The organism is Alkalihalobacterium elongatum, from assembly GCF_019024285.1.
Taxonomy (GTDB): Bacteria; Bacillota; Bacilli; order Bacillales; family Bacillaceae_F; genus Alkalihalobacterium; species Alkalihalobacterium elongatum.
Genome location: NZ_WMKZ01000012.1, coordinates 57672 through 111836, shown reverse-complemented (window position 1 = coordinate 111836; position 54165 = coordinate 57672). Strand labels below are relative to the sequence as shown.

The following is a 54165-nucleotide window of genomic DNA, read 5'->3' as shown; positions in this document are numbered from 1 at the left end:
TAGAGGTAACTAAAGAGCCTGAATGGTGCCCGCGCAGGGAAAAAAGTAGAAAAGGCGGTCACTAAAGCGAAGGAATAGTGCCCGTGAGTCTGAAAAAATCGAGATAGAGGTAACTAAAGAGCCTGAATGGTGCCCGCGCAGGGAAAAAAGTAGAAAAGGCGGTCACTAAAGCGAAGGAATAGTGCCCGTGAGTCTGAAAAAATCGAGATAGAGGTAACTAAAGAGCCTGAATGGTGCCCGCGCAGTGAAAAAAGTAGAAGAGGCGGTCACTAAGGTGAAGGAATAGTTCCCGTGAGGTTAAGAAAATCTAGATAGAGGTAACTAAAGAGCCTGAATGGTGCCCGCGCAATGAAAAAAGTAGAAGAGGCGGTCACTAAAGCGAAGGAATAGTTCCCGTTAGTTAGGAAAAAGCCAACGCAACTTCAGAGCGGCTCGCAAAGAAAGCGCCTTTGAAGTGCTGGCAATAAGCTTAAAATCAATAAACAAAAAACGTCCCTCTATTTGGAATAAATAGAGGGTTTGTTTTTTGGGGACTTTAATAAAAGATATAGTAAAGGTGTGAACGAACATGCAAGAAGTATTATTAGCCGTATTAGCAGGTTTAATTGTTGGTTTTGTATTTGCATTGATTAAATTACCAATTCCAGCACCGCCAGCTCTGCCTGGGATCGCTGGAATTGTCGGAATATATTTAGGTTATAAGTTGTTTCAATGGATATTACCGTATTTTAGTGGATAACAACAACTGACAATGTGGTTAAAGGGGGATATTGAATGCCATACGTACAAGGTCGCTTCCAGTCACCGATCTACTACGAGACCATTGGAAAAGGAACACCCATCCTATTTATTCACCCACCAGGTATGGGTTTAGTAACATTTGATAAACAGCGTGAATTAGCAAAGCATTTTCAATTGATCTTTTTTGACATAAGAGGTAATGGAAAAAGTGGAGCAGGGAGCGAACGAATTACAATGTCCCTGCTCGCAGAAGATATCGTTCGTATTTTAGATGACCTTACAGTGGAAAAGGCGGTTATATTGGGCTACTCTAACGGAGGTTCGCTTGCGCAGGAGTTTGCGATTTCTTATCCTGAACGAACACTTGCTGTTATGATGAGTGGATCTTTTCCAGAGGTAAACAGCTTTTTGTTGAGAAATGAATTTCGCTTAGGTTTACTCGTGACTCGATTAAAAAGAATACAATTTTTAGCGAATGTACTGGCCATGGCTCACGCGAAAAAAAATGAAACAGCATTTAGAGAGAAGATGGCTGCATATTTTGCTCATGCCAATCCACATATTACGTATCAAATCTATAACGAAGGCTTACATTACCGATCAACTCATCGGTTGAATCAAATCAAAGTTCCAGTTTTAGTAGTTTACGGTAAACTCTCTTTTTATCTTCACCACTATGCAAGAATGTTTATCGAGCGACTGAAGGATGTTGAAATTGTTACAGTTGACAAAGCAACTCATCAAATCCCTACTAAGCATGCACCCGAATTCAACCGTATAATTGTTGATTTTATGAAACGAAAAGTTTTAAATTAATTTTTTAGCAACCTAAGGCCATTCAATATCACTAGAATTGTACTTCCTTCATGTCCGATCACCCCAAGTGGTAAAGAGACGTGCTGCATGAAGTTTCCAGCGATTAGCAGAAGAATGACAGCAATCGAAAAAATGATATTCTGCATGACAATTCGATTTAAACGCTTCGAAAGTTGAATGGCTTTTGCTATTTTTACTAAATTATTTTTAACGAGAACGATATCGGCTGTTTCGATCGCCGCATCAGTGCCTGCTCCCATGGCAATTCCGATATTCGCTTTTGCTAATGCAGGAGCATCATTAATTCCATCTCCGACCATCGCTACTTTTTGGTATTTCTGTTTTAATTTTTCGATTTCAGTTACTTTTTCTTCAGGTAGACAATTAGCTGAATAGCCATCGAGCTTTACCTCTGAAGCGATCTTTTTTGCAGTTTTTTCATGGTCACCAGTAATCATGTACGTTACGATGCCTTCATTTTTCATACTATCGATCGCCTCAATCGCTACGTCTCGCACAGTATCTTCAATTGCAAATACAGCAATTACTTCCTCCTTATCTTTTCCAACAAAAACGAGAGTTTGCCCTGCCTCGCTCATACTTGCAGCTACTTCTAGGAAAGCTTCTTTTTTTTCAAGAGGAAAAAAGTCAGGTTTACCAACTTTCCAGTGTTCGCCTTCAACCGTTCCAATAATTCCCCAACCACTGACCGTCTCAATAAAATCTGGCTTAATAGGTTCAATGCCTTGTTGTTTACAGTACATAACAACCGCCTTTGCTAACGGGTGAGTAGATTGGCTTTCAATGGCACAAACCGCGTGAAGTAAGTCGTTTTTATTAAAATCAGGACGAACATAGACATTTGTTACAACAGGGGTACCGTTTGTAATCGTGCCTGTTTTATCTAAGGCAATTGCCTTAATATGAGCAAGCTGTTCAAGGTGAATACCGCCTTTGAAAAGGATTCCTTGTCTTGCACCATTGGAAATAGCAGAGAGAGTAGCAGGCATGACTGAAGCTACTAATGCACATGGTGAAGCAACGACAAGCAATACCATCGCTCGATAAAAGCTTTCATGCCAGCTCCATCCGAATATAAAATAAGGCAAAAACATCATAATCGTTACAAAGATAAGAACGATCTTTACATAGGGCCCTTCAAATTTTTCAATAGTTTGTTGCGAAGGGGACTTTTCCTCCTTAGCTGATTGGACGAGGGTGATGATTTTTTGGAACAATGTTTCCTCTGCAGGCTTTGTAACAGATACATCAATCATTCCTGAAAGGTTAACAGTTCCAGTAAAAACGTCTTCGCCGATTAGTTTTGTAACAGGTAGGGATTCTCCAGTTAAAGCAGACTCGTCGATGGTTGTTCGCCCAGTAAAAATAATCCCATCCGTTGATATTCGTTCACCAGGCTTAACTCGTACGATATCACCAACGCGCAGGTCAGATACGGAAACCGTTTTTTCAACTCCTTCTTTTAAAAGAGTTGCTTCTTCAGGCTGCAGATTCATAAGAGCAGATATTTCTTGATGACTTTTATTAATTGTGTATGTCTCAAGCGCACCACTAAGAGCAAATATAAAAATTAAAATAGCGCCTTCCATCCAATAACCGATCGTTGCAGCACCAATAGCAGCTAGTATCATTAAAATTTCTACAGAGAATTTTCGTTCGTTTATAAATTCCTCAATACCTTCTTTTGCTTTATAAAAACCGCCAATCAGGTATGCGACAAGGAACAAAGTGACGGTCAAGAAATCTTGGCTAGATAATCGGTCAAAAAGCCAAGCAATCACAATGAGGAGTCCACTGGTCAATGCTAATAGGAGTTGTCGGTGTTCTGTCCATTTTTTTAGCAAAATTCTCCCTCCCTTAAAGGTAATTGAGAAATACAATCAACATCATTTAGCTACTAAAACAACGAAAGCTGCCACCATAGGGGTGACAGCAAGCTTCAAAGTCCTTAAAACCAGTTATTAAGTTAGAATGTTTATTGATTAAATTGAAGTGTTGTTTGTATTTATTATAATTTAATCATACTATAAATGGAAAAAAATAAATAGTAAAACTTGTAATTTGGAATTAAAGTAAACCTGAAAAAATTGTGGCGAACCGTTCTTTACCTTTTTGAAAAATCGACCGACTATTATATTGTTTTAGCGTCAGTCGTTCTGATATTGAAATATCAAAATCAACTTCTCCCAAGACTTTTTCGATAAAATTACGATCATAAATTAAGCAATTAATTTCATGATCAATATGAAAACTTCGCTTATCAAAGTTTGCAGTACCAATATCACATACTTGATCATCAATGATAAGTATTTTTGCGTGATAAAATCCTCTGTAATACTGATAAATGTCGACCCCGACATCAAGTAAGTCTTTAAAATAAGGATATGACGCTTCTTTCACTAGTGGATGGTCCGCTTTTTTCGGAACGATTAAGCGAACATTTACCCCGCGCTTTGCCGCATTAATTAATTCTCCTTGCAGAGTCATTCCTGGAACGAAATAAGGGGTCCCAATCGTAAGGGTGTTTTCCGCTTGGCGAATGAGCTTAACAAACGTATCCTCAAGATAAACGCCATCCGTTGGTAAAATGCGAAGAGCGATATCTCCCTTTACTAAAGGTGGATACAAGATGTCTTTTGAAACATTTTCTTTAGTTGCCGCATGCCAGTCTTCATAAAATTGTTCCTGTAAATCTTGAACACCATCACCATCTAATCTTAGGTGGAAGTCACGCCAGTTTCCGAACTTAGGGTCTCTTCCTAAATATTCATCTCCTACATTATATCCGCCTACATAACCAATGTTTCCATCAATGACAGAGATTTTTCGGTGATTGCGGCGGTTCAATGTGAAAAATAAGTAAGGAAACTTGATAGGGTGCGAATAAGAAAACAGGATCCCTGCATCTTTCATTCTTTTAATGGACCCTCTGCCGATACTGCCGCCGATCCGGTCAACTAGCAAACGAACTGTAACGCCTTCTTTGGCCTTGTCGATTAATAATGACATCATTTTCTTGCTGATATTGTCATCTTTGATAATGTAGAATAGAATATGAATATGATTGGAGGCTTGTTTGATATCACGTAACATATGATCAAATAAGTCATCACCCGTAGTAAGGAGGTTGACTTTACTATAACGCATTTCTTGATGAAAGCGCTTTGCTTCTTTTCTTTGCTTTTCTAGACCAAACTTAAAGTCTAATCTAAGTAATATAGCAATAAGTATAATAACGCTCACTATGATCAAAAAGAGTGTCATAAAAACCTCCTAATAAGAATTAAACTTTTTCTTGCTCAATTAATTGACACTTTTCGCTTTTCTTTGTCTAGCTGCAAGTGTCATCGGCTCGAGGTCGCTTCGGTCCACCAAACGTGTCCAAAGACCAGGACACTAATTGCTGGCCCTCCAGCGCTTGTCGCCGATAAACGGACACTTTTCGCTTTTCTATGTCTAGCTACAGCGCCCAGCGTCTAGTGGACTTCGCTCTCCTCCTTACGATAAGTCAACATCGGCTCAATGACGATCGCCGTGTATCCTTTATCTCATACGGAGAGGCTCCAGTCCTTACGCCGCTAAACGGACGCTTCCGCTTTTCTATGTCTAGCTGCAAGTGTCATCGGCTCGAGGTCGCTTCGGCCCATCAAACGTGTCCCAAGACCAGGACACTAATTGCTGGCCCTCCAGCGCTTGTCGCCGATAAGCAGACACTTTTCGCTTTTCTTTTTATAATTACCAAAGTGAGCTTGTTTTACGAGGGAATAAAAAAAATTTTATAAATTTCGTCGACTGAATGCTCATTCATTGAATTAATGTGTTATAATGATGAAAACGAATTCAATATTCTGAAATTTATCTATTATTTAACTATCTTTTAAAGGATTGAAAGAGGAAGGGAGATTTATTATGGGTTTATTTAAGATAGTCAATCTTGTACTATTAGTTGTTGTTGCAAGTTATGCAATCTATCTATTTGCTAATCTATTATTTACTCGCTATCAGTACATCAAGCTCGGGAAAAAAGAAGAGTTTGACCGTGGTTTCAAAGAACGCTTCCGAGGTGTATTGGTAAATGTAATTGGTCAGCGTAAGATGTTTAAGGATGTTAAAAGTGGGATTATGCATTTAATCATGTTCTATGGATTTTTTATCATCCAAGTTGGACTGATTGAAATCATTATTAAAGGATTTATTGAAGGCTATCAGTATCCAATAGGTGCCCTACACAAACCTTTCCATGCAATGCAGGAGTGGACGGCCTTCCTTATGTTCGTAGCAATTCTTTATGCTTGTTACCGTCGTTACGGTGAAAAGTTAACTCGATTACAATTCAAGAAGGATGGAAAAGCTCTTTTTGTTTACGTCGCATTATCCATCTTGTCAGCAACGATCCTGCTGACGCTTGGTTTTGAAAGAATTATGTTTGGTTATGAAGCAAACTATGCGTATGCTCCATTTTCTAGTATTATTGCAACCGTTTTAGCGGGTATTGGAACAACAGCAGGTATGGTTTTATTCTATGCTTCTTGGTGGATTCACCTAATTACGGTTCTTGCATTCATGGTATTCGTACCACAGTCAAAACAAGCACACGAAGTGTTTGCAGTGTTTAATGTATTCTTCAAAAAGAGTGGTCATGTTGGAAGACTGAAGCCAATCAACTTTGAAGAAGAAGATGTAGAAGTATTTGGTGTTGGGAAAGTAGAAGATTTTACACAGCAGCAGTTGCTTGACCTTTATTCTTGTGTAGAATGTGGACGCTGTACAAATATGTGTCCAGCAACAGGCACAGGGAAAATGCTCTCACCGATGGATTTAATGATCAAAGTTCGTGATCACTTAACAGAAAAAGGTGCAGCTGTAACATCTCGTACACCTTGGTTACCTGCGTTTGCATTTAGTCATACAACAGGAAATCAAATGGCTGCTCAAGCAGCTGGAGGCCAAGAGGTTGCCGCTGGTTATGATGTTAATTTAATTGGTGATGTAATTACGGAAGAAGAGCTTTGGGCCTGTACTTCATGTCGTAACTGTGAAGACCAATGTCCAGTTATGAATGAACACGTTGATAAAATTATTGATATGCGTCGTTACCTTGTCTTAACTGAAGGAAAAATGCCAGCTGATGCCCAGCGTGCAATTTCTAACATTGAACGTCAAGGAAATCCGTGGGGTATTAACCGTAAAGAGCGTGAAAAATGGCGTGAGGGACGTGATGATATTCACGTACCGACAGTTAAAGAAATGCAAAAAGCTGGTGAAGAATTCGAATATCTATTCTTCGTAGGTTCAATGGGCTCTTACGATAAGCGAAGCCAAAAAATCGCTCAGTCATTTGCGAAAGTATTGAATGAAGCTGGTGTGAAATTCGCAATTATCGGTAGCAAAGAAAAGAACTCTGGTGATACGCCTCGTCGTATTGGTAACGAGTTCTTATACCAAGAGCTTGCACAAGGGAATATTGAAATGTTCCAAAAGTTTGAAGTGAAAAAGATTGTAACGATCGATCCGCATGCTTATAACACAATTAAAAATGAGTACCCTGACTTTGGTTTAGAAGGTGTAGAAGTGTATCACCATACAGAGCTTCTTGCCCAACTTATTAAAGAAGGAAAAATCACACCAAAATATGAAGTGAATGAAACAATCGTTTACCATGACTCTTGTTACCTAGGACGTTACAATGATGTATATAGTCCACAAAGAGAAATCTTAGAAGCGATCCCAGGTGTGAAGGTTGTGGAGATGGAACGTAATCGTGCTGACGGTATGTGTTGTGGTGCCGGTGGCGGGATGATGTGGACTGAGGATCACTCTGGCCAACGTATTAACGTCGCTCGTACTGAGCAAGCGCTTGAAGTAAATCCAAGCGTGATCGGTAGTGCATGTCCTTACTGCTTAACGATGTTAAGTGATGGAACGAAAGCGAAAGAAGTTGAAGAAACTGTAAAAACAATGGATCTTGCAGAAATTTTAGAAAAATCTATTGTTAAACAGGAAGAAAAAGTCGTACAATAAGTATATAAAAATAGAGGCTGACCCTTTTTAAGTCAGCCTCGCACTTATAAACAAATATCTGAATACTTTATTAATATAACTATTTGAAAGCGTAAACAATGTTGAACTATGTCTTTTAATGTTGATTTATTTTTTTAAGATAATTAGTCGAGCGAACGCTCGGTCGAAACGAGGGGGAAACGTACTATGTCAACAGTTATTGTTGGGGGAGCAAGAACACCATTTGGGAAATTTGGTGGTGGACTATCATCTTTAACAGCAAGTCAACTTGGCGGAATCGCGATTAAAGAAGCTTTACGTAGAGCAGATGTGGATCCGAATGAAGTTCAAGAACTAATTATGGGGAATGTTCTTCAAGGAGGACAAGGACAAATTCCTTCACGTCAAGCAAGTGGTCATGCAGGACTTCCATGGCATGTTCACACAGAAACGATCAACAAAGTATGTGCATCAGGAATGCGAAGTGTGACAATGGCTGATCAAATCATCCGTGCAAAGGATGCTGAAGTTGTCGTAGCAGGTGGAATGGAATCAATGAGTAATGCTCCTTACTTCATTCCAAATGCAAGATGGGGAATGAGAATGGGCGACAGCAAGGTTGTCGACTTAATGGTACACGACGGTTTAACTTGCTCATTTAATAAAGTTCATATGGGAACATACGGTAATTCTGTGGCAGAAGAGCTTGGTCTTACTCGTGAGGCTCAAGATGCATGGGCAACGAGAAGTCATGAGCGAGCGCTCGCTTCGATTGAAGATGGTAAATTTGCGGAAGAAATTGTCCCTGTTGAAGTTCCTCAACGTAAAGGTGACCCAATTGTCGTTTCACAAGATGAGGCACCGCGCTCAGGAACAACTGTTGAAAGTTTAAGTAAGTTAAAACCTGTATTTGGTAAAGTAGGTTCAATTACAGCAGGGAATGCACCAGGTGTAAACGACGGTGCAGGCGCACTTGTCCTTATGTCTGAAGAGCGTGCAAACCAAGAAGGAAAGCAAGTATTAGCAAAAATCATCGGTCATGCAGCGATTTCAATTGAGCCAAAGGACTTCCCGAAAACACCAGGCCTAGTCATTAACAAACTACTAGAAAAGACAGGGAAAACACTGGCAGACATCGATTTATTTGAAGTCAATGAAGCTTTTGCCGCTGTAGCACTTGCAAGTAACCAGCTAGCAAGTTTAGATCCTGAAAAAGTCAATGTAAACGGTGGTGCTGTAGCATTAGGACACCCAATCGGAGCTAGTGGAACGCGTGTTATTTTAACACTTGCATACGAACTGAAGCGCCGTGGCGGTGGCATTGGAATTGCTTCTATTTGTAGTGGCGGAGGCCAAGGCGACGCCATCATGATCGAAGTTTAATAGAAAAGCGGAAGGTGCCTGGTTAGCGGCGACAAGCGCTGGAGGGCCAGCCAAAAGGGTCCTGCACTTTGGACCCGTTGGAAGGACCGAAGCGACCTCGAGCCGCTGGCACCTGAAGCTTCCATAAAAATAGCCGTTCGACGGCACAAACATAACACAAACAAAACAAAACGAAACGTAGTGAGATGGGAGAGAAGGAAATGACAGTTCAAACAGTAATGGTAATTGGTGCAGGACAAATGGGATCAGGGATCGTTCAAGTACATGCTATGGCTGGAGTTCAAGTATTCATGCATGACTTAAAGCCAGAGTTCGTTGAAAGAGGAATGAACACGATTACAAAAAATCTTGATCGCCAAGTGGAAAAAGGCAGAATGACAGAAGAAGAGCGTAACGACATTCTAGCACGTATTACTCCTTCTACAGACATTCAAAACGCGGCAAAGGTTGACTTAGTTATTGAAGCAGCAGTTGAAAACATGGGCATCAAGCAAAACATCTTCAAAGAATTAGACCAAATTGCCCCTGAACATACGATTTTAGCAACAAATACATCATCTTTACCAATCACAGAAATTGCTGCGGTAACAAACCGTCCAGAAAAAGTAATTGGTATGCACTTTATGAATCCAGTACCTGTTATGAAACTAGTTGAAATCATTCGCGGTCTAGCAACAAGTGACGAAGTCTACGGTACTATCGAAGACTTATCTCGTCAATTAGGAAAAATTCCAGTAGAAGTTAATGACTTCCCAGGATTTGTTTCAAACCGTATCCTAATGCCAATGATCAATGAAGCAATTTATACAGTATTTGAAGGAGTTGCTACTCCAGAAGCTGTCGACGAGGTTATGAAGTTAGGTATGAACCACCCAATGGGACCTTTAACACTCGCTGACTTTATCGGTTTAGATACATGCTTATACATCATGGAAACATTACATGAAGGATTTGGTGACGACAAGTATCGTCCTTGTCCATTACTTCGCAAATACGTTAAAGCTGGATGGCTTGGTAAGAAATCGGGTCGCGGCTTCTATGTCTACAACTAAGATTTTTTAAAAGTGGAGTGATTAAAATGAACTTACGTTTTACAGAAGAGCAAGAAATGATGAGGAAAATGGTTCGTGACTTTGCGAACGAGCAAATTACTCCTTTTATTGAAGAAATGGAAGAGAATGACACATTCCCACGTCAAATCGTTAATCAAATGGGCGAGTTAGGGTTAATGGGAATTCCTATTCCAGAGGAGTTTGGCGGCGCAGGTATGGACTTCACGTCTTACATTATTGCCATTAATGAATTATCGAGAGTGAGTGCAACGGTTGGGGTTATTTTATCGGTTCATACGTCAGTGGGTACAAACCCAATCCTGTATTTCGGAACAGAAGAGCAAAAGAAAAAGTATGTACCTAAGTTAGCTTCTGGTGAGTACTTAGGCGCATTTGGTTTAACAGAGCCAGGAGCAGGTTCTGATGCTGGGAGTTTAAAAACAACTGCAGTGAAAAAAGGTGACCACTATGTACTAAACGGCTCTAAAGTGTTTATTACAAATGGTGGTGAAGCGGATACTTATGTTGTGTTTGCTTCGACAAATCCAGAAGCTGGTTCACGTGGTGTCTCTGCATTTATCGTTGAAAAAGATACACCAGGATTTACAGTAGGAAAGAAAGAAAAGAAAATGGGTCTTCACGGTTCAAATACGGTTATGCTTATGTTTGAAGATGCGATCGTTCCAGCAGAAAACCTACTAGGTCAAGAAGGCGAAGGGTTTAAGATTGCTATGTCTAACTTAGATAATGGCCGTATTGGAATCGCAGCGCAAGCTTTAGGAATTGCAGAAGCCGCTTTAGAAGCAGCAACAAATTATGCGAAAGAACGTAAACAGTTCGGTCGTGCTATTGGTACACAACAAGGGGTAGGCTTTAAATTAGCTGATATGGCAACAAAAGTTGAAGCAGCAAGACTATTAGTCTATCAAGCAGCTAATCTAAAAGACCGCGGTATCAAATGTGGCCAACAAGCATCGATGGCGAAGCTGTTTGCATCGCGCACTGCTGTAGAAGTGGCGATTGAGGCTGTTCAAGTATTTGGTGGGTATGGTTACACAAAAGAGTATCCAGTGGAGCGTTTCTTTAGAGATGCAAAGGTTACTGAAATCTATGAAGGAACTAGTGAAATTCAAAAAATTGTTATTAACAAGTATTTGTTAGCTGATTGATTTAGTGAGGATATAGAGGTTAGGAACGTTGCGATGAACTTTTCATTCGTATAGAGGTGCATAGTCATTGTTCTCTATGAAATGCTCGACTGTGCAGCTGTCAGCTCCTAGCTTTTATCCTCCTGCTAAATCGTCTTATAAATCAAGTGTTAAAAAAGTCTAGTATTATTAAAAAACAAGGGAGAGATAATAATGAACTTTCAATTAACAGAAGAGCAAGAAATGCTAAGAAAAATGATTAGAGATTTTGCTGAAAATGAAGTAGCTCCATCGGCTGCAGAGCGTGATGAAGAAGCGAGCTTTGACCGTGCGATTTTTGATAAAATGGCAGAGCTAGGTCTTACAGGTATTCCTTGGCCAGAAGAGTACGGCGGAATTGGAGCTGACTACTTAAGTTACATTATCGCTGTTGAAGAGCTTTCTCGTGTATGTGCTTCAACAGGAGTTACGTTATCTGCACACATTTCACTTTGCAGCTGGCCAATCTACACATTTGGTACAGAAGAGCAAAAGCAAAAATATTTACGTGCATTAGCAGAAGGTCGCAATATCGGTGCTTACGGTTTAACGGAGCCGGGTGCAGGTTCTGACGTAGCTAGCATGAAAACAACAGCAAAAGAAGATGGGGATCACTACGTTATAAACGGTTCTAAGATCTTCATCACAAATGGTGGAGTTGCAGACATTTATGTTGTTTTTGCTGTAACAGATGCTGATAAAAAGCATAAAGGGATCACAGCATTTATCGTAGAAAGCGACATGCCAGGATTTTCAGTAGGGAAGAAGGAAGACAAATTAGGAATTCGTTCATCACCTACAACAGAAATCATCTTTGAGGATTTACGTGTACCAAAAGAAAACATCCTTGGTAAAGAAGGCGAAGGATTTAAAGTTGCCATGATGACACTAGATGGTGGCCGTAACGGTATCGCTGCTCAAGCATTAGGAATTGCACAAGGAGCTCTTGACGCTTCAATCGACTACGCGAAAGAGCGTAAACAATTTGGTAAAACAATCGGAGCACAACAAGGGATCGGCTTCAAACTAGCAGATATGGCTACAAAAATCGAAGCGGCTCGCCTATTAACGTATCAAGCGGCTTGGCAAAAAAGTGAAGGAATTAAAAACGGACGAGAGGCTGCGATGTCAAAACTATTTGCTGGGGACACTGCAATGGAAGTGACAGTAGAAGCTGTTCAAGTATTCGGTGGATACGGTTATACAAAAGAGTATCCAGTAGAGCGTTATATGCGTGATGCGAAAATCACACAAATCTATGAGGGAACGCAAGAAATTCAACGTCTCGTTATCTCAAAAATGCTATTAGCAGATTAATATACTTTTTATTGAAGATGGTGCCAGGCACCTTTACCACAGTACAGGGATAAAGGTGTCTTTCACCGAAAAGAGGTGTCTTTAATTGCGAAAAAAGAAAGTGCCTTCCATGGTAAAAGATCAGCAGCTTATTAAAAAACGTCGCGAGCAAATGATCAAAGGTGCAGTCAACCTTTTTAAAGAGAAGGGCTTTCACAGAACGACCACTCGGGAAATAGCAAAAGAGTCAGGGTTCAGTATTGGGACACTTTACGAATACATTGGTTCAAAGGAAGATGTTCTATATCTTGTCTGTGATGCGATTTATGAGGAAGTTCGTGATCGCCTGAAACAATATCTAGATAATGATAGCTCTGGAATAGATAGGCTCAAGCAAGCGATCGCTTCTTATTTCAAAGTCGTTGACGAAATGAAAGATGAAGTTCTCGTCATGTACCAGGAAGCGAAGTCATTACCGAAAGAAGCGTTACCTTATGTTCTTCAAAAAGAACTAGAAATGACAGAAATGATCGAATCCATCGTTCGTGATTGCGCCGAAGACGGGCTACTTGATTTAGAGGAAGAAGCTGAAGTCAAACTAGTTGCTCACAACATTCTCGTTCAAGGACATATGTGGACATTCAGACGGTGGATATTGAAAAAGCAATATACTTTGGAGCAATATACGGAGCTTCAAATAGAACATATTTTAAAAGGAATTATCAAATAATTATCAGGAATGTAGAGAGGGAGGAATAAGTACATGCAAACGGTTGAAATTTATCGTCCAAAACATGCAGTGCGATTTGTAACGGCTTCAAGTTTATTCGATGGTCATGATGCATCGATTAATATTATGAGACGTATTCTTCAAGCAAGTGGGGCAGAGGTTATTCACCTAGGCCATAACCGTTCAGTTGAAGAAGTTGTTGAAGCGGCTATTCAAGAGGATGTACAAGGGATTGCAATCTCTTCTTACCAAGGCGGTCATACGGAGTATTTCAAATACATGTATGACTTATTACAACAAAAAGACGCGGGCCACATTCGTATTTACGGCGGTGGTGGTGGGGTAATTACACCTCCAGAAATTAAAGAATTACACGAGTATGGAATTACACGTATTTTCTCACCAGAGGATGGCCGTCAACATGGTCTTCAAGGAATGATTAACGGAATGCTTGAAGAGTGTGACTTCCCGACTGTTCGTGATCTTTCGAATGAAGTAGATCAATTAAAAGAAAAGAATGCACGTGCTGTAGCAAGATTAATCTCTTTAGCAGAGCAACAAGCTGTAGGGCTTAATGAAGTAGCAGCAACAGCAGAAAAAGCTTTAAATGATCTAAAACAAATCACAGAAAACGTTCCTGTACTTGGTATTACTGGTACTGGTGGAGCAGGTAAAAGTTCATTAACAGACGAGATCGTACGTCGTTTCTTAAACGAATTTGAAGATAAAACAATCGCTATCCTTTCTATCGATCCTACAAAACAAAAAACAGGTGGAGCTCTATTAGGTGACCGTATTCGTATGAACTCCATTAATACTTCACGTGTATTCATGCGTAGTTTAGCAACAAGAAGCTCGAAAAGTGAAATCTCTGAGAGCATTCAAGATGCGATTAGCGTTGCAAAAGCAGCAGGTTATGACCTGATCATCGTTGAGACGAGTGGTATTGGTCAAGGGGATGCTGAAATTACGGAAGTTGCAGATGTAGCTATGTACGTTATGACAAGTGAGTTCGGAGCTCCGACACAGCTTGAGAAAATTGATATGATCGATTTTGCTGATCTTATCGCGATTAATAAATTCGAGCGTAAAGGTTCCGAGGATGCACTTCGTCATGTACGTAAACAGTACCAACGCAGCCGTAACCTTTTTGACCAAGACTTAGAATCTATGCCTGTATACGGTACGATCGCTAGTCAATTCAATGATATTGGAACAAACACACTATTTAAAGCAATCGTTGATACGTTAAATAAAAAGTGTGGAACAGACTGGGTTACAAACATTGAAACAAGCAAAGATGTTGTAAAGAAAAACTTAATCATTCCACCAAACCGTACACATTATTTACGTGAAATTGTACAATCGATTCGTGATTATAAACAAGTGACAGAAGAACAAGTTCAAGTGGCACGTAAATTGTTCCAAATCACAGGAACGATTGAAGCCCTACAAGAAGTAGGAAATGCAGATGAGAGCATTATTGCTCAACTAGAGCAAACAAAAGCTCATTATGAAAACAAGCTTGACCCACAAGCGAAAGCAATTCTTGATAATTGGGAAAGCCTGAAAGAAAAGTATTCTGGAGATTCATTTGTCACAAAAGTTCGTGATAAAGAAATCGTAACAGAGCTTACAACAGAAAGCTTATCTGGAACAAAAATCCCTAAAGTTTCTTTACCAAAGTTTAAAGACTGGGGCGAGATTGTAAACTGGGCAATGAAAGAAAACGTACCAGGATCATTCCCTTATACAGCTGGAGTATTCCCGTTCAAACGTAAAGGTGAAGATCCAAAACGTCAGTTCGCTGGAGAAGGAACACCAGAACGTACAAACCGTCGCTTCCACTATCTATCAAAAGATGATGATGCAAAACGTTTAAGTACAGCATTTGACTCGGTAACTCTATATGGTGAAGACCCAGACCACCGTCCTGACATCTACGGTAAAGTCGGTGAGAGTGGAGTAAGTGTTTGTACACTTGATGATATGAAAAAGTTGTATGACGGCTTCGATCTATGTGCACCGTCAACATCCGTTTCAATGACAATTAATGGTCCAGCACCAATTATTCTAGCTATGTTCATGAACACAGCTATTGAACAGCAAATTCAAAAGTTTGAACAAGAAAACGGAAGAAAACCAACAGCTGAAGAAGCAGCACAAATCAAAGAATTCACGCTGCAAACAGTTCGTGGTACAGTACAAGCGGATATCCTAAAAGAAGACCAAGGTCAAAACACGTGTATCTTCTCAACAGAGTTTGCACTTCGTATGATGGGTGATATTCAGCAGTACTTTATCGATCAAAAAGTGAGAAACTACTATTCTGTTTCGATTTCAGGCTACCACATTGCTGAAGCTGGAGCGAACCCAATCAGTCAGTTAGCGTTCACGCTTTCAAACGGTTTCACGTACATCGAGTACTATTTAAGCCGCGGCATGAACATTGATGACTTTGCTCCGAACTTATCATTCTTCTTCAGTAATGGCTTAGATCCTGAATATGCTGTAATTGGTCGTGTTGCACGTCGAATTTGGGCAACTGTGTTGAAGAAGAAGTATGGTGCAAATGAGCGCAGCCAGAAGTTAAAGTATCACGTACAAACATCAGGTCGTTCATTACACGCACAAGAAATTGATTTCAATGATATCCGTACAACGCTTCAAGCGTTAATGGCGATCTATGATAACTGTAATTCACTACACACAAATGCATACGATGAAGCGATCACAACGCCAACTGAAGAATCAGTTCGTCGTGCGATGGCAATTCAAATGATCATTACAAAAGAGTTAGGACTTGCGAAAAACGAGAACTCACTTCAAGGATCATTCATCATTGATGAGCTTACAGACCTAGTAGAAGAAGCAGTACTACGTGAGTTAGAAAGCATCAATGACCGTGGTGGCGTATTAGGTGCGATGGAAACTCAATACCAACGTGCAAAAATTCAAGAAGAGTCTATGCATTATGAAATGCAAAAGCACACTGGTGAATTGCCAATTATCGGTGTAAACACGTATATCAACCCTAACCAGCCTGAAGAAGAAGAGTTTGAAATGGAACTAGCTCGTGCAACACAAGAAGAGAAACAACAACAAATTACGAACTTAAGAGCATTCCAAGACCGTCATCAAGACGAGTCTGCTGCAGCATTAAAACGTCTTCAAGAAACAGCAATGAGTGGTGGAAACATTTTTGCTGAATTAATGGAAACGGTTAAAGTAGCAAGTCTTGGTCAAATCACATCTGCTCTATATCAAGTAGGCGGACAGTACCGTCGTAATATGTAAGGAACGTCGAACGACCGTTTAAAGAAATTGAAGCTGACTCAAAGTGTTTGCAACAGCGAAGAGCTGACAGACGCTGCGAGTCAGCTTCTTTTTCACCTAATAGAGTTTAACAGCAGTATGGAGTTCATTCTTGAAATTCCGACGGTACATTGCATATTTGGCTTCAAAACGAAGCTACTTTTGACAACAATCGGCAGTAATGCCTGTCTTTGTCGCTTGGCGTCAATTAGTAGATTTTAGAATTTTTTTCAACATTCCTAGCATATTACCTTAAAATATGTTTATAATGAAAAGTATGATTTTTTATATGTAAGGAAGCCTTGACTTCTTTGAAGAAATTAGGTTAAAGAAAAGCCATCGACTTTCACCATTCTTTGGTGTTCAATCGTGTTTTTCTAATAGCTATACAAGAACTCTACATAATAGATGAATGATGTGAAAAAGGAGTGCGTGAGTATGAGTATTAGTGCATACAGTCGTGAAGAACTAGAAGAGCTATCAATGGTTGAAGTAGCTTATCATGTTTTAAAAGAAAGAAAAGAAACTTTCTCTTATACTGACTTACTAAATCGAGTAGTTGAACTTAAAGGTATGTCAGAAGAAGAAAAGAAGCGACGCATCTCATATCTTTATACAGATTTAAACGTAGATGGCAGATTTATGTGTATTGGTAATAATGTTTGGGGTCTTAAAGCGTGGTATCCAATTGAGAAAATTGAAGAGGATATCATTACGGCAAAACCTCGTAAGAAAGCTAAGAGTACAGATGAAGATGATGTCGAAATCGATGAGGAATTCGAGGACTTTGAAGACGAGTTTGAAGAAATCGAAGATGAGCTAGATGAATTAGCAGACAATGAAGATAGCGATGATTTCGAAGAAGAAGATCTAGATGGCTTCTCTGATGACGAAGAAGAAGAGTTTGACGAAGAAGATGAAGAAACAGCAGAAGAAGACGACGAGTTAAGCTAAGTTACCCTAAGACAGCGGAAAAGTGAACTAACAAAGTTCGTAATACCTAAGATATAATCTTGACTTTTCTTGTCGAACTAGGTAAAATCATTTTTGGGCTATTGAGAAGAATATAATCTTATTCGTATATATAAAACTGTAGATGTAAAGCAAAAGTGAGCGCCCCCTTTTTAGGGATAGGTCTCACTTTTGTTTTTTTATTGGGTTCTTTCACCAATTCAAGGACATACTAACCGACATACAGTTACATATCGAGCCATCCGACTAGTAAATAACATTTTAATAAAAGATAAATATTTTTCTAAAGGGGTAGATGAGATGAGTACGAAGTATATTTTTGTTACCGGAGGCGTAGTTTCTTCATTAGGAAAAGGAATTACAGCAGCATCTCTTGGTCGCTTATTAAAAAATAGAGGATTAAAAGTAACAATTCAAAAATTTGATCCTTACATTAACGTAGACCCTGGTACAATGAGTCCTTATCAGCACGGGGAAGTATTCGTTACAGATGATGGAGCGGAAACAGATTTAGACTTAGGTCACTATGAGCGTTTTATAGACATTAACTTAAGCCAAAATAGTAATGTGACGACAGGTAAGATCTACTCAACAGTAATTAAAAAAGAGCGTCGCGGTGATTATTTAGGTGGAACAGTACAAGTTATTCCACACGTAACCAATGAAATCAAAGAGCGTGTATTCCGTGCAGCGCGTGAAACAAAAGCCGATGTTGTCATCACAGAAATCGGTGGTACGGTCGGCGATATTGAAAGCTTACCTTTCCTAGAAGCGATTCGCCAAATTAAGAGTGACGTTGGCGTAAACAATGTTATGTATGTTCACTGTACGTTAATTCCCTATTTAGCTGCTGCTGGAGAAATGAAATCAAAGCCGACTCAACACAGTGTAAAAGAGCTTCGCAGCCTTGGTATTCAGCCAAACGTTATTGTTGTTCGTACAGAAAAGCCAGTACCTCAAGATATGAAAGAAAAAATTGCGTTATTCTGTGATATTGATAAAAACGCAGTCATTGAAGCAAGAGACGCAGATACACTTTACCAAGTTCCTTTAGACCTACAAGCACAGGATCTAGATGATATTGTATGTAATTATTTAGGATTAAAATGTGGAGACGCTGACATGGTCGAGTGGCAAGCACTTGTTAACAAAGTACAAAACCTCTCGAAGAAAACGAAGATTGCTCTTGTCGGTAAGTACGTAGCATTACCAGATGCTTATTTATCAGTTGCAGAAGCACTTCGTCATGCAGGTTATGCATTTGACTCAGATATCGAAATCAAATGGGTCGACTCTGAAGAAGTAACACCTGAAAATGTAAAAGAAATGGTTGGAGATGCTGACGGAATTTTAATTCCAGGAGGCTTCGGTGACCGTGGGATCGAAGGAAAAATTGCCGCGCTACAATATGCGCGAGAAAATAAAGTACCGATGCTTGGTATTTGCTTAGGTATGCAGTTAGCATCAATAGAATTTGCACGTAATGTTCTAGGATTAGAAGGTGCAAACTCAGCCGAGTTAAATCCAGAAACAAAATATCCAATCATCGACCTTTTACCAGAACAAAAAGATGTTGAAGATATGGGCGGAACGCTTCGCCTTGGACTATATCCTTGTAAGCTTGTTGAAGGTAGTGTTGCTCAAAGTGCGTATAATGAGCAAGTCGTGTATGAGCGCCATCGTCATCGTTACGAGTTCAATAATGAGTACCGTCAACAAATGGAAGAGAAAGGCTTTATCTTCTCTGGGACGAGTCCAGATGGTCGTTTAGTTGAAATCGTGGAAATTGCAGATCATCCATTTTTCGTAGCATCTCAATTCCACCCAGAGTTTGTTTCAAGACCAACAAGACCACAACCACTTTTCCGTGAGTTCATCAATGCATCACTAAACAAAGATGCAGCTGTAAAAGAAACAACATCAAACGGTGCAGTTTAAGACCTAATTCGAACAAACATCATAATTAAGCGAAAAAAACGAGTGAGATCGATGCGATCTTACTCGTTTTTCTTTATTTTTGGAGCTGGCAGTGTAAATTGACTGGGAGTATGACGAGATATCAGCGTAATTTTGAATATATCGGCAGAGTAGCACCAGAAATCGGGGCAATTTCAAATATATCGGCGGAACAACTTCATGGAGCCGAAGTGACCCCAAGACATCAAGTCACCAGCACCATAGAGGCGCGAACGGTTCCCTCCCCCATCCTAAAATACGCCTCAACAATCATCACTCATACTCAGATAAAATATCGGCTGTTGTTAAGTGCAGACAATGGAAGACGTAAAGCGCAAGTAGGGCTGTCGGCGTGCCGACACGAGATCCATCATCAAGAGGAACCATTGGACTAGCTTGCAACTCAATAGATAGGTCAGTTAATGTATGTAAACCATCTTCAGCCAGATCTTTTTCAGTCGTACCAATAATAGTAATACAGGTTTTGTTTTCAGCTACTAAGGAATTCGCCAACTCGAGTGCAGCTTCATCGTGACTAGAAGGCGAAAAGAGGATAACCGAATCTTGGTCCTCTAGTGCTGGTAGGTCTTTAGCGTTCTCGATTACACTTACGTTCTTAAAGGTATCACGTCCATACAGAAACTGCGGGATTACACTTTTCAGGTCACCCGAAGCATGCAAGTAAATCGTATGTCCACTAACGACTGTTTGGGCAATGATGCGGCTGCAATCTTCAAGCAGCTCCTCGTGTTTTTCTTTTATCGTTTTCATTTTTCCACTTAATTGTGTTGTAAAAATTTGTAACATATATCGTCTACCTTTCTGAATTAAAGCTTTTTCAAATAATTTCTCATTGAATATACCCAAAAAAGAGGAAAATCACAAATGAATAGAGAATATAAATATTTGGATTAAATGAAAAAAGAAAATTATTATGAAAATAATAGATAAAAGCAAAACACAGGAGGGAATACTCGTGGCAGAAAAAATACTAGTCGTAGACGACCAATATGGAATTCGGGTTTTACTAAATGAAATACTTCAAAAAGATGGTTATCAAATGTTTCAGGCAGCAAACGGGGTACAAGCTTTAAAAATTGTTGAAGAAGAAGTACCTAATCTCGTTTTATTAGATATGAAAATTCCTGGAATGGATGGTCTCGAAATCTTAAAGCGAATTAAAGAAATTAAGCCGAATGTCGATGTCATGATGATGACTGCATATGGTGAATTAAATATGATTAATGAAGCGCTTAACTTAGGAGCAATCAATCATTTCGCTAAGCCATTCGATATCGATGACGTTCGTAATGTTATTAAAGAGAATTTCAAATCAAAAAATAATATCGGATAAAGCTAGGGAAGATTGACAATAATTCGCCTAAAATTATTAACACAGTCTCCTTTTTTACAAAAAGCATTGTTGTGCTATAATGATTACGGTCATATTAAGCTTACTGCTCAAGGAAGTTATTAGAATACATACTATTTATTTCGGATATTTCTGTCCTAAATAGGGTAACTTGAAAAAGAATTTACCCGTGATATCGGTAAGTTAAGATGGCTAGTGCAGCTTTTTAATTTAAGGAGGATGAAGAAATGCCTTTAGTTTCAATGAAAGAAATGCTTGATAAAGCAAAGGCTGAAAAGTACGCTGTTGGACAATTTAACTTAAATAACTTGGAGTTCACTCAAGCGATTTTATTAGCAGCTGAAGAAGAGAAATCTCCAGTAATTTGTGGAGTATCTGAAGGTGCAGCTCGTTACATGGGTGGATTCAAAACAGTTGTAAATATGGTGAAATCACTAATGGAAGAGTACAAAATTACTGTTCCTGTTGCGATTCATTTAGATCATGGTTCTAGCTTTGAAAAGTGCGTAGAGGCAATTCATGCTGGATTTACTTCAGTAATGATCGATGGCTCTCACCACCCACTTGAAGAGAACATCGCGATTACAAAACAAGTAATTGCTGTTGCACATACTTTAGGGGTTTCTGTTGAAGCAGAGCTTGGACGTATTGGTGGTCAAGAAGATGACCTAATCGTTGATGATGCAGAAGCAGCATACGCGATTCCATCTGAGTGTGAGCAATTAGTTCGTGAAACGGGTGTAGACTGCTTTGCGCCAGCACTTGGTTCTGTACACGGACCATACAAAGGTGAGCCTAACTTAGGTTTCGATCGTATGAAAGAAATCGACGAGTTAGTTGGTATTCCTCTAGTTCTTCATGGTGGAACAGGAATTCCAACAAAAGACATCCAAAAAGCGATTGAATTTGGTCATGCAAAGATCAACGTTAACACAGAAAGCCAAATTTCTTCAGCGAAAGCTGTTCGTGAAGTTCTAGCTGAAAAGCCTGATCTTTATGATCCAAGAAAATTCTTAGGGCCTGCGCGTGATGCAATTAAAGAAACAGTTAAGGGCAAAATGCGTGAGTTCGGTTCTTCAAATAAAGCATAATGTTTCATCTGTAAGAGTTAAAAGCAGAAGTGATTTTCCTGCTTTTAACTCTTCATTATTAAGTATGAAATAGTAATCAGACATGATGGATAGGGGGAGCAAGTATGAAGTTCTTTATCGATACAGCCAATATTAATGAAATTCGTGAAGCGAATGATTTAGGTATTTTAGCGGGGGTGACGACTAACCCATCACTTGTTGCTAAAGAAGGCGTTGATTTTCATGAACGTTTACGTGAAATTACAGCAATTGTTTCAGGTTCAGTTAGTGCAGAAGTTATTGCCACAGATGCTGCGGGAATGATTGAAGAGGGGAAAGAGCTAGCTGCCATTGCCCCAAATATTACAATTAAAGTTCCTATGACAGTGGATGGACTTAAAGCCGTAAATACTTTTTCCGAGTTAGGAATCAAGACGAATGTGACACTTATTTTTTCAGCTGTTCAAGCATTGCTTGCTGCACGAGCAGGTGCTACATATGTTTCGCCGTTTCTTGGACGTTTAGATGATATCGGACATAACGGTTTAGATTTAATTACTCAAATTGCTGAAATTTTTGACGTCCATGGAATTCAAACGGAAATTATTGCTGCATCGATTAGACACCCTGTTCATGTGAGTGAAGCCGCAGCAAGAGGTGCACACATCGGAACAATTCCTTACAAAGTTATTCATCAACTTGTGAAGCATCCATTAACAGACCAAGGAATTGAAAAGTTTTTAGCCGATTGGGAAAAACAACAAAAATAAGAAGTACATAAGGCTCTTTTAAAAGATTGTGTAAATTAAGTGAAAACTTAGTTCGCACGTTTACCGTGAAGCAAAAAATGGACCAATAGTAACCGAGTGTACGAAAATAAAAAGAGCAATTAAGCGGCTGACTCATAACAAGGAGTGTCAGAACCTCATCGTGAAAACTGTTATGATAAATGGCAGTATAAAGACGCCTATGGCGATGAGACTGATCACCGAGGAGTCAGTCTTTTTCTATGTAAGTTACCAAAACACGTGAAAAAATACTTAAAATTTTAAAAAAAGCCTTTATCGTAATTGAAATTGGTTATAATGGTAAGTATGTGTGTGATAACAATAGCTACTTTATACATCATTCACTCGAAAAATGATGAGATTGTGAGGGAAGTGAATCAGTATGGAGAAATTACTTATCGAAGGTGGTTACCCTCTAGAGGGAACAGTACAAATTAGTGGTGCTAAAAACAGTGCTGTAGCCCTGATTCCGGCAGCAATATTAGCTGATTCCACTGTGACGATTGATAACTTACCGAGAATATCAGATGTTCAATTATTAGCAGATTTATTAGAAGAAATTGGTGGAACGGTCGAGTTGAAGGACCATGAGATCATTGTAGACCCAAAGGATATGGTCGCAATGCCTCTACCAAATGGAAAAGTTAAGAAGCTTCGTGCTTCATATTATTTAATGGGTGCTATGCTCGGAAAGTTTAAAAAAGCCGTAATTGGTTTACCAGGTGGATGTAACTTAGGGCCAAGACCGATTGACCAACATATAAAAGGGTTCGAGGCATTAGGTGCAACGGTTACAAATGAGCAAGGTGCGATATACTTACGGGCAGATGAGCTGCGGGGTGCAAAAATATACTTAGATGTCGTCAGTGTTGGGGCGACGATTAATATTATGTTAGCTGCAGTAAGAGCGAAAGGCCGCACGATCATTGAAAATGCAGCTAAAGAGCCAGAAATTATTGACGTAGCTACGTTACTAAATAGCATGGGTGCCAAAATTAAAGGGGTTGGAACGAACGTCATTCGAATTGATGGGGTCGATGAACTACACGGTTGCCGTCACTCAATTATTCCAGACCGAATTGAAGCAGGTACATACATGATTATGGCTGCTGCCATTGGACAAAAAATGTTAATCGATAATATCATTCCTTATCATGTCGAGTCGTTAATCGCAAAGCTTCGCGAAATGGGAGTAAAAATAGATGTGAATGATGACCAGGTTCTTATTCACAATCAGCATGAGAAAACAGGTGTCGATATTAAAACATTAGTTTATCCAGGGTTTCCAACCGATTTACAACAACCTTTTTGTACATTACTTACTCAAGCCGAAGGTACGAGTATTGTAACGGATACAATTTATAATGCCCGTTTCAAGCATATTGATGAGTTACGTCGTATGGGTGCAAATGTTAAAGTAGAAGGCCGTTCTGCGATTATTACAGGTCCTACAAAGCTTCAAGGTGCGAAAGTAAGAGCAAGTGACTTGCGTGCAGGTGCAGCTCTTCTCATTGCAGGTTTGTTAGCAGAAGGAATAACAGAGTTAACAGGACTTGAGCATGTCGACCGAGGTTATGAGGATTTAGAGAATAAGCTTTTAAATCTTGGTGCTAAAGTATGGCGTGAAAAAATGACGGATGAAGAAGTACAACAAGTAAAAAGTTCATAAAAAATAGAAGAACATTCAATAATTAATAAAATTGAATAAAAGGGGAGAATGAATATGGAACGAAGTCTATCAATGGAACTTGTGCGAGTTACTGAAGCAGCAGCACTTGCATCTGCTCGTTGGATGGGTCGCGGAAAAAAAGACGAAGCAGATGAAGCAGCTACTGGAGCGATGCGAGATGTATTTGACACAATTCCTATGAAAGGTACAGTTGTTATCGGTGAAGGTGAAATGGACGAAGCACCGATGCTTTACATTGGTGAAAAGCTAGGGACTGGCTATGGTCCTCGCGTTGATGTAGCTGTAGACCCACTAGAAGGAACAAATATCGTTGCTTCTGGACAATGGAATGCACTTGCTGTTATTGCTGTTGCTGACCACGGGTGCTTACTACATGCGCCAGACATGTACATGGACAAGATTGCTGTGGGTCCAGAGTCAGTTGGAAAAGTAAACATCGATGCACCAGTAGCAGAAAACTTAGCTGCGGTTGCTAAAGCAAAAAACAAAGACATTGAAGACTTGGTTGTTGCCATCTTAAATCGTGAGCGACATGCAAAATTGATTAAAGAAATCCGTGAAGCGGGTGCACGTATTAAATTAATGCCAGATGGTGATGTTGCCGCTGCGATTAATACCGCTTTCGAAGATACAGGTGTAGATATTATGTTAGGGTCTGGTGGTGCTCCAGAGGGAGTATTAGCAGCAGTTGGTTTAAAATGTCTTGGTGGAGAGCTTCAAGGAAAGCTACTCCCACAAAACGACGAAGAGTTAGAGCGTTGCCGTAAAATGGGTATCGAAGATCCTACACGTATTCTAATGATGGATGATTTAGTAAAAGGAGATGACGCCATCTTTGCTGCAACAGGAGTAACTGATGGTGAGCTTCTAAGAGGGGTCCGTTACAAAGGATCAACAGCAGTCACACAATCATTAGTTATGCGTGCGAAATCAGGAACAGTTCGTTTCGTTGACGGAAAGCATAGTATGAAAAAGAAACCAGATTTAGTTATTAAATAATTTCTTTATCACTTGGGTGCCGTGTGAAAAACTTGCGGCATCCAAATTTTTTGTGAATTTTAAGAAAGAATAATTGAATAAAACCCTATAGTATGGTTAAAATAGTAACTATACGCAAAGCAAAATGTCCTACATTTCCAAATGCTATTAAACTTCATTTTACTCCTTCTATAAAAAGAACGTTTCCCAAATGAATTTTAAAGTTCATTTCATTGATCTGTTTTTAAGAAATTATATTATTTTTAAAAAATATTTTACTGTCATTAACACGAAAGTTATTTTAAGCTTTGTTGCTTTGACTTTTAAGTGTTATTTCATGTTGATTTTTTTTGATGAATTTTATGGTTGATTTTGTACATTTTAGATTTTTAGTAAATAGAAAAGCGTGGTGTCCCAATGGGAATTAATTTAGCAGAATTAGAAACTAAGAAGCTGAAAGAGCTTTATGAACTTGCCAAAGAGTACAAGGTTTCTTACTATAGCAAGTTAAACAAAAAAGAGTTAATCTTTGCGATTTTAAAAGGACAAGCCGAAAAAGACGGTCTTATGTTTATGGAAGGTGTTCTCGAAATTATCCAATCAGAAGGGTTTGGATTTTTACGTCCGATCAACTATCTTCCGAGCCAAGAGGATATATATATTTCAGCTTCACAAATTCGCCGTTTTGATTTAAGAAATGGGGATAAGGTTTCAGGTAAAGTAAGACCTCCAAAGGAAAATGAACGGTACCATGGACTTTTACATGTAGAAGCAGTTAATGGTGAAGACCCAGATACTTCAAAGGAACGTCCTCACTTTCCAGCACTGACTCCTCTATATCCGAATGAAAAAATTCAACTGGAGACGCCAAATCCAAAGAAGATTTCCTCACGAATTATCGATGTGATTTCACCTGTTGGTTTTGGACAACGTGGGTTAATTGTAGCACCTCCTAAAGCGGGTAAAACTTCATTACTGAAGGAAGTTGCGAACAGCATTGCAGAGAACCAACCCGATGTTGAACTCATCGTCTTACTTATTGATGAAAGACCAGAGGAAGTAACAGATATCGAGCGTTCGGTTAAAGCTGAAGTTGTTAGTTCGACGTTTGATGAAGTGCCAGAAAACCATATTAAAGTAGCGGAATTGGTGTTAGAGCGTGCGATGCGTCTAGTCGAGCATAAAAAAGATGTCGTCATTTTAATGGATAGTATAACTCGTCTGGCTCGTGCTTATAACTTAGTTATTCCTCCAAGTGGTCGTACTTTATCTGGAGGTATTGATCCAGCTGCTTTCCACCGTCCGAAGCGTTTCTTCGGTGCGGCAAGAAATATCGAAGAGGGCGGAAGCTTAACGATCCTAGCGACTGCTTTAGTTGAGACGGGCTCTCGTATGGACGATGTCATTTATGAAGAATTTAAAGGAACGGGTAATATGGAATTGCACTTAGATCGTAAATTGGCAGAGCGTCGTATTTTCCCTGCGATCGATATTTTACGTTCAGGAACGCGTAAAGAAGAGCTATTATTACCGAAAGACCAGCTAGAAAAAATGTGGGCAATTCGTAAAACGATGACAGATTCACCAGATTTTATGGATCATTTCATTCGCAGAATTAAAGAAACAAAAACAAATGAAGACTTTTTTGAAGCGATGGAAAAAGAAATGACAGGCTTTAAAAAGGGTAGAAGATAAAGTTCTAGTTTTATCCAGTCAGTATTATTCAAAATAAAGTTGCAAAATGATCTATGCCTTGTTATAATTTCGACATGTGTGATTTTAAACTCTGTTTCGAAAAGATTCAGGGCGGAAGGAGTTGAGAACGAATGAGACCAGAAATCCATCCAGATTACCGTAAAGTGGTATTCTTAGATACAACTACTGGATTTAAGTTTCTAAGCGGTTCTACGAAGTACTCAAACGAAACGATTGAGTGGGAAGACGGTAACGAGTATCCATTACTTAAAGTGGAAATCAGTGCTGATTCACACCCATTCTACACTGGTAAGCAAAAGCTTGCTGATGCTGGTGGCCGTGTTGACCGCTTCAAGAAAAAATATAATCTTAAGTAATGCTCGTAATGAGGATAACAGGCAAGTACCAAACTTGCCTGTTTTTTCATATCTATAGAGTATAAATAATGGCTGTTTTTCGTATACTTTGTTGTTATTGGACCATCACGCTATCGCACGAAAAAGCAAGCTTAGCGCTTTGTTAACGACCCAATAGCTTAAGCACCATCTTTTAGAAAAAAGCCAAAAATTTGTAAGGAAACAATGCGTAAGGGTGGGGAACGTTCCAATGTATCTAATGAAGAAAGAAGGCTGGGTTGAGGTAATCTGTGGAAGTATGTTCTCTGGAAAATCAGAAGAACTCATTCGACGTGTCCGAAGAGTCAGCTACGGAAATTTAAAGGTCCAAGTCTTTAAACCTGTCATCGATAACCGTTACAGTGAAGTGGAAGTCGTTTCACATAGTGGCTCGAAAGTAACAGCACTTCCAGTGGCTGAAGCTATAGATATTTTAGAAAATGTAAAAGAAGATACACAAGTCGTTGCAATTGATGAAATTCAATTTTTTGATGAAAATATCGTTGGTGTCGTTGATGAACTGGCGAATAAAGGAAAAAGAGTTATTTGTGCGGGGTTAGACCAAGATTTCCGCGGCGAGCCATTTGGCCCAATGCCATTATTGCTCTCATTAGCCGAAGAAGTCCAAAAGCTTCACGCAGTTTGTCCATGCTGTGGGTCGCCAGCAAGTAGAACACAACGTCTCATTGAAGGAGAGCCTGCCAGCTATAATGATCCGATCATTTTAGTGGGTGCTTCCGAAAGCTATGAACCACGTTGTCGCCATTGTCATGTTGTTCCTGGAAAGCCCCAGCTTGTAAAGGAAAGAGTCAGTAACTAAACTGTGGTTGGGTAATTTTGTTCGGTAAGTAATGCCTCAATACGGGTACTCTATAAATGCAGCTTCATGAATGTTGCAATGGAGGTGCCCTTTATGAAAAAGTTCATCATTGGCTGTGGATTAAGTGCATTACTACTTTCGGCTTGTACGCCAGCTAACCCGCCGCAAGCGTTAGGTGGGGGGAACCCAGGCTCTGGGCAACAGGTAACAAGCGAAAGCATTGGCTATGGGATGTTAGGTCCTGGTCCGATTAATTATTCAATAATCAACCAACGACCTACTGCTTTACACGAAGGAGAAGTGAATCATAGTGCAAGTTACCGTACGTTAACACGAGATAGACAAGACCTCGGTAAAGACCAAGATAAAATTAGAGAAATCGTCGAGATGAATGGCTTTACACCTGGTATGATCATAACGGCAGGACATCATGCTTGGGTCAACGTGGACGACGGCGGAAATTTTCAGGGGAAAGCAAAAGAAAAGAAATTAAGGGAATTGCGAACGGCCCTTATGCAAGGAATTCCGCGGTACCAAATTCACCTAAATCCTGGTGGACAACAACAACAATAAACATTTGTAAAGAGGTTGACTCACTCGTGTGGATTGACCAGATTTTCTCGGCTGTTGATGGCGAGAAACACTGGTATCGATACGGGCAAAGAGTAGCCTCTTTTTTTTGTGAATTTGGTGGTGTAGGTGCTGATCTCTGTGTCAGAGAAGAAACCGTTTTGTTTAGGAAGAGAGAGAACTAAGGGGAGGAATAGAGCCCGAGCGGCAAGAAAACGGAAGGCGGCGGTAACTAAAGGAGCGTAATGAAGCCCGAGCGGAAAGAAAAAGGAAGGATAAGGAAACTAAATACGCGTATTGGAGCCCGAGCGGCAGGAAAACTGTAGGATGCGGTAACTAAAGGCGGGGAATAGGGCCCGAGCGGCAAGAAAAACGGACGATGCGGGAACTAAAGGCGAGGAATAGAGCCCAAGTGGTAAGAAAAAAGAAGGATGCGGTAACTAAACGCGCGGAATGGAGCCTGAGCGGCAAGAGTATCGAAGGAAGCGGGAACCAAACGCGAGTCATAGAGCACTAGTCTAAAACACCCCCGATACTCTTATTAAACCAAACTAAAACCAACTATCGCTGGCGGCGGGCTAATTGTTGAATAGGATCCCAAACGCTATTAAAAGGAGGTGCATAGGCTAAATCCAAGTCCTCTAATTCGGTGATCGTCATTTTATGGTAGAGGGCGACAGACAAAACGTCCACTCGCTTATCGACGCCTGCCTTACCAATCACTTGAGCGCCTAATAATTGGTTCGTTTTTTTATCGTAAATGATTTTCAAATATAATGGTTTTGGTTCAGGGTAATAGCCCGCAATGTGCAAGGTCTCGCCTGAAATCGTTTCATACTCTAGGCCTAATTCAGTTACTTCCGCTTCATTTAAACCTGTTCGAGCTAGCGTCAGGTCAAAGAATTTTAAAATAGAAGTGCCGGTTACGCCTTTAAACACCCGTGGTTTACCGACCATATTTAACCCGGCAATTCTTCCTTGTTTGTTGGCGTGAGTTCCTAGTGGAATATAATCGTTTTTTTCCTTCACGCGGTGGTATTGCGTGGCGCAGTCACCAGCAGCCCATACATCGTCTAGGTTTGTTTTCATATAGCCATCGACAATAATTGCTCCATTCGGATAAAAGTGCAAGCCAGTGTCCTTTAAAAAGCTTGTAGTTGGTGTTGCGCCAACCGATACGATGACGAGTTCGGTATCTAGCTGCTGTTTATCTGTAATGACCTGCTGTACATGATCGGTACCATTAAAAGACTGTACGGATTCGTCGAGAAACAATTGAATACCATGCTTTTTGGCTTCCTCGTGAATATGAGTAGCCATCTCTTCATCGAAAATGGTAGCTACTTGATTACGCCTTTCGACAATAGAAACGTTTAGACCAAGATCGACAAGGTTTTCCGCCATCTCTAACCCGATATAACCGCCACCGATAATCGTCGCTTTTTTTATATTTTTATCAAGCTGTTCCTGAAGTTTTTTAATATCAGGGATTGTTTTTATTGTATGAATTCCTTTTAAGTCTTTTCCTTCCCATTTAGGAACAATCGGATCAGCTCCTGTTGCAATGAGTAACTTATCATACTCAATTGAAAATCGCTGCTTCATTTTAAGATCGACCCCACTAACGGTCTTTTCTTTCGGATCGATATGATCCACTTCATGGAAGGTACGGGCATCGATATTGTATTTTTCACGAAAGGTCTCGACATCACGGGCCACCAGCTTTTCTGTTGTAGGAATATGTCCGCCAACTACATATGGAAGACCGCACTGGGCATAGGAATAATAACCGCCTTTTTCAAGAGTAATAATTGTTGGGTTTTCTTCATTTCGTACGATTTGCATTGCTGCACTCATCCCTGCAGCATCGCCGCCAATGATGACATATTTCATGTTTTCACCTCATTTTTTATGCTACAAAGTCGCTACTAGTTTCTTTTTATGTCCACTACTACTATTCCCGAATACAATATTAGAAAACCAAACTTTGATGATGATGAAAAAATCTAGAAATTATATCGTTAAACGAGGGAAATGACGGTTAGACTGTAGGAATAAGGGTTAGGCGAAGTAGTGACAAGTTGAGGCTAGATCCATAAGTTTAGCCTGAAATCATTCGAGGAAAACAGAGCAATCTGGAAATTAATACTCATTTTGACTCAAGAGGTTGCTTATACTATAATTAGACTGTTATGGACTGAAATAATGAGGTGAAGCGTGTGTTAGAACGTCTGCAATCACTAGAAGACAGATATGACCGATTAAATGAAATGCTAAGTGACCCTGAAGTCATTAGCGACTCAAAAAAACTACGTGAATATTCAAAAGAACAATCAGATCTAGAAGAAACGGTACAAGCTTATCGTGAATATAAGAGCGTTGTAGAGCAATATAAAGAAGCAAGAGCAATGCTTGAAGAAAAGCTTGATAGTGAAATGCATGAAATGGTAAAAGAAGAGATTAGTGAGCTAAGTAAACAACAAACGGAGCTTGAAGCCCGTTTGAAAATTCTTTTACTTCCGAAAGATCCGAATGATGATAAGAACGTTATCATGGAGATCCGCGGAGCAGCTGGAGGAGACGAGGCCGCATTATTTGCTGGCGATTTGTATCGCATGTATAGTCGCTTTGCGGAAACACAAGGTTGGAAGACAGAATTAATGGAAGCTAATACGACAGGTGTAGGTGGATTTAAGGAAGTTATCTTTATGATTAATGGTAAAGGTGCGTATTCGAAACTTAAGTATGAAAACGGTGCTCACCGTGTACAGCGTGTCCCTGAAACAGAGTCAGGTGGTCGTATTCATACCTCTACAGCAACTGTTGCAGTTTTACCAGAGGCTGAAGAAGTTGAAGTTGAAGTACACGACAAAGATATCCGTGTCGATACATTTGCTTCAAGTGGTCCTGGTGGACAAAGTGTTAACACGACGATGTCTGCGGTGCGCTTAACGCACGTTCCTACAGGAATCGTTGTATCGTGTCAGGATGAAAAGTCTCAAATTAAAAATAAAGATAAAGCGATGAAAGTTCTTCGTGCACGTATCTATGATAAATTTCAACAAGAGGCACAAGCTGAGTATTCGGAAAACCGTAAGCTTGCTGTTGGTACAGGTGACCGTTCAGAGCGTATTCGTACGTATAACTTCCCGCAAAGCCGTGTAACCGATCACCGTATTGGGCTGACGTTACAAAAATTAGATCAAATTCTTCAAGGAAAACTCGATGAAATCATCGATGCGCTTATCGTTGAAGAGCAGGCTGATCTAATGAAAAAGGCTGACTCTTAATATGAAGCAACTAATGAAAGTACACGAAGCCCTCAAATGGGCTTCTTCTTTTTTAGAAGAACGGAACTTAGAACAGCCTGTCGCCCAAATTCTTTTACGGCATCATTTACAAAAAGATTTAACACAGCTATATATGGCAATGCACGATGAGTTAACGCTAGAGCAACAGGAGCGTTTTACTGACGACATTCATGCCTATGCTGATGGAACGCCTGTGCAGCATTTAACGGGTGTTGAACAATTTTATGATCGGACGTTTATCGTAAATCAAGACGTCTTAATTCCAAGACCAGAGACTGAAGAATTAGTACAAGGGCTTTTACAGCGGATAGAAAAAAAATATCCAGATCAAGCTCAGTTAAAAGTAGTTGATGTCGGTACAGGCAGTGGAGCGATTGCGATAACACTTGCTTTAGAGAGTGAGCGACTTCAAGTGAGTGCCGTCGATATTTCGGAAGCGGCTCTATCAGTCGCCAAGAAAAATGACGAGCATTTACATGCGGACGTAGCTTGGGTCCACGGTGATTTGCTCCAGCCACTAATTGAAGCCGATGCAAACGTTGATGTAGTAGTATCTAATCCGCCTTATATCCCGCTAGCTGACGAAGTGACGCTATCGCCATATGTTAGCCAAAAAGAACCAGCTAGTGCTCTCTATGGCGGTGAAGATGGGTTGGATTTTTATCGCCGACTTGCTGAAGAAATTCCGCTAGTAACGGGTGAACATGCGATCGTTGCGTTTGAGATCGGCGCAGGACAAGGTGAAGCAGTCTCCCAGTTATTGCAAGAACGAATTCCGAAGGCAAACGTTGAAGTCGTTTTAGATATTAACGGAAAAGATCGAATGGTTTTTGCAGAATGGTAGAGTGAAGGACGTTTATAAGGTTCTGGTTTAAGTGATTGAGTGAGACCAGAGGGCGCAAATTTAAAACTAAGTATAATGGTGAATTAAAGAAGTGCTAAAATTTTTTATTCGCAGCTCATCGGGCTTAAAACCCTTATAGTTCAGGGGTGTCGGTTGATCCTGAAAATCGTATCGCCCCCTTTTGATGAAATTGTCGAACGTTTTATTGTTTAAAAATACCCCGCCTTGACGACAATGCTTGTATAGAAAGGTGGGGGCACTAATATGAATTTTAAAGTTCTTTTTTATCTATTATTCTTTGTTTTTATTTTAGTAATGAATTGGGAATCTCAAAATTATATGGCGGCCGCTTCTTTCCATGATGAAGTGAGTCAAGATGAAGCTATTCGTTTACGTATCCTTGCGAATAGTGACTCCATTAAAGATCAAATCTTAAAAAGAGACATTCGCGATGAAGTTAATGCTACGATTACCGATTGGGTGTTACATATCGACTCAATGGATGAAGCAAAAGACGTCATTGAAGCGAATTTAGATGAAATAGAAGCAATTGTTGCAGATAAACTAGCAAAAAGTGGTATTAACCAATCATTTAATGTAGAGTTTAATAGAGTTCAGTTTCCGACGAAATTATATGGACATTTAGTATATCCAGCTGGAGAGTACAATGCAGTGTTAATTACACTTGGAAATGGTAATGGCGAGAATTGGTGGTGCGTTTTATTTCCACCGTTATGTTTCTTAGATTTTGCAAATGGCGATGCAGTCGAGCATGATGAGCGTAATAGTGGTGTTGAAGCAGCTGAGGCAGAGACAGAGACGGAAGGTCAAGAAGTAGAAGTAAAGTTCTTTGTCATTGAAATCTTTGACACAGTGAAGGGTTGGTTTACAGCATAAATAGTAGACAGGATTAAAAAAGATTTTTGGTGATAGAAAAAATAGAATAATTGATAGAGTCCTCTCATATAGATGGTAGTAGTTAGTAGATAACTGATCTAAAGGGAGGACGAGTACGTGTCAATTGTTATACGAATTGCCGAAGCAAAGGATTTACTACCGATCCAACGTCTAGTAGCGAAAGCTGGCTTGACAGAAGAAGGAATTGAAAAAAGACTCGATCATTTTTTAGTAGTAGAAACCGACACAAAGGAAATTGTAGGTACTGTTGGAATTGAACCTATTGGAAACGACGGTTTACTTCGTTCCCTCGTCATCAAATCAGAACATTGGAATGCCAAAATCGGTCTCGACTTTTTAGAAATCGCCTTAGCATATGCCAAGCAAAAGGAATTAGATAAGCTATACTTAATTACTCACCGTTCATTAGATTTCTTTGAATACTTAGGATTTAAAATTGTGGATGATGATCATATCCCTGAACATGTGGAAAACTCCCCACACTTTGGCCAATACGTAAAAGGCGTAACTAAACTCATGGCTATGGACTTATAATAAAAAGGAAATGAAATAAATGAAGTAAAAGAAGTAAAAATAAAAGGTGCCAGGCACCACGGGTGGTGCCTGGCACCTTTTATGCACATGTGAATAAAGTGGAGTTTGTAGAGGAATGCGGAGGGAAATCGGTTATTATCCATAAAGTTATGCACAGGTTATCCACAAATTGTGGGTAACTTTTTCTTTTTGTATACATGCTGTCAAAGTGACTTAATTAGAAACGTTGATTTTACAGCGTTTTTCGACTTTGTTTGACAGGGTTATTAAAAGTAATAGAAAATAGACGATGAGGTGGATAAATCGTGAGTAATAAACAAACTGTGTATTGGACTGTGGATAAAAATATAGATAACTTAAATAAACTTAATGAAATCAAGGAAGCGGCACTGTGGATAAAGGAAGGCGAAGTCGTCGCTTTTCCAACCGAAACGGTGTACGGCCTCGGAGGTAATGCGTTAATCGATGAAGCGATAGAAAAAATATTTCGTGCCAAAGGGAGACCAAGCGACAATCCGCTCATCGTTCATGTCGCCTCGAAGGACCAGGTACGAATGTTAGTTTCCGAGATTCCTGACCGAGCTGAAAAACTAATGGATGCGTTCTGGCCAGGGCCATTAACGATCGTTTTACCTAGTAATCACAGCGTTTCACCACGAGTGACAGCTAATTTACATACAATTGCCATTCGAATTCCTGATCATCCTGTTGCGTTAGCCTTACTTGAAGAAGCGAATGTTCCTGTAGCTGCTCCGAGCGCGAACGTCTCTGGCAAGCCAAGCCCGACAACCGCCCAGCATGTGAAACATGATTTAAATGGCAGAATCAAAGGAATTGTCGATGGTGGCCAAACGGGCGTCGGCGTCGAATCAACGGTTGTTGACTGTACCGAAGCCGTGCCTGTTATTTTAAGACCTGGTGGAATTACAAAAAACCAACTTGAACATGTCGTTGGTCCTGTAAAGGTTGACCCAGCACTTGAGCAGGAAGGAAGCACACCACGCTCCCCAGGTGTTAAATATACACACTATGCTCCAAATGCTGAAATGTACTTAGTTGAACAGTACACACAACGAATGCAACAGGTTGTGGACGAGTTTCGTAATGCAGGAAAACGAGTCGGAGTGTTAACGACACATGAAGGAGCAAGCAATTACGAAGCAGATCTTGTTATACCATGTGGCTTCCGTAAAGATCTAGAAACGGTCGCGACGCACCTGTACGGAACACTACGCCAGTTTGACGAGCATGAGATCGATCTTATTTTAGCAGAGACCTTTCCTAAAGAAGGGGTCGGTGTGGCGATAATGAATCGCTTAGAAAAAGCGGCAGGGAAGAAAGTGATATGATGGGGGACAGACCCCCAAATAAATGTCTATTTCCCCTTGGACGTGCATACATTGAAGTAGCACGGACAAGGAGTGGTCGCGGTGGTAGGAGAATTCATTACGTTATTTATAATGGCAACCGCACTTGGAATGGATGCTTTTTCGGTTGCGTTAGGAATGGGATTAGTCGGATTGCGGTACCGACAAATGTTCAACATTGGTATCGTCATTGGCGCCTTCCATATTATCATGCCTTTATTAGGAATTGTTACAGGGAAGCTCGTCTCTAATTATTTTGGCTTATTTGCTACATACTTAGGGGGCGGACTTCTTTTGTTTCTCGGATTTCAAATGGCAGTCGCATCATTAAAGAAAGAGGAAGGTCAGATGATGAAGCCAGTCGGGCTCGGACTGTTGGTTTTTGCACTAAGTGTCAGCTTAGATAGTTTTTCTGCGGGGCTTAGTCTCGGAATGCTTGGAGCTAAAACGATGATTGCCGTTGCTGCTTTTGGTGTCATGAGTATGGTGCTTTCATGGATCGGTTTAGTGATGGGCTCGCGTTTTAAAGGTGTGATTGGCTCTTATGGAGAACTACTCGGCGGGTTAATTTTGATGGGCTTTGGAGTAAAGTTACTTTTGCCCTAACTGATGATATGAAAATAAAAAAGTTGTGGTAAAATAAAAGAAAAATTAAATAATTAGCTGTTTGTGGAAGAAAAAAACAAGAAAGGATACGCGATTCTATGAAGCGAGTACTTTTCGTATGTACAGGAAACACGTGCAGAAGTCCGATGGCAGAAGCCATATTAAAGCAAAAAACGAATAATCAACTCGAAGTGAAGTCAGCAGGCATTTATGCAAATCCTGGTAGTCAAGCGAGTGAACAGGCGATCGAAGTATTAAAAGAACGAGGTATTGCTTGTGATCACCGCTCGCAGCCTTTGTCTCATGAGCTTTTAGAATGGGCATCGGTTGTTTTTACGATGACAGGAAATCATAAACAATTTATTCTTAGCCAATATCCTGAAATGGGAGAAAAGATATATACATTAAAGGAATTCGCATTAGGGAATGAAGGTTTCACAGGGGATGTTGTTGATCCGTTCGGCGGTTCGGTTGAGCATTACCGGTTAACAGCAGATGAAATCGAAAAGATGGTAGAGAAAATAATAAAAAAGTAACAGGTTGAGTAAATCGTATTTAAATGAGCGAGAGGTGCACCAGTGAGAGAGAAAAAATCATATAGCTTTAGTATCCGAAAGAAATTAGTGTTGGGGATAAGTGGACTTGCTCTTATTACATATGGAACAAGTGCGTTTTTTATTTTCTTTTTAGCCGATTACTTGCAAGGATTATTCAATGTGGATAGCGATGTATTTATTGTCATTACGTTAGTGTTAGGTGTTACGTGGTGCGGGATATTAGGCTTTTTAGCAGCCCCCCTCATTACGAAGCCTCTCCATCAACTTGAAGAAGCTGCAAGAAAAGCAGCAGCAGGGGATATTAAAGTCGATGTTGCCATTTCTAAATCAGATGATGAAATTCGTGCTTTAGGGTTGGCTTTTAATGAAATGCTGACAAGCTTACGCGGTATGGTAAAAGATATCGAAGAAAATTTTGAGCAAACCAATCAGAAAGTATCTGAAATTACGGGTGCTTCTGAATTAGCATCTGAAAAAGCAGAAAATATTAGCCGAACGATTGAAGAGATTGCCAAAGGAGCAGAAGGATCTGCCAATGCGATCCAAAATACGGCAGAGTCAATGGAAGATGTTTCGACGATAGCTATGAAGGTACAAGACCGTGCGTCTGCTTCAAAAACATCAGCGGAACATATGGTGAAAAAGCTTACAGACAGTCGTCAAGTCATTGACCATCTCGTAACGGGTATTAAGCAGCTGGCAGAAGATAATCAGCATTCGTTGACAGCAGTGGAACGATTAAATAAGCAAGCCAAACAAGTCGAAGACATTATTTCCTTAGTCGGTGATATTGCAGCGCAAACGAATTTGCTAGCGCTAAATGCATCGATTGAAGCAGCTCGTGCTGGTGAACAAGGTAGAGGCTTCGCTGTTGTTGCTGATGAAGTGAGAAAATTAGCTGATGAAAGCTCGAAAGCAGTACAAGGCATCACGAAGCTAATAAACGATATTCAGCATGAAGTCGGTAATGTCGTTACACAAATTACAAATCAAGTAAAAGTAGCCAATGACCAATCGGTAAAAGGCACTGAAACAAACAAAGCGATTAGTCTTATGGAAAAATCTATTTTAGAAGTGTCAGAAGCAATTCATGATATCTCCCATTTAATTGACAATCAACTTGGGTCAATTATGGCGACAACACAAGAAACACAAGAGGTGGCGGCGATTGCCGAACAAACGTCAGCTGGTGCTTTAGAAGTAGCAACGGCAACCGATCAGCAAACGATGATTATTGAAGAAGTGGCTGCGACGGCACAAATTTTAAATGGACAAGCTCAAAAGCTAAAAGCAACCATTAAAAAGTTTTCAACATAAAAATGGAGGGTATTCAAGTGAAAGTAGCGATTGGATCAGATCACGGTGGAGTAAATATTAAAGAGGAAATTAAGCAATTAATGACTGAAATGGGTATTGAGTTTGAAGATGTAGGCTGTGATTGTACAGAGTCAGTTGATTATCCAGACTATGCATTACCTGTAGCAGAGCAAGTAGCAAGTGGTCAAGTGGACCGCGGAATTCTAGTGTGTGGGACAGGCATTGGCATGTCAATTGCTGCGAATAAAGTAAAGGGTGTTCGTTGTGCACTTGTTCATGACTTATTTAGTGCTAAGGCGACGCGTGAACATAATGACAGTAATGTATTAGCAATGGGTGAAAGAGTTATTGGACCAGGTCTTGCACGTGAAATTGCTAAAGTTTGGTTAGAAACAGAGTATGAAGGTGGAAGACACGAGCGTCGTGTAAGTAAAATTAGAGAGTACGAAAAATAAGTAATTGAGAGAAGGTGTACACAGGGTGGCCGATTTGATGGTACAAATCAAAAAGGATATTCTGCAAGTGTTAGAAGAACTGCATCAAGAAATGCCATTATCAGATGAACACATTCTTGTCATTGGTACGAGTACGAGTGAAGTGGTCGGGAAGAAAATTGGAACGAGCGGATCAGAGGGTGTAAGCGAAACCCTCTTTTCCGCTTTTGCTGAATATAAGGAACGTACAGGTGTGCAGCTCGCCTTTCAATGCTGTGAACACCTCAACCGCGCCTTAGTTGTCGAGAAAGAAACGGCCAAAGAACACCGTCTCGAAATCGTTTCTGCTATTCCTGTAAAAAGTGCAGGTGGCTCAATGGCAGCTCATGCATACACGAACATGAAACAGCCTGTGCTTGTTGAAACGATTGCAGCTGATGCAGGAATTGATATTGGAGACACGCTGATTGGAATGCATTTAAAACGAGTTGCTGTACCGCTGCGCAGTACGATACGTTCGATTGGTGAGGCGCACGTCACGCTTGCAAAAACAAGACCGAAATTGATTGGTGGCGAGCGAGCAGTTTATAGAAATCAAGGAAATCGTGAAGATTGTTTTTGATTTTTAAAAAAAGGTACGGATTTTGTCGTATTTTCGTGGTAGAATAGAATTGAATTGGAAAGTATAAACCGAAAAACACGAAGAATGGTTGCTACTGAAAGGGGAAAATAAAAAGATGGAAACTTTGAAAAAACAAGATCCTAAAGTATATGAAGCCATCCAACTAGAGTTAGGTCGACAACGAGATAAGATTGAATTAATTGCTTCTGAAAACTTTGTTAGTGAAGCGGTTATGGCTACGCAAGGATCAGTTCTTACTAACAAATATGCAGAAGGTTATCCAGGACGTCGCTATTACGGTGGCTGTGAATATGTAGACATCGTTGAAGATTTAGCTCGCGACCGCGCGAAAGAAATTTTTGGTGCAGAGTATGTTAACGTTCAGCCGCATTCAGGTGCACAAGCGAATATGGCAGTTTATTTCACAATTTTAGAGCAAGGTGATACAGTTCTAGGAATGAACTTATCACATGGTGGTCACTTAACTCACGGAAGCCCTGTAAACTTCAGTGGTGTTCAATACAACTTTGTTGAGTACGGTGTTGACGAAGAAACACAAACGATTAACTATGATAAAGTTCGTGAGCTCGCTAAAGAACATAAGCCAAAATTAATTGTAGCAGGAGCAAGTGCATATCCTCGTGAAATTGATTTTGCAAAATTCCGTGAGATCGCTGATGAAGTTGGGGCATACTTAATGGTCGACATGGCTCATATTGCAGGGCTTGTTGCTGCTGGATTACATCCAAGTCCAGTGCCTCATGCGCATTTTGTAACAACGACTACACATAAAACTTTACGTGGACCTCGTGGTGGGATGATTTTATGTCTTGAAGAATTCGGAAGAAAAATCGATAAGTCAATATTCCCTGGAATTCAAGGTGGTCCATTAATGCACGTAATCGCAGCAAAAGCGGTTTCTTTTGGTGAAGCGTTACAACCTGAGTTCAAAACATATGCAGAAAATATCATTAAAAATGCTAAGCGCTTAGGAGAAAAGCTGAAGAGCGAAGGGATTCAACTTGTTTCAGGTGGTACCGATAACCATCTATTACTTTTAGATCTAACTGGTTTAAAATTAACAGGTAAAGTTGCTGAGCATGCTCTTGATGAAGTTGGAATTACAACTAATAAAAACACGATCCCGTTTGACCCAGAAAGTCCTTTTGTAACAAGTGGAATTCGTATCGGTACAGCAGCTGTAACTTCTCGCGGCTTAGATGAAGAAGCAATGGATGAGCTTGGAGAAATCATCGCTCTAACATTGAAAAACATCGACAACGAAGAAAAGCTAAAAGAAGCAAGCGAGCGTGTAGATGCATTAACGAAGAAATTCCCAATGTATCCAAACCTATAAGACCGAAAAGTTCGTCTTCCCATGGAAGACGAACTTTTTTCTTTTTTTATTATGGTGCCAGGCACCTTCACTACGGTAATATGGTGAAGGTGCCTGGCACCATTTAATAATAAATAAAGAGGATACCAGTCAAATAACGGCCTCGCAGTCAGGTGAAATTACGGTATTAACTGGATTGCAAGTATCTATTCTCTTGAATAGCAGGGGATAAACCATAGGTCCTAAAAGGATTAGTCGCTTCTGGAATTTTGACGTTGCTCTGACTTTAGCAATCATTCGCTTGAATGTTTTTGTTTTTTTTTGTAGAATTTTGAGGAGTGATTTACATAATGATATAAAATGCTCGTCAAAACATTTGAAAAGGAGCTAACATAATGAGCAAAGTATTTGTGTTTGACCACCCGCTTATTCAGCATAAGCTAACTTACATTCGTGATAAATCTACTGGAACTAAAGAGTTCCGTGAACTTGTTGATGAAGTAGCTGCACTTATGGCATTTGAAATTACAAGAGAGCTTCCGCTACAAGAAGTAACAATAGACACGCCAGTTGGACCAGCTCAGTCTAAAACAATTGCAGGTAAAAAATTAGGCCTTGTACCAATTTTACGCGCAGGCTTAGGTATGGTAGACGGTATCCTACGTCTGATCCCAGCAGCGAAAGTAGGACATGTTGGTTTATATCGTGATCCCGAAACATTACAACCAGTTGAGTACTACGTAAAATTACCAGCAGATGTCGAAGAACGTGAATTCATCGTAATTGATCCGATGCTAGCAACAGGGGGATCAGCAGTTGAAGCGATCCGCAGCCTGAAAAAGCGCGGAGCTAAAACGATTAAATTAATGTGCTTAATCGCTGCTCCAGAAGGTGTGGAGATTGTAAAAGAAGCTCACCCTGATGTAGATATTTACCTTGCAGCGCTTGATGAAAAACTAAACGAAAAAGGTTATATCGTTCCAGGACTAGGAGACGCTGGAGACCGTCTATTTGGTACGAAATAGTTTCAACCCTCCAATGAGATCAATTTAAATCAATCGCTCAAGACAGCAAATGCTAGAGCGGTCAAAAACATAAGAGGCCCACAAAAAGTATCTGCCCACTCGTGATCACGAACCTAAAGATGACGCGAACGTTCGCGTTTATTTCTTCGAAGTTCGAGTTGCATGTACTTCAATTTGTGGCCTCTTTTTCTATTTTCTTACTCATGAAATTCCCCTAATTGTTACATACTAACTAAACAATTCTTGTCAAAGAAAGGGGAAGCTCCAATGAAACGACGGAGGCTACTTGCTTTAATCGTAATTGTACAGCTTGTCTTACTAGCACTTACAAGCAATACTGCAGGGGCGAGCCAATTTCCAGAGCGACCACCTTTGGACGATGCAATGGGTGAAGACACTCAAGTTGTCATGGTTGAGGTAAGTCAACATAAAATCGACCGTGTCATTGAAAAAGTTCAAAAAGCAATTCCTGAAAGTAAAGTAAGAAAGCGATTTAAACTCGTATATTCCGGGTTTTCACTAGAGCTAAAAGAAAAGGACGTACCGAAGCTAGAAAAAATGACAGATGTAAGTCGTGTTGACCACGTCATGACCTATCAAACAACCATTGATGATAGTGTTCCGTTTATTGGGACAGATAACATTCGAAACCAATTGGATCGATCAGGTGAAAAGCTGACAGGTCATGGTGTAAAAATAGCTGTCATTGATACGGGTATCGATTACAGTCATCCCGATTTAAAGGAAAACTTTAAAGGTGGATACGATGTTGTCGATAATGATAAAGACCCGATGGAAACGTTGCCGCGTCAAGGTGGTATCACCATTCATGGAACACATGTAGCGGGAATTATTGCGGCAAATGGAAAGATAAAAGGTGTGGCGCCTGAAGCTGAAATCTATGCATACAGAGCTTTAGGGCCTGGTGGACAAGGCACAACAGAGCAAGTGATTGAATCGATTGAAAGAGCAGTAGAAGATGGTGTAGATGTCATCAATCTTTCCCTGGGAAATGCCGTAAATGGACCTGACTGGCCAACGAGTGTAGCACTTGATCGTGCAGTAGAACTTGGGGTTGTTGCAGTGACGTCGAACGGGAATAGCGGGCCGAATATGTGGACAGTAGGCTCTCCAGGAACGTCAACGAAAGCGATATCGGTAGGGGCATCATCACCGCCATTAAGAACACCGTATATTACAATCTTTGGAGAAGATCGTGAAATATCAGTTAACTCGATGTCTGGGGCGCTCCCATGGAACTTGCGCCGTGATCATCCTGTCATTTTTGCGGGGCTAGGTAGAAAAGAAGAAATGGAAGATGTAGCAGGGAAAATAGTCCTCGTCCGTAGAGGGATCATTCCCTTTCATGAAAAAGCAAGAAATGCCATGGAAAGCGGAGCAAAAGGTTTAATTATTTTCAACAACACATCGGGTACATTTATGGGAGCGATTGATGGAGATCCGCTGCAATTTCCAGTTGCAACGATTTCAAAAGAAGACGGTGAGTGGATCAAGGAAAAAATTGAGGAAAAAGCAAAACGTCAGATAAGAACGGTCTTCCGTAAAGAAGAGGACCTTCTCGCACCATTTTCATCAAGAGGACCAGTCACACATACGTGGGAAGTCAAACCTGATGTTGTTGCACCAGGAGTTTCCATTGATAGTACAATCCCTAAAGGATACTTAGGGCTAAACGGTACGAGCATGTCGGCCCCTCATGTAGCAGGAGCAGCGGCATTAATTAAGCAAGCCCATCCTAAATGGACACCAGAGCAAATAAAGGCAGCCCTTATGAATACGGGAAAACAGCTTTTCGACCAAGAAGGAAAACCATACTTGCCCCATGAACAAGGAGCAGGTCGCATACAAGTCGATAAAGCGATTCGAACAGATACACTCGTTTCTCCTGGGGCAGTTACATTTGGGAAGTGGGCAGCTGATGATCGCCGTGAAGTAAAAAGTGTAAAGCTCAAAGTCGAAAACCATAGTAATAAGGAAAAAACGTATTATATATCACCCCCACTCGATGCTCCTGATGGAGTCCAGTGGAAAGTACCTTTTTCTTTTCAAGTGCCAGCAGGAGAAAGTAAGGAAGTAGAAGTAGTTATGGATATTTTTCCAGCAGTATTAAAAGAAGGAATTCATCATGGTGACATAATTGTAAAAGGTGGAAATGAAGACATACGAATTCCTTACTTGTTTTTTATAGAAGAACCGGATTATCCTCGTGTGATGGCCTTTAACTTTGAAAGAGGAGACTCTGTAACTTCCTATAGGTACGAAATGTACTTACCTGGTGGAGCAACAGAAGTTGGAATTGCACTCTACGATCCAGATACGTTTGAGTTTATATCGTATCTTGACGCTAAAAAAGATATAGGCAGAGGTTTGTTAGAAGTTGAATTAGAAGGAGTAGAACTCCCGAATGGTGTTTACAAGGCACTGGTTTTTGCAGAACAGGACGGCAAAGAGGACACTTTAGAAACAATGATATATATTGGTGAGGACTTTCATGCCTCTGATAAAAATAATCGTGATGAGTAGGAATTTCCTTACTCATCCCTTTTTTATTTATTATTATTTTAGTAAAGTTTAATAATAAAATTTATGTGCGTTGTTCACAAAAGGTATTTAATGGAATACATTATGAATAACATAGTAAAACTTTGGAAACATAATATTACAAAGGTGTGAAATTTGACAAAAGTGTGAACAGAAATAATTAGCATAATTCACCTGTGTTTTTATTGTCAAAACACGTTGACATCAGGTTTCCCCTATTGTACGATTACAAAGGATGTTATGAGAGGGTTTACATATTTATATCAAGGAAATTGAGAATATTGTTACATATTGAATTGAAATAAAAAGACAACACGTAAAACCTCATCATGAAACGAAAAATACGTGGTTTGTCCATGGGGGTCAGGGAATGGCAGACAAAAAGCCTCAAAAACCTTATCGTGCAATGGCCTTAATGACAGCAATCACATCGTATTTAGTAGGACCAGTTCTAGTAGGAGTATTAGCAGGAAGATGGTTAGATGGTTACTTTGACAAAAGTCCACTGTTTATGATCATCGGCTTATTCTTAGGCTTAGGATCTGGTATTTATGGTTTAATCCGACTGCTCGGGAGTTACTTAGGAGAAGATGATTCATGACTAGTTATGGTGAAAACATGAGACGATATGTCCAATACTCGTTTTACTTGTTGGCGTTACTCGTCTTAGGTTGGGGCTTTACTCCATACGAATCTTTTTTTCTAGGATTTATAGTGGGAGCAGTACTTAGCTTGCTCATCCTTTGGAGTTTGTACAGCAGAGTGAAACGTTTTGGACAAGCTGTAACAGAAGGAAGGAAAATGTATTCCTTAGGAATGCTAACAAGATTTGCATTAGCCATTATTGGAGTGATTATCGCAACTAGATATCCAGATGCGATCCAACTTTATGGTGTGGTAATAGGTTTAATGTCGACCTATATTATCATATTTTTAGATTTCATTATTCAAAAAATACGTTTTAAGCAAGAAGAGAGGTGAAAACATTTGGATTACAAAAGTTATCCTGTCGTAGAGAATATTTTTGGTATTTCAGGTCTTAACGCTAACCTGGCTAACATTATTATGATTACTGTATGTTCAGCTATCGTTCTTCTTATTGGAGTTCTTAGTGCAAGAGCAATTCAAATGAAACCTACGGGTATGCAAAATGTCTTCGAATGGTTAATCGATTTCGTAAAAGGAATTATCAATAATACGATGGATTGGAAGACTGGGGAACGCTTCTTAGGTTTAGGGTTAACGATTTTCCTTTACATCCTAGTAGCCAACTTATCTAAGCTTCCGTTTGTTATTACTACAGAACCAGGACACGTAGTTTGGTGGAAAGCACCGACAGATGATCCGCTAATCACATTAACTCTAGCGGCAACAATCATTGTGCTTACACACTTCTACGGAATTAAAATCAAAGGTTTTGGTGGGTATGGTAAAGATTATTTCAAACCTGTACCATTCTTATTCCCGTTAAAAGTAATTGAGGAATTTGCAAACACATTAACACTTGGAATGCGTCTATTCGGTAATATTTACGCTAAAGGAATTTTAATGGCGCTTCTTGTTTCATTAGGTGTAAGTGGATTTTTCGGGTTTTTCGCAGCAGCGTTACCGACAATCGCATGGCAAGCATTCAGTCTTTTCATTGGGGCAATTCAAGCTTTCATCTTCTTAATGCTAACAATGGTATACATGGCACATAAAGTTGCCGATGACCATTAATCAATTAGTTCATTCATTTTGCTCTGCAAATTTATTGTTTAGAGCTTAAATTAATAAAAATTTTATTTTATACATTTTAAGGAGGAATTATTCATGGGTAGTTTAGCAGCTGCAATCGCAGTAGGTTTAGCGGCACTTGGTGCGGCAATTGGTAACGCAATGATCGTAAAAAGTACAGTTGAGGGGATCGCTCGTCAACCAGAATTAAAAGGTACTTTACAAACAGTTATGTTCATCGGGGTTGCACTAGTAGAGGCATTACCGATCATCGCGGTCGTTATTGCATTCTTAGTAATGGGTAACTAATAGTCCTTTGAAGTTTATAAATGGCGGAGTCCGTTCTATGTAATAGAAGCTTCGCCATTCCTTTTGTATAACCATTGAAAGGAGTGAATTCTATGTTTGGTAGTATTAACTGGTTCGACGCAATCTATCAGTTAATCATGTTCTTCATCCTTATGGCGTTACTTCGTAAGTGGGCTTGGGGACCGATTATGAACATGATGAAACAACGTGAAGAACATATTGCAAATGAAATCGACACAGCTGAAAAGAACCGTAAAGAAGCTGTGAAATATTTAGAAGAGCAACGCGAGGCAATCAAGGAAGCTCGTCAAGAAGCACAAGAAATCGTTGAAAATGCGAAGAAACTTAGTGCAAAGCAAGGTGAAGAAATCGTTGCTACAGCTAAAGCTGAAGCAGAACGTATGAAAGATAGTGCATTAGCTGAAATTCAACGTGAAAAAGAACAAGCTGTTTCTGCTTTACGTGAACAAGTTACTTCATTATCAGTTCTAATTGCTACTAAAGTAATTGAAAAAGAATTAGATGAGAAACAACAAGATCAGTTGATTCAAGAATATCTTAAAGAGGTAGGCGAAGAGCTATGGGCAACAAAGCGGTAGCTAATCGTTATGCTGTTGCTCTTTTTCAATTAGCACAAGAAAAGGATATACTTAAGCAAATTGGTGATGAGCTTCAGCTAGTAAAAGCGGTTTTCGAACAAACGGAAAGTTTAAGTAATGTACTTGAACATCCAAAAGTGTTAGAAGAGCAAAAAGTGAAATTGATTAAGGATAGCTTTGCTGATGCAGTAAGCGCATATGTCCTGAACACAGTTTTAATTATGGTACAACAAAAAAAGGGAAACCTTGTTATTCCTTTTATTAATAAATACCAAGAGCTTGCATATGAAGCACAAGGTGTGGCAGTAGCTAAGGTTTATACGGTGAAGCCGTTGTCTGAAGAAGACAAACAACAAGTTGCGACTACTTTCGCTAAGAAAATTGGCGTAGAAACGCTTCACATTGAGAACATTATTGAACCTAACCTTATTGGTGGAATGAAAATTCGTATTGGTGACCGTATATTTGACGGAAGCATCAAGCGTCAGTTAGATCGATTACAGCGTACATTAGTCGCTGGAAACCGTTAGAAGAAGATAGGGGTGAACGATATGAGCATCAAAGCTGAAGAAATTAGCTCTCTTATAAAGCAGCAAATTGAAAACTTCCAATCTGATATCGAAGTATCTGATGTAGGTACAGTAATTCGTGTCGGTGATGGTATCGCCCTTGCTCATGGATTAGAAAACGTTATGGCCGGTGAGTTACTTGAGTTTTCAAACGGTGTTATGGGTATGGCCCAAAACCTTGAAGAAAACAGTGTAGGTATCGTTATCTTAGGTCCATTTACGGATATCCGTGAGGGTGATGAAGTTAAACGTACAGGTCGTATCATGGAGGTACCTGTAGGTGAGGCATTACTAGGTCGTGTAGTAAACCCACTAGGTCAACCTCTAGATGGTCAAGGACCAATTGAAACTAACAAAACTCGTCCGATTGAAAGTCCAGCACCTGGTGTAATGGATCGTAAATCAGTACACGAGCCATTACAAACGGGTATTAAGTCAATTGATGCTCTTGTACCAATTGGCCGTGGTCAACGTGAGTTAATTATCGGTGACCGTCAAACAGGTAAAACATCTGTTGCGATCGATACAATCTTAAACCAAGCTGACCAAAACATGATTTGTATCTACGTTGCAATTGGTCAAAAAGAATCAACAGTTGCAGGCGTTGTAGAAACACTTCGTCAAAAAGGTGCTCTAGACTACACTATCGTAGTTACTGCAAGTGCATCTGAACCAGCTCCATTACTATTCTTAGCACCTTATGCTGGGGTAACAATGGGTGAAGAGTTCATGTACAATGGTAAGCACGTACTAGTTGTGTATGATGACTTAACAAAACAAGCATCTGCATATCGTGAACTTTCATTATTACTTCGTCGTCCTCCAGGTCGTGAGGCATTCCCTGGGGATGTATTCTACCTTCACTCACGTTTATTAGAGCGTGCTGCGAAGTTAAGTGATGCTAAAGGTGGCGGTTCAATTACTGCTCTTCCTTTCATCGAAACTCAAGCAGGGGATGTATCAGCATACATTCCAACAAACGTTATCTCGATTACAGACGGACAAATCTTCTTACAATCTGACCTATTCCACTCTGGGGTACGTCCAGCGATCAACGCCGGTCTTTCAGTATCTCGTGTAGGTGGATCTGCACAGATTAAAGCTATGAAGCAGGTTTCAGGTACATTACGTCTTGACTTAGCGTCATACCGTGAGCTTGAAGCATTTGCACAGTTCGGTTCTGACTTAGATAAAGCAACACAAGCGAAGTTAAACCGTGGACAACGTACAGTTGAAGTATTAAAACAAGGTCTTCACGAGCCGTTAGCGGTTGAGAAGCAAGTAGCAATTCTTTATGCATTAACTAAAGGATTCCTTGATGATATCCCAGTTGAAGATATTCGTCGTTTCGAAGCTGAAATGTTTACTTTCTTAGACCATAACAAGAAAGATCTTTTAGATACGATTCGTACAACTGGTAAACTTCCAGAAGAAAGTGCATTTAACGCTGCGATTGAAGAGTTTAAAAAAGGCTTCAATACAAGCAGCAAGTAATCGTTGAATACGTGAACAACTTCTAGGAAAACCAGTTAGCGAAAAGGTGGTGAAATTAAGTGGCTTCACTTCGAGATATAAAAACGCGGATTAACTCGACAAAGAAAACGAGACAGATCACAAAAGCGATGGAAATGGTATCTGCTGCAAAGCTGAACCGTTCACAAGAAAAGGCAAGGTCTTTCCTTCCTTATACTGAAAAAATTCGCGATGTTGTAGCAAGTATTGCTTCAGGCAATTCGGATGTAAACCATCCAATGCTTCAGGAGCGTCCTGTTAAGAAAACAGGTTATATCGTTATTACGTCTGACCGTGGTTTAGCAGGTGCGTACAACTCTAGTATTATTCGTGGTGTATTAAATACAATCGCAGAACGACATAATTCTCCTGATGAGTATGGCATTATTGCTATTGGAAAAATTGGTCGTGATCTATTAAAGCGTCGTAATCTTCCTATCATTCAGGAAATTACTGGCCTAGGTGATCAACCAGAATTCAATGACATTAAAAACCTAGCTCGTACAACAGTAGAAATGTTCTCTGATGAAATTTTTGATGAGCTGTACATCTGGTATAACCATTTCGTCAGCCCAATTACACAAGATGTAACGGAACAAAAAGTTCTGCCACTAACGGACATCTCTTCAGGTAATGCAAAAACATCTTATGAGTATGAGCCTTCAGAAGAAGCCATTTTAGAGCATCTTCTTCCACAATATGCAGAGAGCTTGATTTACGGTGCACTCCTTGATGCGAAAGCAAGTGAGTTCGGTGCTCGTATGACAGCGATGAGTGCAGCGACAGATAATGCGTCAGCATTAATTGACAGCTTAACTCTAGTGTATAACCGTGCACGTCAGGCTGCGATTACTCAAGAAATTACAGAGATTGTCGGCGGTGCAGCAGCACTTGAATAGAATAAATTCAATGTAGCTTCTATTAATAAGAGGTCTTATTGATAGAAATACATTTTCAGGGTGAATACGTCATTAAGTTCTCACGAGTACATCTAAATGTGGGAGTGAGAACTTAATAGACATATATTTCCCTGTACAATCATGAGCGTTGCAAAAGCAAGTATTAGGAGGGAAACTGATGAATAAAGGTCGCATTACTCAAGTTATGGGTCCAGTTGTTGACGTAAAGTTCCCAAGTGGTCAACTTCCTGAAATCTATAATGCACTTAAAGTTGAACAAGTAGGTTCAACGAAAAATGCGGTTGATGTAACAGTAACACTTGAAGTTGCTTTACATCTTGGTGACGATACAGTTCGTACAGTTGCGATGGGATCTACGGACGGTCTCGTACGTGGCGTAGATGTACTTGACACTGGTGCTCCAATTTCAGTACCAGTTGGGGAAGCTACACTAGGACGTGTATTTAACGTATTAGGAGAAGCAATTGACCTTGATGAGGCTCTTGCTGAAGATGTACAAAAATCACCAATTCACCGTGAAGCACCTAAGTTTGAAGAGCTTTCTACACAAACAGAAATTCTTGAAACAGGTATTAAAGTAGTAGACTTACTAGCTCCTTACATCAAGGGTGGTAAGATCGGTCTATTTGGTGGTGCTGGTGTAGGTAAAACGGTATTAATCCAAGAATTAATCAATAACATCGCTCAAGAGCACGGCGGTATCTCGGTATTTGCTGGTGTTGGTGAGCGTACACGTGAAGGAAATGACCTTTACCACGAAATGACGGATTCTGGTGTTATTAAGAAAACGGCAATGGTATTCGGTCAGATGAATGAGCCACCTGGAGCACGTATGCGTGTTGCTCTTACAGGACTAACAATGGCAGAACACTTCCGTGATCAACAAGGTGCAGACGTACTTCTTTTCGTTGATAACATCTTCCGCTTTACTCAAGCAGGTTCAGAGGTATCAGCCCTATTAGGACGTATGCCTTCAGCGGTAGGTTACCAGCCTACTCTAGCAACTGAAATGGGTAAATTACAAGAGCGTATCACATCGACTAAAGTTGGTTCAGTAACATCGATCCAAGCGATCTATGTACCAGCCGATGACTATACGGATCCAGCTCCAGCAACGACTTTCGCTCACTTAGATGCTACAACTAACCTTGAGCGTAAGCTTTCTGAGATGGGTATCTACCCTGCGGTAGATCCACTTGCGTCAACTTCTCGTGCATTATCTCCTGAAATCGTTGGAGAAGAGCACTATGCAGTTGCTCGTCAAGTACAGCAAACTCTTCAAAAATATAAAGAGTTACAAGATATCATCGCAATCCTTGGTATGGACGAGCTTTCTGAAGAAGATAAGCTAGTTGTACACCGTGCGCGTCGTATCCAATTCTTCTTATCTCAAAACTTCCACGTAGCTGAGCAGTTTACTGGTCAAAAAGGTTCTTATGTACCAGTAAAAGAAACAGTACAAGGATTTAAAGAGATCTTAGAAGGTAAATACGATGATCTTCCAGAGGATGCATTCCGTCTAGTTGGACGTATTGAAGAAGTTGTTGAAAAAGCAAAGCAAATGGCATAATCTTCAACTGATTTGTAGCGGTGGGTGTTTGGCACTCACCACTACTTTTGACGAATACAAATAGATCAAACCCGTATTGCTATTGAGGAGGGTTTTACATGCAGACAATGAATGTCAGTGTCGTAACTCCTGATGGCACGGTTTATGAGGGCGAAGTAGAAATGGTTAGCGCTCGTGCACAAAGCGGAGAGCTAGGTATTCTTCCTCGACACATTCCTTTAGTTGCTCCACTAGACATAGGAGCTGTTCGTTTAAAGAACGGTTCTAGTGTTCAACTCGTTGCTGTATCTGGCGGCTTTATTGAAGTCCGTCCTGACAAAGTAACGATCTTAGCGGAAGCTGCTGAACTGCCATCAGATATCGATGTTGCTCGTGCTCGTGCTGCAAAGGAACGTGCAGAGCGCCGCATTAATGAAGCAAAACAAGATGAAATTGACTTTAAACGTGCACAGCTTGCATTACGCAGAGCTGTAAACCGTTTAGGAGTTACTGAAAAGTAATCATGAAAGCACAAAGGCCTTCGTCTTTGTGCTTTTTGTGTTCTAATGGTTCATCCTACTAGATGCGAATAAATATCGCCCCATCCTTCCAGAGGAATTCCCTCTTTTTTAATGTAACTTCATTCCACTTTTGTTCAGGATATAAAAATCGTGAAAATTGTAAATAACGATTTGGATATTTTTTTAACAATGAACGAAGAATGTCCTTACACTGTTCTACTTCATGTGGAAACTGAAAAAAGGTAGGCTCTTCTATTAATTTACATTTCTCAAAAGCCTGAAAAAAATGATTCTTCTCATCTATCGTAGCGATCCTTTTAAAGTATCCCCAGACGTGCTCGAGCGTTGTCAAAACAGCTCCTTTTTTGTATGGTAAATCAAGAAAGCTGTTCATTTGAACATATAATGCCTCAATTCTAGTAAAAGAATCAAGAGAACGAAAAGTGTAGGAAACTTCTTTATAATAATCATATCCTCTAGCCATAATCTCATACTTATTCATAGCCCATATTTTTTCGGCAACACGTCGGGCTACCTTCCAATGCTGTACTTTCTCCATGATAACCTCCAGATAAAGGTTTTTTCCTTTTTTTCTGTTTTCCAAGCTTTATTGTTAATTCGTTAGGGTAAGTTAACTTCTTACTAAGTATACTAAAAAATGGTTGAACAGCAGGTGGAAGAGGGTAGCTATAAGCAACAATCGTTTAGGAGGCTTCTAATTCAGAGAATGATGCTTTTTAGTATTAGATTTATCATGGTTCTTCACGCTTTAGAGGAGTTAATACTAATACTTTAATAGTAACGGAGCTATACTAAATAGCGTTTTATATTATTTTTATAGGGTTCGCTAATACAGCCGAAACATTACTAGAGCAATTCCAAAAAATACTTTAAAATAATTTTTTTGTTTCTTTATTATACAAGGAAATTAATTTAGAGTTGGCATGAAATTTTATTTAAGTCTTAGATGCTTCTAAAGCATATATACTAAGGCATTTACATAATGTGGTAGAGGAATTTTGCTATTTTAATTTATCAATAAATCATTTCCTTAGAAAGTTTTTTACGATTTTGTGACAGTCGACACCCCATATAGGATTTGCTATAATGGTTACGATTACATAAAGTGAAACTTCCAGCATTGGAAAAAAGAGAGCTTTTAAAGAAATTTTGTTGGGTGTTTTACAATTTAACGTGTTAACATCCGTTATCAACTAATAGATTCATTAAAGTAGCATGGTCACGGGAGTTGCACAAGAAATACGACTTTGGAATAAGGCATGGAGGGTGAGGTGAGGCAAGATGGATCCGCTTTATCACTTGTATCAAAACAACTATTTAGTTGTAGCCGTCTTTATTTTACTAGGAATAATATTACCTTTGGTTGCGCTTACAGCAGGACGCTTTTTAAGACCAAATAATCCAACCAAAGAAAAGCAGACGACGTATGAAAGTGGGGTTGAACCAACTGGAAGCAGCTGGGTTCAATTTAACGTTCGATACTATATGTTTGCGTTATTATTCGTTTTGTTTGATGTGGAAACTGTCTTTTTGTATCCTTGGGCGGTAGCGTACGATTATTTAGGAATTTTTGCTTTAATTGAAATGGTTATCTTTATGATTATGTTATTAATCGGATTAATTTATGCGTGGAAGAAGAAGGTGTTAACATGGATCTAAATTTGGATAGCATCACTAAGGCAGAGCGAGAAGAGCTAGAACGTAACGTCTTTTTTACCACATTAGAACAAGTGAAAGCTTGGGCTAGAAGTAACTCGTTGTGGCCGTTGACCTTCGGGTTAGCTTGTTGTGCCATCGAAATGATGGGAACGGGAGCGTCTCACTATGACCAAGACCGTTTTGGCGTTATTTTTAGAACGTCTCCGAGGCAGTCAGACTGTATGATTGTATCTGGAACGGTGACAAAGAAAATGGCACCAATCCTAAAGCGTTTGTATGATCAAATGCCTGAACCGAAATGGGTAATTGCAATGGGATCCTGTGCGACTGCAGGTGGACCATATGTAAAATCATATGCTGTCGTTAAAGGGGTTGACCAAATCGTACCAGTAGATGTGTATATCCCTGGTTGCCCGCCAAATCCGGCAGCATTAATTTATGGAATTAACAAGTTACAAGAGAAAATCCGCTATGAAGCTAAGACTGGGAAGCGGGTGATCAGTCGATGAG

At 39.9% G+C, this 54165-nt stretch carries 51 protein-coding genes (1 of these 51 cut by a window edge); 46 read left to right on the top strand and 5 right to left on the bottom strand.

All coding sequences use genetic code 11. The features are described 5' to 3' along the window. The first annotated feature begins 568 nt into the window (after window positions 1–568). Window positions 569–739, top strand: a complete 171-nt coding sequence (locus GKP30_RS13525) for a XapX domain-containing protein (RefSeq protein ID WP_216829987.1) — start codon at window positions 569–571, stop codon at window positions 737–739. A 35-nt stretch (window positions 740–774) separates the two neighbouring features. Then, window positions 775–1557, top strand: coding sequence for an alpha/beta fold hydrolase (locus tag GKP30_RS13520; protein WP_216829986.1), 783 nt, complete (start codon window positions 775–777; stop codon window positions 1555–1557). On the opposite strand, the gene GKP30_RS13515 is transcribed toward GKP30_RS13520, so the two are convergent. After that, a complete protein-coding gene (locus tag GKP30_RS13515; protein ID WP_328703159.1) occupies window positions 1554–3422 on the bottom strand; it encodes a heavy metal translocating P-type ATPase in 1869 nt (622 codons plus the stop codon). The two genes, GKP30_RS13520 and GKP30_RS13515, sit on opposite strands and share 4 nt — an antisense overlap. A 223-nt stretch (window positions 3423–3645) precedes the next feature. Next, window positions 3646–4842: a cardiolipin synthase gene (cls, locus tag GKP30_RS13510; protein WP_216829984.1), complete on the bottom strand. Its 1197-nt coding sequence runs from the start codon at window positions 4840–4842 to the stop codon at window positions 3646–3648. 645 nt (window positions 4843–5487) lie between these two features. Here cls and GKP30_RS13505 point away from each other — a divergent pair. The 9 genes from GKP30_RS13505 to GKP30_RS13465 all read left to right on the top strand — a co-directional run bounded on the left by GKP30_RS13505 (window position 5488) and on the right by GKP30_RS13465 (window position 19451). Further along, window positions 5488–7599 (top strand): (Fe-S)-binding protein, encoded by a 2112-nt coding sequence (locus GKP30_RS13505; RefSeq protein ID WP_216829983.1) that lies wholly within the window; start codon window positions 5488–5490, stop codon window positions 7597–7599. Between the two features lie 186 nt (window positions 7600–7785). After that, window positions 7786–8961, top strand: a complete 1176-nt coding sequence (locus GKP30_RS13500; protein ID WP_216829982.1) for an acetyl-CoA C-acetyltransferase — start codon at window positions 7786–7788, stop codon at window positions 8959–8961. 200 nt (window positions 8962–9161) lie between these two features. Continuing rightward, window positions 9162–10013 carry a 3-hydroxybutyryl-CoA dehydrogenase gene (locus GKP30_RS13495; protein ID WP_216829981.1) on the top strand — a complete coding sequence of 284 codons (852 nt, stop codon included), beginning with the start codon at window positions 9162–9164 and terminating at the stop codon, window positions 10011–10013. Between the two features lie 26 nt (window positions 10014–10039). Then, entirely contained in the window at window positions 10040–11182 is a 1143-nt protein-coding gene (locus tag GKP30_RS13490; protein ID WP_216829980.1) for an acyl-CoA dehydrogenase, read from the top strand. A 192-nt stretch (window positions 11183–11374) separates the two neighbouring features. After that, window positions 11375–12517, top strand: a complete 1143-nt coding sequence (locus GKP30_RS13485) for an acyl-CoA dehydrogenase (RefSeq protein WP_216829979.1) — start codon at window positions 11375–11377, stop codon at window positions 12515–12517. A gap of 85 nt (window positions 12518–12602) precedes the next feature. Continuing rightward, window positions 12603–13226: a TetR/AcrR family transcriptional regulator gene (locus GKP30_RS13480; RefSeq protein WP_216829978.1), complete on the top strand. Its 624-nt coding sequence runs from the start codon at window positions 12603–12605 to the stop codon at window positions 13224–13226. A 33-nt stretch (window positions 13227–13259) separates the two neighbouring features. Next, the gene (gene icmF, locus GKP30_RS13475) at window positions 13260–16523 is read left to right on the top strand and encodes a fused isobutyryl-CoA mutase/GTPase IcmF (RefSeq protein ID WP_216829977.1); all 3264 of its coding nucleotides are present in this window, start codon (window positions 13260–13262) and stop codon (window positions 16521–16523) included. Window positions 16524–16979: 456 nt separating this feature from the next. After that, a complete protein-coding gene (rpoE, locus tag GKP30_RS13470) occupies window positions 16980–17495 on the top strand; it encodes a DNA-directed RNA polymerase subunit delta (protein WP_216829976.1) in 516 nt (171 codons plus the stop codon). 318 nt (window positions 17496–17813) lie between these two features. Continuing rightward, window positions 17814–19451, top strand: a complete 1638-nt coding sequence (locus GKP30_RS13465; RefSeq protein WP_216829975.1) for a CTP synthase — start codon at window positions 17814–17816, stop codon at window positions 19449–19451. A 291-nt stretch (window positions 19452–19742) separates the two neighbouring features. Here GKP30_RS13465 and GKP30_RS13460 read toward each other — a convergent pair whose 3' ends face one another. Further along, complete coding sequence (locus GKP30_RS13460; RefSeq protein ID WP_216829974.1) at window positions 19743–20276, bottom strand: DUF2529 family protein; 534 nt, start codon at window positions 20274–20276, stop codon at window positions 19743–19745. Window positions 20277–20403: 127 nt separating this feature from the next. On the opposite strand from GKP30_RS13460, the gene GKP30_RS13455 reads away from it, so the two are divergent. The 9 genes from GKP30_RS13455 (at window position 20404) to GKP30_RS13415 (ending at window position 28850) form a co-directional block, all read left to right on the top strand. Continuing rightward, window positions 20404–20823: a response regulator gene (locus GKP30_RS13455; protein WP_216829973.1), complete on the top strand. Its 420-nt coding sequence runs from the start codon at window positions 20404–20406 to the stop codon at window positions 20821–20823. Between the two features lie 245 nt (window positions 20824–21068). Continuing rightward, window positions 21069–21932, top strand: a complete 864-nt coding sequence (fba, locus tag GKP30_RS13450; RefSeq protein ID WP_216829972.1) for a class II fructose-1,6-bisphosphate aldolase — start codon at window positions 21069–21071, stop codon at window positions 21930–21932. Between the two features lie 104 nt (window positions 21933–22036). Further along, on the top strand, window positions 22037–22681 hold the full coding sequence (fsa, locus tag GKP30_RS13445; RefSeq protein ID WP_216829971.1) for a fructose-6-phosphate aldolase: 645 nt from the start codon (window positions 22037–22039) through the stop codon (window positions 22679–22681). Window positions 22682–23081: 400 nt separating this feature from the next. Beyond that, a complete protein-coding gene (locus tag GKP30_RS13440) occupies window positions 23082–24368 on the top strand; it encodes a UDP-N-acetylglucosamine 1-carboxyvinyltransferase (RefSeq protein ID WP_216829970.1) in 1287 nt (428 codons plus the stop codon). A 54-nt stretch (window positions 24369–24422) separates the two neighbouring features. Continuing rightward, window positions 24423–25388 (top strand): class II fructose-bisphosphatase, encoded by a 966-nt coding sequence (glpX, locus tag GKP30_RS13435; protein WP_216829969.1) that lies wholly within the window; start codon window positions 24423–24425, stop codon window positions 25386–25388. 396 nt (window positions 25389–25784) lie between these two features. Beyond that, a complete protein-coding gene (rho, locus tag GKP30_RS13430; protein ID WP_216829968.1) occupies window positions 25785–27062 on the top strand; it encodes a transcription termination factor Rho in 1278 nt (425 codons plus the stop codon). A 131-nt stretch (window positions 27063–27193) separates the two neighbouring features. Then, on the top strand, window positions 27194–27439 hold the full coding sequence (locus GKP30_RS13425) for a type B 50S ribosomal protein L31 (protein WP_216829967.1): 246 nt from the start codon (window positions 27194–27196) through the stop codon (window positions 27437–27439). Window positions 27440–27668: 229 nt separating this feature from the next. Continuing rightward, window positions 27669–28277, top strand: coding sequence for a thymidine kinase (locus GKP30_RS13420; protein ID WP_216829966.1), 609 nt, complete (start codon window positions 27669–27671; stop codon window positions 28275–28277). 93 nt (window positions 28278–28370) lie between these two features. Then, window positions 28371–28850, top strand: coding sequence for a hypothetical protein (locus tag GKP30_RS13415; RefSeq protein WP_216829965.1), 480 nt, complete (start codon window positions 28371–28373; stop codon window positions 28848–28850). Window positions 28851–29408: 558 nt separating this feature from the next. Here the strand turns inward: GKP30_RS13415 and GKP30_RS13410 are convergent. Continuing rightward, entirely contained in the window at window positions 29409–30740 is a 1332-nt protein-coding gene (locus GKP30_RS13410) for an FAD-dependent oxidoreductase (protein ID WP_216829964.1), read from the bottom strand. Window positions 30741–31066: 326 nt separating this feature from the next. Between GKP30_RS13410 and prfA the strand changes: the two genes are divergently transcribed. From prfA to GKP30_RS13295, 23 genes are all read left to right on the top strand, one after another. Further along, window positions 31067–32137, top strand: a complete 1071-nt coding sequence (prfA, locus tag GKP30_RS13405) for a peptide chain release factor 1 (RefSeq protein WP_216829963.1) — start codon at window positions 31067–31069, stop codon at window positions 32135–32137. A 13-nt stretch (window positions 32138–32150) separates the two neighbouring features. After that, a complete protein-coding gene (gene prmC, locus GKP30_RS13400) occupies window positions 32151–33002 on the top strand; it encodes a peptide chain release factor N(5)-glutamine methyltransferase (protein ID WP_216829962.1) in 852 nt (283 codons plus the stop codon). 264 nt (window positions 33003–33266) lie between these two features. Beyond that, a complete protein-coding gene (spoIIR, locus tag GKP30_RS13395) occupies window positions 33267–33899 on the top strand; it encodes a stage II sporulation protein R (protein WP_216829961.1) in 633 nt (210 codons plus the stop codon). Between the two features lie 117 nt (window positions 33900–34016). Next, complete coding sequence (locus tag GKP30_RS13390; protein ID WP_216829960.1) at window positions 34017–34454, top strand: GNAT family N-acetyltransferase; 438 nt, start codon at window positions 34017–34019, stop codon at window positions 34452–34454. A gap of 305 nt (window positions 34455–34759) precedes the next feature. Then, entirely contained in the window at window positions 34760–35803 is a 1044-nt protein-coding gene (locus GKP30_RS13385) for an L-threonylcarbamoyladenylate synthase (protein WP_216829959.1), read from the top strand. Between the two features lie 111 nt (window positions 35804–35914). Next, window positions 35915–36427: a manganese efflux pump MntP gene (locus GKP30_RS13380; RefSeq protein WP_216829990.1), complete on the top strand. Its 513-nt coding sequence runs from the start codon at window positions 35915–35917 to the stop codon at window positions 36425–36427. Window positions 36428–36525: 98 nt separating this feature from the next. Continuing rightward, entirely contained in the window at window positions 36526–36963 is a 438-nt protein-coding gene (locus GKP30_RS13375) for a low molecular weight protein arginine phosphatase (RefSeq protein WP_216829958.1), read from the top strand. Window positions 36964–37005: 42 nt separating this feature from the next. Continuing rightward, window positions 37006–38301 carry a methyl-accepting chemotaxis protein gene (locus GKP30_RS13370; protein ID WP_216829957.1) on the top strand — a complete coding sequence of 432 codons (1296 nt, stop codon included), beginning with the start codon at window positions 37006–37008 and terminating at the stop codon, window positions 38299–38301. 17 nt (window positions 38302–38318) lie between these two features. After that, entirely contained in the window at window positions 38319–38756 is a 438-nt protein-coding gene (rpiB, locus tag GKP30_RS13365; protein ID WP_328703158.1) for a ribose 5-phosphate isomerase B, read from the top strand. 37 nt (window positions 38757–38793) lie between these two features. After that, the gene (locus tag GKP30_RS13360; protein WP_216829955.1) at window positions 38794–39357 is read left to right on the top strand and encodes a TIGR01440 family protein; all 564 of its coding nucleotides are present in this window, start codon (window positions 38794–38796) and stop codon (window positions 39355–39357) included. Window positions 39358–39472: 115 nt separating this feature from the next. After that, window positions 39473–40714 carry a serine hydroxymethyltransferase gene (gene glyA, locus GKP30_RS13355; RefSeq protein ID WP_216829954.1) on the top strand — a complete coding sequence of 414 codons (1242 nt, stop codon included), beginning with the start codon at window positions 39473–39475 and terminating at the stop codon, window positions 40712–40714. Between the two features lie 374 nt (window positions 40715–41088). Next, complete coding sequence (gene upp / locus GKP30_RS13350; protein ID WP_216829953.1) at window positions 41089–41718, top strand: uracil phosphoribosyltransferase; 630 nt, start codon at window positions 41089–41091, stop codon at window positions 41716–41718. A 267-nt stretch (window positions 41719–41985) separates the two neighbouring features. Next, on the top strand, window positions 41986–44262 hold the full coding sequence (locus GKP30_RS23775; RefSeq protein ID WP_328703157.1) for a S8 family serine peptidase: 2277 nt from the start codon (window positions 41986–41988) through the stop codon (window positions 44260–44262). A 388-nt stretch (window positions 44263–44650) separates the two neighbouring features. Continuing rightward, entirely contained in the window at window positions 44651–44881 is a 231-nt protein-coding gene (locus GKP30_RS13340; RefSeq protein WP_216829952.1) for an AtpZ/AtpI family protein, read from the top strand. Further along, window positions 44878–45261, top strand: a complete 384-nt coding sequence (locus GKP30_RS13335) for an ATP synthase subunit I (RefSeq protein WP_216829951.1) — start codon at window positions 44878–44880, stop codon at window positions 45259–45261. Before GKP30_RS13340 ends, GKP30_RS13335 begins: the two co-directional genes overlap by 4 nt. Before the next feature lie 39 nt (window positions 45262–45300). Continuing rightward, window positions 45301–45999: a F0F1 ATP synthase subunit A gene (gene atpB, locus GKP30_RS13330; protein WP_407928616.1), complete on the top strand. Its 699-nt coding sequence runs from the start codon at window positions 45301–45303 to the stop codon at window positions 45997–45999. 93 nt (window positions 46000–46092) lie between these two features. After that, window positions 46093–46305, top strand: a complete 213-nt coding sequence (gene atpE / locus GKP30_RS13325) for a F0F1 ATP synthase subunit C (protein ID WP_075385277.1) — start codon at window positions 46093–46095, stop codon at window positions 46303–46305. Window positions 46306–46397: 92 nt separating this feature from the next. Continuing rightward, on the top strand, window positions 46398–46904 hold the full coding sequence (gene atpF, locus GKP30_RS13320) for a F0F1 ATP synthase subunit B (RefSeq protein ID WP_216829949.1): 507 nt from the start codon (window positions 46398–46400) through the stop codon (window positions 46902–46904). Then, complete coding sequence (locus tag GKP30_RS13315) at window positions 46886–47434, top strand: F0F1 ATP synthase subunit delta (protein ID WP_216829948.1); 549 nt, start codon at window positions 46886–46888, stop codon at window positions 47432–47434. Before atpF ends, GKP30_RS13315 begins: the two co-directional genes overlap by 19 nt. A gap of 21 nt (window positions 47435–47455) precedes the next feature. Further along, window positions 47456–48967, top strand: coding sequence for a F0F1 ATP synthase subunit alpha (atpA, locus tag GKP30_RS13310; RefSeq protein WP_216829947.1), 1512 nt, complete (start codon window positions 47456–47458; stop codon window positions 48965–48967). Between the two features lie 59 nt (window positions 48968–49026). Next, window positions 49027–49884, top strand: a complete 858-nt coding sequence (locus GKP30_RS13305) for a F0F1 ATP synthase subunit gamma (RefSeq protein WP_216829946.1) — start codon at window positions 49027–49029, stop codon at window positions 49882–49884. Between the two features lie 178 nt (window positions 49885–50062). Then, a complete protein-coding gene (atpD, locus tag GKP30_RS13300) occupies window positions 50063–51475 on the top strand; it encodes a F0F1 ATP synthase subunit beta (protein ID WP_216829945.1) in 1413 nt (470 codons plus the stop codon). Between the two features lie 98 nt (window positions 51476–51573). After that, window positions 51574–51975, top strand: a complete 402-nt coding sequence (locus GKP30_RS13295; protein WP_216829944.1) for a F0F1 ATP synthase subunit epsilon — start codon at window positions 51574–51576, stop codon at window positions 51973–51975. A 58-nt stretch (window positions 51976–52033) separates the two neighbouring features. Here the strand turns inward: GKP30_RS13295 and GKP30_RS13290 are convergent, their stop codons facing one another. Then, on the bottom strand, window positions 52034–52534 hold the full coding sequence (locus GKP30_RS13290; RefSeq protein WP_216829943.1) for a DUF1722 domain-containing protein: 501 nt from the start codon (window positions 52532–52534) through the stop codon (window positions 52034–52036). Window positions 52535–53277: 743 nt separating this feature from the next. On the opposite strand from GKP30_RS13290, the gene GKP30_RS13285 reads away from it, so the two are divergent. The 3 genes in view from GKP30_RS13285 to GKP30_RS13275 are tightly spaced (each overlapping or abutting the next) and all read left to right on the top strand, a layout consistent with a single transcriptional unit that may run on beyond the window. Then, the gene (locus GKP30_RS13285; protein ID WP_216829942.1) at window positions 53278–53655 is read left to right on the top strand and encodes an NADH-quinone oxidoreductase subunit A; all 378 of its coding nucleotides are present in this window, start codon (window positions 53278–53280) and stop codon (window positions 53653–53655) included. Next, on the top strand, window positions 53646–54164 hold the full coding sequence (locus tag GKP30_RS13280) for a NuoB/complex I 20 kDa subunit family protein (RefSeq protein ID WP_216829941.1): 519 nt from the start codon (window positions 53646–53648) through the stop codon (window positions 54162–54164). The genes GKP30_RS13285 and GKP30_RS13280 overlap by 10 nt, the downstream gene beginning before the upstream one ends. After that, window positions 54161–54165, top strand: partial view of an NADH-quinone oxidoreductase subunit C gene (locus GKP30_RS13275; protein WP_216829940.1) — the 5' portion only. Its footprint extends 1333 nt past the window's final position; the window shows 5 of its 1338 coding nt (coding positions 1–5); the start codon lies at window positions 54161–54163; its stop codon lies off the right edge, out of view. Before GKP30_RS13280 ends, GKP30_RS13275 begins: the two co-directional genes overlap by 4 nt.

Coding starts and splice junctions, on each gene's coding strand:
- GKP30_RS13525 (WP_216829987.1), top strand. CDS start 569: ATGCAAGAAGTATTATTAGCCGTATTAGCAGGTTTAATTGTTGGTTTT.
- GKP30_RS13520 (WP_216829986.1), top strand. CDS start 775: ATGCCATACGTACAAGGTCGCTTCCAGTCACCGATCTACTACGAGACC.
- cls (WP_216829984.1), bottom strand. CDS start 4,842: ATGACACTCTTTTTGATCATAGTGAGCGTTATTATACTTATTGCTATA.
- GKP30_RS13505 (WP_216829983.1), top strand. CDS start 5,488: ATGGGTTTATTTAAGATAGTCAATCTTGTACTATTAGTTGTTGTTGCA.
- GKP30_RS13500 (WP_216829982.1), top strand. CDS start 7,786: ATGTCAACAGTTATTGTTGGGGGAGCAAGAACACCATTTGGGAAATTT.
- GKP30_RS13495 (WP_216829981.1), top strand. CDS start 9,162: ATGACAGTTCAAACAGTAATGGTAATTGGTGCAGGACAAATGGGATCA.
- GKP30_RS13490 (WP_216829980.1), top strand. CDS start 10,040: ATGAACTTACGTTTTACAGAAGAGCAAGAAATGATGAGGAAAATGGTT.
- GKP30_RS13485 (WP_216829979.1), top strand. CDS start 11,375: ATGAACTTTCAATTAACAGAAGAGCAAGAAATGCTAAGAAAAATGATT.
- icmF (WP_216829977.1), top strand. CDS start 13,260: ATGCAAACGGTTGAAATTTATCGTCCAAAACATGCAGTGCGATTTGTA.
- rpoE (WP_216829976.1), top strand. CDS start 16,980: ATGAGTATTAGTGCATACAGTCGTGAAGAACTAGAAGAGCTATCAATG.
- GKP30_RS13465 (WP_216829975.1), top strand. CDS start 17,814: ATGAGTACGAAGTATATTTTTGTTACCGGAGGCGTAGTTTCTTCATTA.
- GKP30_RS13460 (WP_216829974.1), bottom strand. CDS start 20,276: ATGTTACAAATTTTTACAACACAATTAAGTGGAAAAATGAAAACGATA.
- GKP30_RS13455 (WP_216829973.1), top strand. CDS start 20,404: ATGAAAATAATAGATAAAAGCAAAACACAGGAGGGAATACTCGTGGCA.
- fba (WP_216829972.1), top strand. CDS start 21,069: ATGCCTTTAGTTTCAATGAAAGAAATGCTTGATAAAGCAAAGGCTGAA.
- fsa (WP_216829971.1), top strand. CDS start 22,037: ATGAAGTTCTTTATCGATACAGCCAATATTAATGAAATTCGTGAAGCG.
- GKP30_RS13440 (WP_216829970.1), top strand. CDS start 23,082: ATGGAGAAATTACTTATCGAAGGTGGTTACCCTCTAGAGGGAACAGTA.
- glpX (WP_216829969.1), top strand. CDS start 24,423: ATGGAACGAAGTCTATCAATGGAACTTGTGCGAGTTACTGAAGCAGCA.
- rho (WP_216829968.1), top strand. CDS start 25,785: ATGGGAATTAATTTAGCAGAATTAGAAACTAAGAAGCTGAAAGAGCTT.
- GKP30_RS13425 (WP_216829967.1), top strand. CDS start 27,194: ATGAGACCAGAAATCCATCCAGATTACCGTAAAGTGGTATTCTTAGAT.
- GKP30_RS13420 (WP_216829966.1), top strand. CDS start 27,669: ATGTATCTAATGAAGAAAGAAGGCTGGGTTGAGGTAATCTGTGGAAGT.
- GKP30_RS13415 (WP_216829965.1), top strand. CDS start 28,371: ATGAAAAAGTTCATCATTGGCTGTGGATTAAGTGCATTACTACTTTCG.
- GKP30_RS13410 (WP_216829964.1), bottom strand. CDS start 30,740: ATGAAATATGTCATCATTGGCGGCGATGCTGCAGGGATGAGTGCAGCA.
- prmC (WP_216829962.1), top strand. CDS start 32,151: ATGAAAGTACACGAAGCCCTCAAATGGGCTTCTTCTTTTTTAGAAGAA.
- spoIIR (WP_216829961.1), top strand. CDS start 33,267: ATGAATTTTAAAGTTCTTTTTTATCTATTATTCTTTGTTTTTATTTTA.
- GKP30_RS13380 (WP_216829990.1), top strand. CDS start 35,915: ATGGCAACCGCACTTGGAATGGATGCTTTTTCGGTTGCGTTAGGAATG.
- GKP30_RS13375 (WP_216829958.1), top strand. CDS start 36,526: ATGAAGCGAGTACTTTTCGTATGTACAGGAAACACGTGCAGAAGTCCG.
- GKP30_RS13360 (WP_216829955.1), top strand. CDS start 38,794: ATGGTACAAATCAAAAAGGATATTCTGCAAGTGTTAGAAGAACTGCAT.
- glyA (WP_216829954.1), top strand. CDS start 39,473: ATGGAAACTTTGAAAAAACAAGATCCTAAAGTATATGAAGCCATCCAA.
- upp (WP_216829953.1), top strand. CDS start 41,089: ATGAGCAAAGTATTTGTGTTTGACCACCCGCTTATTCAGCATAAGCTA.
- GKP30_RS23775 (WP_328703157.1), top strand. CDS start 41,986: ATGAAACGACGGAGGCTACTTGCTTTAATCGTAATTGTACAGCTTGTC.
- GKP30_RS13340 (WP_216829952.1), top strand. CDS start 44,651: ATGGCAGACAAAAAGCCTCAAAAACCTTATCGTGCAATGGCCTTAATG.
- GKP30_RS13335 (WP_216829951.1), top strand. CDS start 44,878: ATGACTAGTTATGGTGAAAACATGAGACGATATGTCCAATACTCGTTT.
- atpE (WP_075385277.1), top strand. CDS start 46,093: ATGGGTAGTTTAGCAGCTGCAATCGCAGTAGGTTTAGCGGCACTTGGT.
- atpF (WP_216829949.1), top strand. CDS start 46,398: ATGTTTGGTAGTATTAACTGGTTCGACGCAATCTATCAGTTAATCATG.
- GKP30_RS13315 (WP_216829948.1), top strand. CDS start 46,886: ATGGGCAACAAAGCGGTAGCTAATCGTTATGCTGTTGCTCTTTTTCAA.
- atpA (WP_216829947.1), top strand. CDS start 47,456: ATGAGCATCAAAGCTGAAGAAATTAGCTCTCTTATAAAGCAGCAAATT.
- atpD (WP_216829945.1), top strand. CDS start 50,063: ATGAATAAAGGTCGCATTACTCAAGTTATGGGTCCAGTTGTTGACGTA.
- GKP30_RS13295 (WP_216829944.1), top strand. CDS start 51,574: ATGCAGACAATGAATGTCAGTGTCGTAACTCCTGATGGCACGGTTTAT.
- GKP30_RS13290 (WP_216829943.1), bottom strand. CDS start 52,534: ATGGAGAAAGTACAGCATTGGAAGGTAGCCCGACGTGTTGCCGAAAAA.
- GKP30_RS13285 (WP_216829942.1), top strand. CDS start 53,278: ATGGATCCGCTTTATCACTTGTATCAAAACAACTATTTAGTTGTAGCC.
- GKP30_RS13280 (WP_216829941.1), top strand. CDS start 53,646: ATGGATCTAAATTTGGATAGCATCACTAAGGCAGAGCGAGAAGAGCTA.